Here is a 57,083-nt window from a genome sequence, read left to right on the forward strand (position 1 = left end):
TTCTTCGTCTAACAACAAAAAGGCTGAACTGCTCATGTTTTTTTACTCTTTTATAAAGCTGGCTAATTAATCTTACCACGATCCCTGCACACCTTTTGTATTAGGGAATAACAATTTCACTGGAGAAAAGGTGCGATTTCCAATTATTTAAACATAAAATGTTGCAAATAAGTAATTGTTTTTTTGGTATATAAGAAAAACGCCGTATTTTTAATGTATTTTTTAAGATACAGGATTTAATGGGTGACTAAAGGGCAACTTTTTTAGTGTTTTGATACGGAGGCCAGCCCATTTCTTTTCCCGCCAGCATATGCAAATGAATATGGTAAACGGTTTGTCCACCGTGTTCATTGCAGTTCATCACCACGCGGTAGCCGTCATCGCTAAAATTAAGTTGTTTGGCAAGCTTAGCCGCTACCACATATAGATGACCAACAAGATGTGAGTTTTCCTCAGTGACATCATTAATCGTGGCAATGGCTTGTTTAGGAATAATCAACGCATGAAAGGGTGCTTGAGGGTTAATATCTTTAAATGCAAGTGCTAGGTCGTCTTCGTAAATAATGTCAGCAGGAATTTCACGATTAATAATTTTAGTAAAAATAGTCTCTTGACTCATAATGATGACTCTAATTTGTTCGATTAATATGTATGTCACTAATGACAAATTTTGCCAGCAGTGTCAAACTGAAATCAACTAAAGGAGTAATTATGCGTAAATCAATATTATTAGGCAGTGTAGCGGCGCTCTTGGTGAGTGCATCTAGTTTGGCAGAAAACATTTACTTTCCAGAGGAGTTTGTTCCTTTACAAGTGGGTGAACGAGTCATTGAAAGTTCGATTTTTAGTCGTGTTGATGATGTTGAATTAGCACCGGGTACTTATCAGTTAAAGCTTAAATACACAGATTTATATGATTTAGGTTATGACGATCACGAAGTGATTGAGTCAGAGCCTTTTTGGGTCAATGTAACTGTTGAAGCAGGTAAAGATTACACCTTAGTATTTAATCGTGCTGAAAATGCGGTGGCAGCGAAAGTATTTGCTGAGGCACCGCAAGTAAGCTTAAAAGCAAAAGGCAGTACCTTAGCTGAGCCATTAAATGTGATAGCTGAACGACAACTACAAAGTTCACAGTTTAATCAGCAGGCCTCAGAAACCCCTGCCGGCCCACAAAAACCAAGCCGCCCAATTAAACCGATTGCGCCAATTAATGGTAAGGGCATGCCAAGCGCTGCCAATATGCTCGACTTTTGGTGGCAACAAGCAACGCTCGCTGAAAGGCAGGCTTTTTTAGATAAAGTAACAAAATAATTAAGCATTAAAAAAGGGCCAAGTTGGCCCTTTTTAATTTATTGATAACGCTATTTAAATAATGCGTCAATGGTACCTTGCGCCAGTGGGTGATAACCCGGACGTGCTTTTAAGTATACGCTTTGTGCCCAATCTTTTTTACCATTGGTAATAAGCGCTTTATAAAGCGGCACGATAAGCTTACGACGACCAATACCCGATAAATGCTTATCAAGCGCAGGGTAAATCGGTTGGTAACCATTACCTACTGCTAGCATGTACCATGCAAACGCACGTTCTGCGTTGGTTGATTGGGTTAAGTTAAACTCGCTGTCTAATTCAGTCATTTTTTCAATGCTTAAATCGCGCGGTAAGTTGTTTAAAAAGTGTAGCCACTCATGCACAGTCCAATTTGCAGTGGGTAATTGTGCGGCAGTTGTATCCCCTTTTAACCAGCTCGCTGTTACAGTATCGACTTTATCGAACGCGTCAGAGGTTGGGTTAGGTGCATCACTTGGTAAACCGGGCTGAAAAATCCACTCGTTTACTTTATCCATGCTCACTACGCCTGGATACTTTTCAATTAAGTTAGCTTTGATGTAAGAAACAAATTGCGCAGTGGTTAGCGATTTAAATGCAAACTCATTAAAATAGGTCTTAACAAAGTCATCAAACTTATCACGGCCGTATTTTTCTTCTAGGTAAATTAAAAATAGCTGACCTTTTGTGTAAGGCACTGAGCTAAACGCATCATCCGGATCGCGGCCATTTAGTTTTAAATTAAGGCGTGTATCTGGGGCATCAATGGTTTTAAGTTGCGCACGCAGGCCAGCTGCATCAAGTGCTTGTTCCATAACAGCACGGTCACGCCCAAATACCTCTTCCATAATGCGGTTTTCAACGTAAGAGGTAAAACCTTCGTTTAACCATAAATCTTCCCATGTAGCGTTCGTCACTAAGTTGCCAGACCAAGAATGTGCAAGTTCATGCGCAATCAGATTAACTAAGCTTTTATCGCCGGCAACAACCGTAGGCGTAATAAATGATAAGCGTGGGTTTTCCATACCACCAAACGGAAAGCTAGGTGGTAGCATAAGTAAATCATAACGACCCCATGCATAGTCGCCGTACATGGCATTGGTTTTGTCGATCATCGCTTGGGTGTCATTAAATTCAGCAACCGAGGCGTCTAAAATAGTTGGCTCTGCAAAAATACCAGTTTGCTTAGACATGGCCTTAAATTCTAAGTTACCTGCACCAATTGCAATTAAGTAAGGTGAAATTGCTTGTGGCATAGTGAAGTGGTAATCACCATCTTTATAAAGAGCATCTTTATTATCAGCACTCATTACTGCACGAATATCCTCAGGGGTATGAATGCGCGCATTATAAGTTACACGCATTGCTGGGGTATCTTGCACTGGGATCCAACTACGTGCATGAATCGCTTGCGATTGGCTATACATAAACGGGTGAGTTTTACTGGCAGTTTGCTCTGGCGTTAACCACTGTAAGCCAGACGCTTCTGGGCGGCTGTTATAGTAGATACGAACTTTTTGTGCTTGATTTTTAAAGGTAATAGTTAGTTTTGAGCCTTTAACATCATCGCGGTTAGCAAGGTTAAAACTAGCTTTATGCCAATTGCCATTTGCCGTTTGATACATCACTTTATCAATATCAAGATCACGGGTATCAAGTACTAGCTTTTTACTGTTGGCATTTTGCCACTGTAGCGTATGCTCAACAAAACCTTCCAATTGCTTATCAGCAAAGTCGATGTCTAAATCAAGGTTTAAATGCGTGGTGATAACATCATCAAGGTTGGCGTAGGAATTTTGATCAATAGCGCTGGCCATTGCTTGCGAGCACATACCTGCCATAGCGAGGCTTAAAAAAAGAGGTTTGATTTTCATAATTACCTTGAGTACAAATAAAAAAAGTGCAGGTTTTATATCATGATTGCTGCAGTGGGTTGAACAATTTTTACAAGCTGATGCGCAATTTGCGACGATGAGTTAAACTAGAGCGATTAATTACTGCTACCTTTAGAGGGCTTTGTGCCGCACTCATTACAACCCCTACATACATTTGCATTAAGTAGCCAATGCCAAAATTTTGTCGAGATTACCGACTCAGCGCAGCTTAAAAGTCAGTGCTTTAAAGTCCCTTTTTGTTTGTTGGGTGAGGGCAGTAATACTATTTTTTTAAATGACTATGCAGGCACGGTCATTAAAATGGCAACCCAAGGCATTACTATAACTGAGCGCTCGCATAACTTTTTAGTTAGTGTAGCTGCCGGTGAAAATTGGCATCAATTAGTGACTTACTTGCTGGAGCAAGGTATCGCGGGGTTTGAAAACTTAGCTCTCATCCCTGGTACAGTCGGCGCTGCACCAGTACAAAATATTGGTGCCTATGGCGTAGAAATAGCTCAGTTTATTGAAGCTGTTGACTATTTTGATATTGATAGCGGTAGCTTTAAATCTTTAACTAATCAGCAATGTCACTTTGCTTATCGTGAATCGGTATTTAAACACGCGCTAAAAAATAAAGCAGTGATCACCCAAGTGCACTTTAAGTTGTCCAAAATATGGCAGCCAGTACTCAGTTATGGGCCGCTACAACAACTAAAAAACCCGACGCCACAGCAAGTGTGCGCACAAGTGATACAAACGCGTAACAGCAAACTCCCAAATCCCTATAAGCTGGCTAATGCAGGCAGTTTTTTTAAGAACCCTATTATCACCAATAGTGAATTAGCACAGTTAATTACGACATATCCTGAGGTACCTCATTACCCGCATGGTGCCGGTCACCATAAAGTAGCTGCAGGGTGGTTAATAGAGCAAGCGGGATTAAAGGGATATAAAATTGCAGGTATAGAAGTGCATCAACAACAAGCGCTGGTACTAGTTAATCATGGTAATAGTACAGGGGATGATTTAATTAATATGATTGCTCACATTCAGGATATTGTTTTAACACGTTACAACATAAGTTTAGAACACGAAGTGCGGTTAATTGATCAAGACAATGAATGCCATATCTCTTTGGAGCAATCAGTATGAAGGCACCAGATGGAAACAAGCTGGCTATTTTAAATGCACTGAATGAAGGTGGGTTTGTCTCTGGGCAAGCACTAGGTGATGAATTAGGAATAAGTCGCGCGGCGGTAAGTAAGCATATTCAAAGCTTACAGGCTATGGGCTTAGATGTATTTAAAGTTTCAGGTAAAGGCTATTGCTTAAATAACCAAGTAGGTTTACTTAATCAGCAAAGCATACAGCAGCACTATGCTGAGTTAGGCGCTAATACCGCGAATATTGAAGTGCAACCACTGATTGATTCAACCAACAGCGAGTTAATGCGCCGTATTCAAGCTAAAGCAGCGCTCGAATCGGGCACCGTGATTGTAGCCGAAATGCAGCAAGCAGGGCGGGGGCGTCGAGGCCGAGTATGGCAATCACCCTTTGGTGCAAACTTATACTACAGTTATTTTTGGCGCTTAGACGATGGCTTACAAGCCGCGATGGGCGTATCAATTGCTGTTGGTTTAGCGGTGTATGATGCGATAAAAGCACTTTATGGTATTGAAGTAGAGCTTAAATGGCCAAACGACATTTATATAAACAAACAAAAACTCGCAGGTGTCTTGGTAGAATTAGATGGGCAGCCACAAGGGCCATGTAAGTTGGTAATAGGGATTGGTATTAATTTAAATATGCCACAAAGTGCCAGTCAGTACATTGACCAAGCGTGGACCGATTTAAGTCAGCACACCCAGCAGCTAGATAAAAATCAACTAGTAGCTTCATTAACTTATTGTTTAGAGCAACGCTTAGCGCAATATCGTGAGAATGGCTTACAAACTATGTATCAACAATGGAATGCATTAAATGCATTTGCTGGTCAGCAGGTAGAGCTTAATACCGGGCATCGTAGCTGGTGTGGCATTTGTGAAGGTATAGATGCGCACGGTGGTGTACGTATTCGCCAAGACGGTGAAGTGAAAAGTTATTATGGCGGTGAGATTTCATTAAGAAAGGCGCAAGCATGAGATTACTCATTGATGTAGGTAATACCTCGCTCAAAGCTGTATTGTGGCAAGATGGGCAAATACAGCCATGCGATACTAATAATATTCCATGGCTGCAAATTACGGTTGTTGTTTACGCTTGTGTGGGTCGTAGTGAATTACTCAAGCAGCTATTAGAAAAAGCCCAAGCACAAAATATCGATTGCTTTGAGGCTACGGTTAGTCATGAGCTCGGTACGTTGCATTGCGCGTATCAACAAGTGGGTAATTTGGGTATAGATAGATGGTTGGCGCTCATTAGTGGTTATACGCTTTACCCTAATACGGCCGCAATTGTTGTTGATGCTGGCACGGCAACGACTATAGACGTCCTTAATAATGATGGACAGCACTTAGGTGGTTGGATATTACCAGGGCTTGATTTAATGACTGCCTCACTCACTCAAAATACTCAGCGCGTATTTGATGATGAAAACACGCCATTTGCTAATGAGCTTGGCAAAAACACTCCTAACGGATTAAAAAATGGTGCTTTAGTGGCAACTATTGGCGCAATTGAACAAGCAAAGCTGCATTTAAATACAAAAAATAGCCTTTTAATTTTTGCTGGTGGTTATGGTCAGCTATTACAAGGGTATTTTTCAGACAGTATTTTCGACCCAATGCTAGTGATGAAAGGCTTAAATTACTGGTATGAGTTAGCTAAAAAGAGTTAAAAACAACAAAAAAACCGCTTTTTGCGCGAATAGTGAGCGTTTGAAGCATAAAATCACATTTTTTTTAATTTTTTGGTTGCATCCCAATAAACCTTACTCTAGAATCTCGCCCCGTACTAAAGCAGTGCCGACTTAGCTCAGCTGGTAGAGCAACTGACTTGTAATCAGTAGGTCAACCGTTCGACTCGGTTAGTCGGCACCACTTTCCTTTTACCGGAAGTGCTTAGTATAAAGAATTATCGTGGAGGGGTTCCCGAGCGGCCAAAGGGATCAGACTGTAAATCTGACGGCTCAGCCTTCGCTGGTTCGAATCCAGCTCCCTCCACCACTTTATTCTAGACGGTTAGAGGTAGTTTAAGAACAGGTTCCTTAAAGCGGGCATCGTATAATGGCTATTACCTCAGCCTTCCAAGCTGATGATGCGGGTTCGATTCCCGCTGCCCGCTCCAATTTGATGATGCTGATATAGCTCAGTTGGTAGAGCGCACCCTTGGTAAGGGTGAGGTCGGCAGTTCAAATCTGCCTATCAGCACCAGTCAATCGAATCTCCTTAAACACTTCCTTTATCTGTCAGAAAAAACTATTTGAAATTTGAAAAAATTAACTTAATCTACCTATGGTGGATTATTTTCATATGTAATCTAGATACACAAAACTGATAGGTTCCGTCATGGCAAAAGAAAAGTTTGAACGCGTAAAACCGCACGTAAACGTTGGTACAATCGGCCACGTTGACCACGGTAAAACTACACTAACTGCAGCAATCACTAACGTACTTGCAAAAGTATACGGCGGTGTTGCTAAAGATTTCGCATCAATCGATAACGCTCCAGAAGAGCGCGAGCGTGGTATCACAATCTCAACTTCACACGTTGAGTACGATACGCCTACTCGTCACTACGCACACGTAGATTGTCCTGGACACGCCGATTATGTTAAAAACATGATCACAGGTGCTGCTCAAATGGACGGCGCTATCTTAGTAGTTGCTGCGACTGACGGTCCTATGCCACAAACTCGTGAGCACATCCTACTTTCTCGCCAAGTTGGCGTTCCTTACATCGTTGTGTTCATGAACAAATGTGACATGGTTGATGATGAAGAGCTACTTGAGCTAGTAGAAATGGAAGTTCGTGAACTTCTTTCTGAATACGACTTCCCAGGTGATGACTTACCACTAATTCAAGGTTCTGCACTTAAAGCACTTGAAGGCGAAGAGCAATGGGAAGCTAAAATCGTAGAGCTTGCAGAAGCACTAGATTCTTACATTCCAGAGCCAGAGCGTGACATCGATAAGCCATTCATCATGCCTATCGAAGACGTTTTCTCAATCCAAGGTCGTGGTACTGTTGTAACTGGCCGTGTTGAAGCTGGTATCATCAACGTGAATGACGAAGTTGAAATCGTTGGTATCAAAGAGACTACTAAGTCTACTTGTACTGGTGTTGAGATGTTCCGTAAGCTTCTTGACGAAGGTCGTGCTGGTGAGAACATTGGTGCACTTCTACGTGGTACTAAGCGTGAAGACGTTGAACGTGGTCAAGTACTAGCTAAGCCTGGTTCAATCAACCCACACACAACATTCACTTCAGAAGTATACGTACTTTCTAAAGATGAAGGTGGTCGTCATACTCCATTCTTCAAAGGTTACCGTCCACAGTTCTACTTCCGTACAACTGACGTAACAGGTGACGTACAGTTACCAGAAGGCGTAGAAATGGTAATGCCTGGTGATAACGTTAAGATGACAGTAACTCTAATCGCGCCAATCGCGATGGACGAAGGTCTTCGTTTCGCTATCCGTGAAGGTGGCCGTACTGTTGGTGCTGGTGTTGTTGCAACTATCGTTGAGTAATCAACTGTTGTAATGCATTAAGCATTAAAAAAAACCCGAGCTTAGCCTCGGGTTTTTTAATGTCTGAAGTAAAATTTAAGTATTAATGTTATCGCTGTAACAGAGTGGGAGCATGAACTTAATCAGTTAGTAACCAGCATTCTTACGTAATTCATCAAGCATATCTTGGTTACCCATCATTTCGTCAAGCGTTGCCCTGACTGCATTGCCAGAGCTGTTGTTATAAACTGATAGTAGATGCTGCGCCATTTGCTTCGTATAACCATCTTGTTTATTTTGAGCTTGGTAGTATTGCGCCATCAACCCTTGTGCAGCTAAGCGACGGATATAATCATTCGAGTCTTGCTCTAACAAGTTTGTAAATTGCTCTGCAAGGCGGTAATCAAGTACCGGTGTTTGAGTTGATAACTCAATAGCTTGAATTTTAAATTTTTCATCACTACTGTTGTTCGCTAAATTTAAAATGTTACCTACTACTTCATAGTCATACTCAGGCATAGTAGATTTATTTAGAATATACATATTCATTTGCAGTTGGCTAAGTGCAGCTAACCTATTTAAATCAGAGATGCTTGGATCTAAGGTTTGCTCTCTTAATTGAGAGTTTATTTGTTTTGCATAATCAGGTTCTGATTTGATCCTTAAATCATAGTCTTCTGGTAAGTCTGCATAAAAGCTATAAAGAGGATTTTGTTCACGTCGTTTTTCATCTTCTTGCTGCTGTTTTTCCTCTAGTACGTCAAGAACAAGTTCCTTAAATTCGTCGGTATCTTGTTCTTGATAAGAGCCATTAGCGTGCAGTGTTAAGTTTGCTACTTTGCGTTGTAGCGAACTTACTTTCTTGCTTAGTTCGTCAATTAAGGCTTCATTTAATTGCTGATATTCTGCATGTGTACTAATAGAAACTGTGGGACTTAGCTGTTGCTGCTTGGGCTTATTAAGCGAACTGGGCTGATCTTTAAAAAATGTTCCGTAGCATGAAATTACCAAGGCAAGTGTTGCTATAGTAATCGCAATAGTTCCTTTGTTTATAGTCATAAAATAATCTGCCTCTAAAATGGGTAATTTATCTGTTTTCGAAATATAAGTCTGTTAAAAAATGTGGTAAATGAGGATGAAATATACAAGTTAATTAAGAAGGCGGGGCGTGAGTGGTGAAATACGGTGTTTAAATTGGCTATAAGCGCTAGACCTAAGCCTAGCGCGTAAAGCTTAATGCGATTTTGCGTATTGCTCAGCTTGCTTCCACACTCTTAGTGTATTGCCGCTTAAAATCTTTTTAATATCGGTATCACTGTAACCTCTGTCCATCAAACCTTGAACTAGGTTAGGGTAGCTAGATACATCCTTTAAGCCGATAGGCAGTGAGTCACCTACACCGTCATAATCAGAGCCAATACCAACATGATCGATACCAATTAGCTTCACAACGTGATCAATATGATCAAGAACTTGCTCAAGGCTAGCAAATGGAAATGGATTTTTAGCGCGGTACATCGCATCAAAATCTTTAGCTACTTTTTTGCCTTCTTCAGTAATTGTTTGTTTTTTACTTTTGAATTGATCGTACCAACTTCCGGCTTTTGAAGTAACAAAACTTGAACCAAAGTTAATTTGAATCACACCACCGTTCTTTTTAAGGGCTAACAGCATGTCGTCATTCATATTACGCTCAAAACCCGGCGTGTATTTACGTAGTGAAGAGTGTGACGCAATAACGGGTGTGTTAGACAATTCCATTACTTGATAAAATGCATCGTCCGAAATATGCGATACATCAATCAGCATGCCGATGTTATTCATCTCTTTTACTAGCTCTTTACCGAATGGGCTTAAGCCTTTCCACTTGCGACGAATATCGTATGATGAGTCAGAAATATGATTGCTTTGCGAGTGAGCTAGGGTGATATAACGCACGCCACGATCAAAAAAGTGTTGTAGGTTTTTCATTTCGCCCTCGATAGGCGATCCGTTTTCCATACCCATGGCAATCGACATTTTACCTTGCGCAAATTGTGCTTCTATATCGCTTGTTGAGCTGGCAATGGCAAACTTATCTGGAGCACGAAACGCAATCGCTTCCATACCATCAATCAATTGATTCGCTAATTGAAAGCTTTTTCCTTTGCCTTCAAACTCTAAATGAGCAGGAATATAAATCGACATAAATGGCGCGTTTAAACCGCCTTTTACTGCACGAGGGTAGTCAAAATCGCCGCCCTCAGTGGCTTTAGTTACATCCGCCCATTTATCATGAATGCGGTAAGGTACATCAATGTGAGTGTCGATTAAAATGGTATCGTGAGCAAGCTTAATTGCTTTATCTGAAGGGGTTATTTCAGCGCTGACTGCGCCGGTTAATGCAATCGACATTGCAGCAACTAGTGAGCTTAGTTTTATCATTTATAATGGCTCTTTGAGTTAAAAAAACCATTGTCTATTTTTACGCCGTGTCTGACAAGTTTACTCGTCGAATTGCGCTTCACTTTGCAGTGCTTTGAATTCACTTTTAGAGATTATGGTGACCGATTCGTGCAGTTCAGAGAAAAACACCATAGCTTCGCCGCTTTTTAATTGCTGATTCACTTGCGCCACTTTACTTTCAATACTGAATTCTTGTTCGCCATAATCTGTGCCTTCACGCAGTACATAGCTTTCAATTAGGTTGTACAGTGTGTCTTTATCAAGTTGTTCAAAAGGAATAATCATAGTCACTCTTTATCGGTGTTATTAAATACACATTGCTTAAAATAGTCAGGCACTACTTGCTCTAACCAATACACGGGCTTAAGTGGATTGTTACCGCTAATAAAGCCAACGTGGCCGCCTTTTTCAGATATACGCAGCGTAACATGCTCACTTACATCCTGACTACTTGGAACCGCTTTAATCGACAGCATAGGGTCGTCTTTGGAATGAATAATTAGTGTAGGTGTCGCAATATCTTTTAAATATGGCATCGCACTGGCTTTTTTGTAGTAATCGTGTGCATTCTCAAAGCCATGCAACGGTGCTGTAAGCTGGTTATCGAACTCTAATAAATCGTCAATTTCCATTAATTGATCAGTGGTGATCGGTATCTGCTGTTTAATTTGCGGTAATTTACGTTGCATCGACTTTTTCATTCGATCGAGCAAATATTTTTGATAAATTTTACCTAAGCTTTTACGAATAACATCACTAGATGATGATAAATCATAGGGCGCAGATATCACGGCAGCTGCGTTAAGCGGGCTATGAATGTTTTCTTCGCCTAAATACTTAGCCAGTACATTACCACCCAATGAAAAACCCACCGCTACAATAGGGCGATTTGGAAACTGTTGTTTTAAATGATTTATAAAAAAAGCTAAATCGGCGGTGTCGCCACTATGGTAGGCTCTTGGTAAGCGGTTTACTTCGGTTGAGCAGTTTCTAAAGTGCATCAATACGACAGCAAAGCCTTGCTTTTTTAATGCCTTCATCATGCCTTTGGCATAAAAACTGTTGATATTGCCTTCAAGTCCATGAAGTACCACTGCGAGTGGTGCTTTTTCGTTATGCGGGAGTGACCAAGCAAGCTCAATAAAATCACCGTCGGGCGTATCAAGTTGCGCAAGTTCGTAGCGAGTATGATGAAAAGGGCGGAAAAAACGCGGTATTATGGTTTGAACGTGTCGGTTGGTCATCCACCATGCGGGTTTGAACTTAGGGATCATGTCTGTACTACGCACTTTGCAATTAACGAAGCGCTAGTGTAGCAAATTTTTTATATTTAAAAATAAAAAGCGCCTAATCAGTAAACTAATAAGGCGCTTTGTGCGTCGTGCTTAATGCTGTTCTTTAATATCTGCATCGTGTACTTTTTTCATGAAAAAATACACAAAGAAGAGGCATAAACTAATAACGACGCCTAAAAATCCAAATGATAAAAATAGTACTGGGTCGCTAAAAAAATCTCTAAAGAATACGTCCATAATTGCCTCCTGATGTCTATGGGGTAATCATAGGCTGGCTCAGTGGTACTTGATATGATCCAGATCAAGCTATTTTACAGATTATAAAATGGGCAATGCAGATGTTGATTTTGATCAATAAAGTTAAGTCGATTTTGCACTTTTTAGTAAATTATCTGCGATTTTTTAATCACTTTTATAATAAAGATGGTCAGCAAAGTTCAGCTTTGAATAACCGTTGCTTTGTTTTAGGTTAAATAAAACAAACCTTATGTTAAATATATTTGACATGGCTAAAAAGTGAACTTATAGTTTAAAAGTCAAAAATATTTTACTTGGAGTTAGCTTTATATGACTCGTTCAGAGCACTTTAAAGAACTTTTACAAAGCATAAGTTTTAGAGAACTGACGCTGAGTATCGATTTACTAGTAAGCGTGTACATATCTTACTTTTATGTAAACAGCCTAATGAATGCGAGTACGCAGCAGCTTAGTTCTGTTTCTTGGTTATCTGGCTTATTGCTACAGGTGTTAATTTATTCTGTGATACTTATAGTATTGAGCTATTTATTACTTACATTTATCAGTGATAATGAATTAAATCAGCCACCTGATGTGAGAGAAAAGCAAATAAATTTAGTGGGTTATAAATACAAGGCCATAATCTTACAGGCGGGAATTTGTGTTGCTATTTTTCAATATCAAATTGAAGCTAATAACTGGGGCCCAGCTATCGAATATAATATTCCATATTTACCAATGCATATCATGGTAGGCGCTTTTTTGGTTGCCGAAATAGTCAATTACATAGCGCAGCTTTATAAAGGCAGAACGGGTAATATCTATGAGTGAGTATGCAATAACTAACTCTATTCGAACATTACGCTTTTTACGCGATGAAATGACGCAAAAGCAGTTAGCAGATGCTATTGGCGTAACGCGGCAAACGGTAATGGCAATTGAGGCAAATAAATATTCACCCACTTTAGAGGTGGCTTTTAAAATTTCTTTAGTTTTTAACTTACCTTTAGAAGAGGTATTTCAATACAAAACTAAAGATATATAGCTTGGTGTATAAAAGTAAACCAAAGTAACCATGTATATAAGAGCTAATATTCATAATATAAATGGCTTTATGATCTGATGAAATTAATAGTGAAAAATTATGACAAATATTTATCGCTGTTATTGGGCGTTGCACAAGGTGTTAAATTCATACTATTAACTTCATCAATCAATATTATTTGTTGCTGCTTCTCTAATTTTAGCTCGGCACCGAGAAGTGCTTTTCGAATTGCGGCGTAATCTGTAATCTCGGCTTGATTGGCTTTTAAGTAGGCACGTGTGGCTCGTAGAGGCTTCAATGCCAGCTTATCAAACTCACTAATTGATTGTTCAAGCTTGTTTAGCTGTGTTTGGTTAATAGCTAGATTGAGAGAATCTAAGTAATACAGCAACAAGCATAGGTTGACGTTTTTACCTAGCTGGTTTTGATAATCCAACAGGCGCGTTTGCATGTCACCTTTGCTATAAAGGTTACATGCAAACTGCCAAAAATCGTTGCTTTTAAGCAAGTTCATCGGCGAATGCCTGCTCTTTTTGTTCCATTTCTTCAAGGGCCATAAGTAGCTCTTCTTCAACATCGTTAAGCTTAGGCGTAAGTGTGGCTTGTTTAGTAATTAACTCTTTAAGCTTGCCTTTATTTTCGTCGTTATAGAGAGTGTTATCGCCTAGCGCCTCTTCAACGTCAGCTAGTTCTGCAGCAAATTTATCTAATTGCTTTTCAAGTTTTTCAATTTGCTTTTTCAGCGGCTGAATCGCTTTTCTAAACTCTGCCTCTAAGCGCTTTTGCTCTTTACGGTTAACTTGTGAATGGGCTTTTGGCTCTTCGTCGGTGTCGTTTTTAGCGGCTTCTTTATTAGCATTAAGCAGCCACTGATAATATGCATCTAGGTCGTAGCCAAATTGGGTGACCTCGCCATTATCAACTAAATAAAATTCATCGGCGGTATTTTTAAGCATATGACGGTCATGCGATACCGTGACCATAGCGCCTTCAAAGCCTTGTAATGCCATAACTAAAGCGTGGCGCATTTCTAAATCAAGGTGGTTGGTTGGCTCATCGAGTAGTAGTAAATTTGGTTTTTGATAAACCAACATAGCCAGTACTAAACGAGCTTTTTCACCGCCAGAAAAGGGAGCTACAGGGTCGAGTGCTTTATCGCCTACAAAGGCAAAACCGCCTAAAAAGTCACGCAATGATTGTTCGCTGGCTTTAGGGTTTAAGCGTTGCAGGTGAGTGACGGCACTGGCTTTTAAATCTAGAGACTCCAGTTGATGCTGCGCAAAGTAGCCAATGTTTAAGCCTTGATGCTGAAACACTTCACCTGCTTGAGGCTGTAAGTCACCTGACAGTAACTTAATCAGTGTTGATTTACCTGCGCCATTTCTACCCAGTAGTGCAATACGGCTGCCTGGTACTAAGTTCAGCTTAATACTGTTTAAAATGGTGACATCGCCATAACCGGCTTTGGCTTTGTCGAGTGTCATTAGCGGATTGGGCAGGGCGGTTGGCTCAGCAAATTCAAAATCAAATGGCGAGTCAGCATGTGCTGGGGCAAGTTTTTCCATGCGCTCTAGCGCTTTAACACGGCTTTGTGCCTGTTTGGCTTTACTGGCTTTGGCTTTAAAGCGGGTAATGAACTGCTCAAGATGCGCTATTTGTTCTTGTTGTTTTTCAAACATGGCTTGCTGCTGCAATAGGCGCTCAGCTTTTTGGCGTTCAAACTGCGAGTAGTTACCTTTGTACACATTAATAAGTTGTTTATCTATATGCCAAATTTGATCGACCACAGCGTCTAAAAACTCACGGTCATGAGAAATAAGTACTAGCGTGCCGGTGTAGGCACGTAAAAAACGCTCGAGCCAATACACGGCATCTAAATCAAGGTGGTTTGTTGGCTCATCCAGTAACAGTAAGTCGGCATCGCGAATAAGCGCTTGGGCTAAGTTTAAGCGCATGCGCCAACCACCCGAAAATGCACTTACCGGGTTTTCTATTTGATTATTAGCAAAGCCTAAACCATGTAACAGCTCACCTGCCTTGGCTTCTATGCTATAGCCTTTAATGTTTTCAAGCTGAATATGCACTTTAGCTTGAGTGTCGCCATCGTGATTTTGCTCGGCTTCACGCAACGCAATTCTTAGTGCGTAGTATTCAGGGTGGCCTTGCAGTACGTAATCTATGGCGCTTATTTCAAGGGCGGGGGTTTCTTGCTTTACTGAGGCAAGTGACCAATCTTTAGGAATACTGCAATTACCGCCATCTAACGAAAGCTCAGATTTTAATAAACTAAATAGCGTTGACTTACCACAGCCATTGGCACCAACAAGGCCTACTTTGTGCTCTGGAAATAATGTAGCCGATGCATTTTTTAATAAAGCTTTGCCACCGCGAAGCAGTTCTATTTCTGAGATTTGGATCATAAATACGTTACTTTACTGTGCCTTGATTGAATTGCCGCCATTATAACACGGATCTTATTAGCCATATCAATCGTATCAAGTAGGCAAATATTGCGATAAAATAACGTCAGTCAAAATGGTAGGAAAAGCGAAGTGAAACATAAAAAACGATTTATTGCTGGAGCAACGTGTCCTGAGTGTAAAACTATGGATATGTTAATGCTTTACAAAGAGCACGACGTAGAAAAAGTTGAATGTATGCAATGTGGTCATAAAATGGCTCAACCAGAGCAAGCAGTACAGGCATCAACACGCCAATTTGAACAGATCATTGGCGTGTTTAATCCAGGCGACTAGTGCCTTGTTAGTGCTGCTTAATAATGCGGCGGCGGTGGCTCTGGCATATTCGACATCATAGGCTGTGATGACTGCGACTCTTTAAGTTTTTCAGCCAGCAACTCGGTTTGGCGCTTTATTTTTGCCATCTGTTGCTGGTGAACTTTTATTTCATCATTTAAAATTTCAATCGTTTCGTCTTGAAAAGCCACTTTAGCCTCAAGCTCCATTAACCGATGTTCAATTGTGTTCATTTGGTTCTCGTATAATAAAGCGCTCAGCGATTCCGCTTGAGCTTTCAGTTAACAATGATTTACCGTTATCTGTAAATGTCACATCAAGTACCACTGCCGATTTTGGCTTACTGCCTTCTCTTGGGGTCACTTGCCATGTTTGAATTTTTTCACCACTGTTTAGCTGCCATAAATCCACTCGTTTGTTGGGTGAACCGGTTGCTAATAAAGTGCCTTGGTCGTTAAAGCGCACCGCAGTAAAAATTTTCTGACGCGCAATATACTTTAGTTTACTAACAAGGTCACCTGTAGTCAGCTTCCATACATTTGCTTGTGCCATACTGTCGGCGGTAAAAGCATAACGTCCTTGAGGATCTAAAGCGACTTGGGTTACTCGGGTTGGGTGATTAAAGCGATGGATAACTTGTCCACTTTGGGTATCCCATAAGTAGGCCACATAATCGTTTGAGCCGCTCAATGCATAGCGCCCATTAGGTGATAGGTCTACGGTGTTTACTTTATCTTGGTGGCCTAAAAATTCAATGCGTCTGCCAGTGTTAAGGTTTATAAATACCACAACGCCATCGCTGCGCCCGTAAATAACACTGTTGCCTTGGTTACTAATGGCAATATCGCGGATGCTGGCTTTTTGTATTTTGTAAAAGCCTTTATTTTTGCCTGAGGCTATATCCCAAACGGCAAAGGTGGTTTTTTCGGCGGTAACAGCCACGCTATTATCAAAAGCAATGGCTACGGCATAAACTAAGCTATCTTCAGCCTGTTGTTGAAACCATTGGTATTTAAGCGCTTGCTGTTGATTATCCCAAAGGGCGACCCCATGATTGATAGAAGACACTAAGCTGTATTGACCATCATGCGATAGTGCGGATGAGAAAGCACCTTGTGCTGTGTGCTCAAAACTAGCCACTGCTTTTTGTTTTTCATCACTACATGCAATTGTTAATAAACAGCAGGTAGCAACTAAAAAAGTACGAAATAACGACATATTACAGGTATTTCCTCTTAACTCTTCGTGACTGAGAGGTTAGACTAGGTTGCGAAAAACGCCTAGGTTGTTTGTCTAATCACTGGATATGTTTTTAGTTTAGCTATTAAACAAGCAGCCTACCATGTAGGCCGTTAATCTTTAACTAGTAATATTACAATAAATGACAACTGCAAAGTGTGTCGGAGATTTAAAATGAGAAAGACGATTAAATTGTCATTGATTGCAGCGTCAGTTTTAGCGCTTACAGCTTGTAATCAAGAAGCAAAAAAAGAGCAAGCAGACGTTAAGCTAGATACTGTAGCGCAACAACAAGCATACGGTATTGGTGCATCTGTAGGTAACTTTTTAAATAAAGACCTAGCAGATAAAAAAGAGATTGGTATCGAATTAGATCAAGCATTATTAATGCGTGGATTTGAAGATGCACTTGCTGGTAATGCTAAAATTGACGAAGAGAAAATTCGTGAAGTATTAACAGCATTAGATGAGTCAGTGCGTACTAAACAAGAAGAAAAAGCAAAAGTAGAGTCTGAAAAAAGCAAAGTTGAGGGTGAAAAATACCTAACTGAGAATGCTAAAAAAGAAGGCGTAATGGTTACTGAGTCTGGTTTACAGTACGAAGTAATGAGCGAAGGCGAAGGCGCTAAGCCAGTAGCGACTGACGTAGTTAAAGTGCATTATAAAGGTACTCTTTTAGACGGTACTGAATTTGATAGCTCTTACTCACGCAACGAGCCAACAACTTTCCCACTAAACCGTGTTATTCCTGGTTGGACTGAAGGTTTACAACTTATGACTGTTGGTTCTAAGTACAAATTTACCATTCCTTCAGATCTTGCTTACGGTGATCGTGATTTAGGTAAAATTCCTGCTAATTCAACACTTATTTTTGAAGTTGAATTATTAGAAATTCAAAATGATGCAGAAGCTGCCGCTGCAGAATAAGTATTTATATAAAACAAAAAAGGGACCTTAGGTCCCTTTTTTATTGCACTGAATAATTAATTAGTCAGTGTGGTTAGAATATAAGTTATCAATTAACTCATCTTCAAGTGCAAAGCGCGCTTCGAGTGCTTCACCAATAACCGATAGGTCATTATCAAATCCTACTAACAAATCTTCTGCGTCTACTTCAGCGTATTTGTCATTGAAATCTAGAGCAATGTCAGTGGTATCTGAAATACGTGGGTATATAGTATTTGCCAGTTGTTGGCTTTCTAAGCCTTTCTTTTCGCAAGCTTTAGCAATATCGTCGTACACTTCAAAGTGGCCGGCCGATAGGTAATCCATTAAGATTTGGCAAAATGCTTGAATTTGTGATGGTTCAGGCAAAGATTGATCTTTTTTCTCGTAAGGTGAAAAGCCTGCAATTTTACAATAAAGTACAATCAGCTCTTGGCGTTCGTTTAACCAATTGTCGATGACCGTATGGCTACCCCCCCACTTTTGTTGAGCTTTTTCTACACGCTTCAGCATAATTCTTCTCCTAAGCTGGGTTGGATTTTTAATTGGTAATAAAGTTTCTATCATCCAAGATATATTTAATTGGCGTGTATATCAACAAGTAAAATAGATGTAGTACCACAGAGGGTTTTGTTTAAGGTATAAGTTGTAAGTAATTTATTTCAGGCAAGAAAAAACCACCTGTTACGGTGGTTTAATTTCTTTATTAGACTTGTTTAAACAAGCATTCTTATTTTTATTAGAGATTTTTATTATTTTTGTATTAACGATTTTTGTTATTGTTTTGTTAACGCGGGAGTAACAATACCAAGCTTTTTTAAATGTTGCAAATAGTTTAATGAAAAGTTTTTATTGTTAACGTTTGTTAGGTTGTTTTATATACAAAACGAAATGAAAACTAAAAATTACTTGATCTAGCGCTACTCTAAGGCGATTTAATCGCTTAGCGATAGAGGGGGCGCAAATATGGTGGTACAATCTTGCACAATTTCTAAAAGCCCTAGGACTCTATACGCTATGAGCGAATTAAAAAACGACCGTTATTTACGTGCCCTTGCCAAGCAACCTGTTGATGTCACGCCAGTATGGATGATGCGTCAAGCTGGACGTTATTTACCTGAATACCGTGCTACACGTGCACAAGCGGGCGATTTTATGAGCCTGTGTAGAAATGCTGAGTTAGCCTGTGAAGTAACTTTACAACCTCTGCGCCGTTACCCGTTAGATGCCGCTATTTTATTTAGTGATATTTTAACTATTCCCGATGCAATGGGATTAGGTTTGTACTTTGAAACAGGTGAAGGCCCTAAGTTTGAACGCCCAATTTCATCATTAGCCGATGTTAAAAAAATTCCAAAACTCGATCCTACCGATGAGCTTGGCTACGTAATGAATGCTGTAAGCACTATTCGTCGTGAGCTTAAAGGTGAAGTGCCATTAATTGGTTTCTCGGGTTCACCTTGGACACTTGCAACTTATATGGTTGAAGGCGGAAGCAGTAAGGTTTTTGGTAAAATCAAAAAAATGGCATTTGCTGAGCCACAAACACTGCATTTATTGCTTGATAAGCTAGCTGATTCAGTGATTGATTACTTAAACGCGCAAGTTAAAGCGGGTGCACAATCGCTGATGATATTTGATTCGTGGGGCGGTGTATTGAGCCCGCGTGACTACAATGAGTTTTCACTGCAGTATATGCATAAAATCGTTGATGGTTTAATTCGCGAAAATGATGGCCGTAAAGTACCCGTTACTTTATTCACTAAAAATGGTGGCCAATGGATTGAGGCAATTGCAGCAACTGGTTGTGATGCAGTAGGCCTAGATTGGACTATTAATATTGGTGATGCCAAACGTCGTGTTGGCGATAAAGTGGCACTACAAGGCAATATGGATCCTTCAATGCTTCACGGCACGCCAGATCGTATTCGCCAAGAAGTCGGCACTATTTTAGAAGACTTTGGCACTGGCAATGGTCATGTATTTAACTTAGGTCATGGTATTACACCTGATGTTGATCCAGAAAATGCGGGTGTATTTATTAACGCTGTGCATGAGCTAAGTGCGCAATATCATAAGTAAGTTATGAACTCACAATAAAAAGCCCGCTAATTAGCGGGCTTTTTTGTGCAAACTGTTTTACTTAAGTTTTTACTTAAACAAGCGGTTTAAGCCATTTAATGCCGCAACTCGATAAGCTTCTGCCATTGTTGGGTAGTTAAACGTAGTATTTACAAAGTAGTCGATGGTATTGCCACCATTTTTTTGTTCCATTATAGCTTGGCCAATGTGAACAATCTCAGAAGCACGCTCACCAAAGCAATGCACGCCAAGTACTTCTTTGGTTTCTGTATGGAACAATATTTTTAAACTACCCACATCGGTACCTGCAATTTGCGCACGGGCTAAGTGTTTAAATTGCGCACGCCCCACTTCATACGGTACTTTTGCGGCAGTTAATTGCTGCTCTGTTTTACCAACAGAACTCATTTCAGGAATAGTATAAATACCGGCTGGAATATCAATAATCAGCTTTTCATCGCAGTTACCAGAAGCAATGGCATCTGCGGCAATTCGACCTTGGTCAAATGCAGCACTAGCAAGGCTTGGGTAGCCAATAACATCGCCTACTGCGTATACATTGTCTATTTCTGTTTGGTAGGTTTCGTTTACTTTTACTTGTCCGCGGCTATCTGCTTTTAAGCCAATCGCTTCTAAATTCAGTGTATCGGTATTACCAGTACGGCCATTGGCAAATAAAATACAGTCAGCCTTTACACGTTTACCTGATTTTAAATGCATAACAACACAGTCATCGCGGGTTTCAATGCGATCAAATTCTTCGTTATGGCGAATAACAATGCCACTATTCCAAAAGTGATAGCTAAGTGCATCAGATATTTCAGCATCCATAAACGCAAGTAGGCGATCGCGAGTATTTACTAAATCAACCTTTGCACCTAGCCCTTTAAAGATAGATGCGTATTCACAGCCAATTACACCCGCGCCGTATATAAGTACGCGATGAGGATCGTGTTCAAGGCCTAAAATTGTGTCACTTTCATAAATACGCGAATGGGTGAAATCAACACCTGGTGGGCGATAAGGGCGTGAGCCGGTAGCAATAACAATAGTTTGTGCAGTTAGGCGTTCAGTTGAACCGTCATTACGTCTAATTTCAATAGTGTGCTTATCAACAAAGCTAGCATCGCCTTGAAACATATGAATGCGGTTACGATCGTAAAAGCTGCTGCGTAAGTTTGATTGCTTTGAAATTACCGAGCTGGCATGGCGTAAAATATCTGGAAAAGTAAGTCTTACTGGGCGCTCACCTACGTTAAACAAAGGGTTTGCTTTGTATTCGATATAGCGACTAACCGAATGGCGAAGTGCCTTTGAAGGAATGGTTCCCCAGTGAACACAACCACCACCAACAGCAGTTTGGCGTTCAATAACCGCTACTTTTTTGTTACTTTTAGAGAGGTTCATAGCGGTCCCTTCACCGCCAGGACCCGTGCCAATAATGATTGCATCATATTGGTAGCTCACGGGTACTTTTTTCTTTTCTGGTTGTTTGGCCACAGCCACTCCTATTTTAACTAAAAGAGGCTTTTAATAACCTCGCATTAAGTGCTAGCCATGCCTGTTTTTGTGTTTCCCAGGCGGCTTCAAGCTCGTGATATTGTGCCATTAATGCCGACTTTTCACACTGCTTTGCCATATTATTTTTTTTAGCTTCCAACACTTGTTTTTGTAATGAGCAATAATTTTGCAGCTTTTTAAGCAACAAATCGTACTCTTGTTGTAATAATGTAAGCTTATCTTGCGCTAAAGGCAATTTTGCAAGGCGACCTTGTGTTTTGCTCATTAAGGTTTCTGCTTTAGCTTTTTCAATGCGCTCAACCGGTGTACGCTTTAATTTACTTGCTAAACCAATGGCTGCGAGTGAGCGGATCATCCATTTTGTTGGGTCGTAATGAAACCATTTAATGCCATTGCGGTAATCGCTAGCAAAAATATGATGGAAGTTATGATAACCCTCACCGTAGGTAAATAGTGCTAAAAAGCCATTGTCTCTCGCGGTGTTTTTTTCAGTGTAAGGGCGTGAACCCCAAATGTGTGCTACTGAGTTAATAAAAAAGGTAAAGTGCTGACTTAGCACTAAACGCAATAAGCCTGCTAACAGTAACATGCCCCATACATCACCAAGCATTAAGCCGAGTACTAGCGGTAAACCAACATTCATGGCAATTACCAATTTTAAGTAATGCTTGTGCTGCCACATAACAATTTTATTTCGCTGTAAATCACGACAGTTGCTGTAATCATCGTAGCTGTCGCCTTGGTAGTCACGTAGCATCCAACCAATGTGGCTATACCAAAAGCCATTTGTGGCGGCATAAGGGTCTTTAACTGGGTCATCAACTTGACCATGGTGAATTCGATGATCGCTACTCCAATGCAATGCACTGTTTTGTAGCGCAAAGGCACCACCAAGGGCAAAAATAAATTCAACCACAGGGTGAGCGTTGTAAGTTTTGTGCGCCCATAAACGATGGTAGCCCGCGGTGATCGATAATCCCGCAAAAAACATGCAAGCTACAAAAGCAACCCACTGCGTGCCTGTAAAGCCATAGTTAAACCCATACCAAGGTACAAGTGTAATAGCAGCCAAAAACGTCAGGCTAAAGAAAAGGACGTTGGTCCATATAATCGGTGGTTTTTTCATGTTTCTCATTTCTCAGCGTACAACTGTACGCTAAAATAATATTTCAATCTGCTGCCGTCAAGTATTAGACTGTACTATTAGCTATTTTTTTAATTAAAAATTTATTACAAATTCACTCAGGGAGCTGTTGATGTCGGGTGTTAGAGCACAACAGAAACAAAAAACACGACAAGCATTAATTGAAGCTGCATTTAATCAACTTAGTGCTGATCATAGCTTTTCTAATTTAAGCTTGCGTGAAGTAGCACGCGAAGCTGGTATTGCGCCTACCTCTTTTTATCGTCACTTTAAAGATATGAACGAGTTGGGCTTAACCATGGTTGATGAAGCGGGTTTAACCCTGCGCCAGCTGATGCGCCAAGCACGCAGACGAATAGCCAGTGGTGGCAGTGTCATCAACACCTCTGTGGTTACTTTTATGGAGTTTATTGATAACTCAAGCAATCAGTTTAGACTTTTGCTGCGTGAACGCTCAGGTACCTCAAAAGCATTTAGAGCAGCAGTGGCACGTGAAGTGAAACACTTTATTTTAGAACTCGCACATTATTTAGAAAGTGAAACCCCCTGCGATGCTATTCATGCGTATATTCAGGCAGAAGCCATGGTTACTTTGGTATTTAATGCAGGCGCTGAAGCGCTCGATATTGAAGGTCAGCAACGCGATGAACTGATTGAGCGAGTTATATGGCAGTTACGTTATATTACGCGCGGCGCGTCAAATTACGTACGTGCTGAAAATAAAGAATAAATATTAAAAAAGTTAAAATAAGCGCTGTATTTTACAGCGCTTATTAATTTAAACCTGCTCTAGGTTTAAGTTGGATATTTTATTCTTCTATCCAATTTTGTTTGAATTTTAAATCCCCAGAAAGTCCCCTTTAATTATTTGTTTGGTATTTTTATGCTTGCGCCAACTGCGTTGCAATGATAAAAATAAGCCTCATTGGACACACACACAAGAAAACAGATGCAAACTATTCGCTTAATTACACTAAACCTAAACCTCTTACTGCTGTGGCAAGTGAGCGGGGATTAGTGTGTTTGCATTGAGCTAAACATTAAAAACCCCGCAACCGCGGGGTTTTTTTTATCTCGCTGCAGGGATAAATCGAAATTTGGGTAATACAGGAATTGAGGGGCAGTTATGCAACAGCAAGATAAAGTATGGATTTTTGATACCACCTTACGTGATGGTGAGCAGGCACTAAAAGCAAGCCTAACAGAAGACGATAAAGTTCAACTGGCGCATACCATTAGCCGCTTAAATGTGGATGTAATGGAAGTGGGGTTTCCGGTGTCGAGCCCAGCTGACTTTCGCTCAGTGCAACGTATTGCCACCGAGGTGAAAGGCCCTATTATTTGTGGCTTAGCTCGCTCGGTTGCCAAAGATATCGAGGCCTGTGGCGATGCGCTGCGCGCTGCACAGCAAAGCCGTATTCATACTTTTATTGCCACCAGCCCGCTTCATCTTGAACACAAGTTGCGTATGAGCCTTGATGATGCCACTGCAATGGCTGTTAAATCTATTAAATTAGCGCGTAACTATACCGATGATGTTGAGTTTTCGTGTGAAGATGCTGGGCGTACACCGCATTGGGATTTATGCAAAATTGTTGAGCAAGCAATTAACGCCGGTGCATCAACAATTAATTTGCCAGATACAGTCGGTTTTGTAACGCCAGATGAATACGCAGCAATGATCCGTCATTTAATGAATAACGTGCCAAATATAGATAAAGCGCGTTTAAGTGTGCATTGCCACAACGATTTAGGTTTAGCCGTTGCCAACTCCGTGGCCGCAGTGCAAGCCGGTGCACGCCAAATTGAATGCACCATTAATGGTATAGGTGAGCGTGCGGGGAACTGTTCACTTGAAGAAGTGGCAATGATCATGAAAATGCGTAAAGACCACTTAAACGTATATACCGACATAAAAAGCGAAGAAATTTATCGCGCCTCTCGCCAGGTAGCCAAAATTTGTAATATGCCGGTACAGCCAAATAAAGCGATTGTTGGCGAAAATGCGTTTGCTCACAGCTCAGGTATTCATCAAGACGGTGTATTAAAAGCGCAAAACACGTATGAAATTATGTCACCAGAAAGTGTTGGCGTACCAAGTAACCAATTAAATATGACCTCACGTTCAGGTCGTCATGTTATAGAACACCGCTTAGAAGAATTAGGCTATCAAAAATCAGATTACGACATGGATAGCTTATACCAAAGTTTCGTTGCGCTGGCTGACCAAAAAGGCACAGTATACGACTACGACCTAGAGGCCATGATTTACTTTAATCAAATTAACGACAAAGACGAAAAGTACCAGTTAGAGTTTGTTAACTCTGCGTCTAATTCACAATCGGTGGCCAGCTCAACCATAGGCTTGCTGATTGATGGCGAAGCAAAACAAGAAGCCGCAACAGGTAATGGTCCAGTTGAAGCTTCGTTTGCTGCTATTGAGCGCTTAACAGGTATGAGTGTTGAAATGATTGAATACAATTTAGAGGCCACCGGCCAAGGCGCCAGCTCATTAGGGCAAGTGAATATTATTGCTAAATATGATGGTCGTCCCTATCACGGTGCTGGTATTGCGGCCGATGTGGTCGAAGCCTCAGTACGGGCTATGGTTCGGGTTTATAACTTAATTTATCGAGCACAAAAAGTGTCTGATTTAAAACAACAAAGGAAAGCAGGATGAGTAAAACACATTACAGCGTTGCCGTATTAGCAGGCGACGGTATTGGCCCAGAAGTTATGGCAGCTGCAGAGCAAGTACTTGACGCTGTCAGTGATAAATTTGGTTTTACTCTGAACCGTGAGCACCACGCGATTGGCGGCGCAGCGATTGATGAATTTGGCAAAGCACTTCCTGATACAACTTTAAAAGCCTGTGAAAACGCCGATGCTATTTTATTTGGCTCCGTGGGTGGCCCTAAGTGGGAGCATTTACCACCAAATGATCAACCAGAGCGCGCGTCATTGTTACCACTACGAAAGCACTTTGGTTTGTTTTGTAACTTACGCCCAGCTCAATTGTTACCCGCATTAAGCGCTGCATCACCACTTCGTGCTGATATTAGCGAAAAAGGCTTTGATATTTTGTGTGTGCGTGAGCTAACTGGCGGTATTTATTTTGGTGAAAAAGGTCGCAGTGGCGAAGGTGCTGAAGAAGCGGCATTTGACACCCAAACATACTCGCGTAAAGAAATTGAGCGTATTGCACGTTTTGCTTTTGAGGCCGCTAAATTGCGCAGCAATCATGTAACCTCGGTTGATAAAGCCAATGTTTTAGCATCAAGTGTACTTTGGCGTGAAGTAGTCACTGAAGTGAGTAAAGAGTTTCCTGAGGTGAGCTTAGATTATATTTATGTAGATAATGCAGCGATGCAGCTAGTTAAACAGCCTAGCCAGTTTGATGTATTACTGTGCGATAACTTATTTGGCGACATTTTATCGGACGAATGCGCGATGATCACCGGCTCAATGGGGCTATTACCTTCGGCTAGCTTAAATCAATCAGGCTTTGGCTTGTATGAACCCGCGGGTGGCTCAGCGCCCGATATCGCCGGAAAAGGGGTCGCTAACCCTATTGCACAAATTTTAAGTGCCGCATTAATGTTACGTTATTCATTAGGACAAGATGAAGCGGCTCGCACCATTGAAAAAGCAGTTGCAGAGGCGGTTGAAGCGGGTGTGGGGACGCCTGATATTTATCCGCAGGGCGGCTACACCACCACCGATGTTGCAGCGGCTATTGTTTCACGCATTTAACTATTAAAGCCACAGCACCGTTAGGCTGTGGCTCAATCAGATCAGGGAGTTAGCAAGTGGCTCAAACTTTATACAATAAAATTTGGCAAGCACACACGGTTGCCAGCATCAACGAGCAAACCGATTTACTTTATATTGACCGTCATTTAGTACACGAAGTGACGTCGCCACAAGCATTTGCAGGTTTACGTGAAAAAAATCGTAAAGTGCGCTGTCCAGAAAAAACCATTGCGACCATGGATCATAATGTTTCAACTAAAAGCCGTTCATTAGATGCAGCCAGCGAAGTCTCTAAAAATCAACTAATGGCACTGGATGCAAACTGTAAAGAATTTGGTATTTTGCTGTACGACCTAAATTCAGTAAATCAAGGTATAGTACATGTGATTGGCCCAGAGCAAGGGATCACTTTGCCAGGCACCACCATAGTATGCGGCGATAGTCATACCTCAACCCACGGCGCGTTTGGAGCGCTTGCCCATGGTATTGGAACCTCAGAAGTTGAGCACGTATTAGCTACGCAAACGCTACAGCAAAAAAAGGCTAAGTCGTTAAAAATTCAAATTAACGGTGTGTTACGCCCAACAGTAACTGCTAAAGATTTAATTATGGCGGTTATAGGTAAACTAGGCACTGCTGGTGGTACGGGTTATGTGGCTGAATTTTGTGGCGAAGGCATAGAGGCGCTTTCGATGGAAGCGCGCATGACGTTGTGTAACATGAGTATTGAAATGGGTGCCAAGGCAGGTTTAATTGCCCCAGATAAAATCACTTACGAGTACTTAAAAGGGCGTCCATTTGCACCAAAAGGCGCTGATTTTGACGCCGCTGTTGCCTACTGGGAAACCTTAAAAACTGATGATGGCGCAACCTTTGACTTAGAGGTAGAGCTAGATGCTGCTAATATTCAACCACAAATCACCTGGGGGACTAACCCAGAGCAAGTGATTGGCGTTGACGAATGTATTCCAGATCCAGACAAAGAAACTGATTTAATTAAAGCTGATGCCATTCGTAGTGCACTTAAATACATGGGTTTAAAAGCGGGCGATAAGTTATCAACTGCCAAAGTAGACACAGTATTTATTGGCTCATGCACCAACAGCCGCATTGAAGATTTACGCGCCGCTGCAAAAATTGTTGAAGGCAAGCAAGTGGTTGCAGGTATTGAAGCATTAATTGTTCCTGGCTCAGGTTTGGTTAAACAACAAGCAGAAGATGAAGGCCTTGCCGACATATTTAAAGCTGCAGGATTTGAATGGCGTGAGCCGGGTTGTTCTATGTGTTTAGCAATGAATGACGATCGCTTAGGTGCAGGTAAGCGCTGTGCATCTACATCTAACCGTAACTTTGAAGGACGCCAAGGTCGAGGTGGGCGTACACACTTAGTGAGCCCAGCAATGGCGGCAGCGGCAGCAATACATGGCCACTTTGTTGATATTAGAGGAGAAGCCTAATGAGCATTTATTTTAGTGGCTTAATGGCCCCACTTGATAAAAACAATGTCGATACCGACCAAATTATTCCAAAGCAGTTTTTAACTTCAACCAGCCGTGATGGTTTTGATGCTGCGCTATTTTACGATTGGCGTTATTTAGATAATGGCGAGGCAAACCCTGATTTTATTTTGAACCGTCCTTGCTATCAAGGCGCGCAAATACTACTAACCCGCGATAATTTTGGTTGTGGTTCATCACGTGAGCACGCACCATGGGCGCTTAAACAATATGGTTTTGAAGTGATTTTGGCTGAAAGCTTTGCTGATATTTTCTTTAATAACTGTGGTAATAACCAAATGCTTGCTATTGCATTGCCAGCGCAAATATTAGAAGACTTATTTGTGTTAAGTGAGCAGCATGACGATATTCACATTGATGTGGATTTAGAAAACCAGCAATTGCGCAGCAATAAATTTGCGCCAATCAGCTTTGATATTCGCAAAGACGTGAAAGAGCGTTTATTAAGTGGCTTAGACTTTATCGGTGTAACCGAGACCCTGAACCCACAAATTGATGCATTTGAAGCAAAACTTGCTGCTGAGCGTCCTTGGCAGTGAATAGTTTAAAAGATACTAGATAGTAAAACGCGGCATAAGCCGCGTTTTTTATTGCTGTCAGATGCTGTTCATCGTGATTATTGTCTTTGTGTTTGTTTAAACGCTAAGCTAATTTTTTACATGTTTAGGGATACATTATGAAATTATTAACAGCTGCAGCACTAATGCTTGCATCAACCGCTGCAATAGCACGCCCTGCGCCTTTAGTATCAATTCCAAGCCATGATGGCTTTTTTGATAATATTGTTGCCCATTGTGGTAAAGCTTTTGAAGGTAAAGTAACGGTTGATAATGCCACAGGGCCGAGTTCATTTGCCGATAAAAAATTAGTTATGCATGTGCGTAAGTGTAATGAACGTGAGCTACAAGTGCCGTTTCATGTGGGTGATGACGCCTCACGTACGTGGATCATCACAAAAACAGGCAGTGGGTTGAGCCTAAAACACGATCACCGCCATAAAGATGGTACTGATGATGTATCAACTATGTATGGTGGCCATACGCTTGATGCGGGTTTTACTAACATGCAGTCATTCCCTGCTGATCAGTATTCAAAAGAGTTATTTGTTAGCCAAGGCATACCACAATCGGTTGGCAATACATGGCAAATGTATATTTACCCTGAAAAGTTCACTTACCGACTCATTCGCCAAGGTCGCGAATTCCGCGTTGACTTTGATTTAACTAAGCCTATCACACCACCGGCTGCACCATGGGGGTATGGTGTTAACTAATCTTTTTATATTAAAACCACTGGCTGTTTTAACGCTCAGTGGTTTTATGGAAGCATAACGAGGTGTTATTTCTTTGAGGTTTTTTCTGCAGGCATTTCACACTGCACAAATACACTCAGTGGTGGCTGATAAGCGCGTGGTTTAGTTGGAAAGCGCTCATACTCTTGCACGCCTTCAGTTACTTTTAACATGAAAGGGTTATCGCGACATAAACGGTTTGCGTGGCGCAATAAAAACACACTTTGGTTTCTAAAATGTGGATAGTCATCAGACTGTATTTCTAAGTGGTAATTGTTAGTGTCTATTTGAGTTTGCTTGTAATGCACCTTTTCATCAAAGTCATAGAGTCGCTGCATTTCAGTTTGTTCTGCCGACACATTCGAACACGCTGTTAAAAATACCCAGCTAATACTTCCATATATATAATGATTTGCTTTTCTGCTCATAAACCTTTAACTCCATCTTGATTTTGGGTAGTGTGATCAGCATATCTATTACACCCGTTATGATATAAGTCTAACACCCAAAAAGGGGAAATGTGATGTTCAAGCAAATTAAACAGCTTTTTTCGAGTATTGATCAGCAAGATTATGATATTGAACAACATGATTTAAAAACAGCGGTTGCCGCGTTATTAATTGAGGTAATGCGAGCGGATAACGATTTACAGGCAGATGAGCAGCATACGCTAAGTCTGACATTAAAAAAGTATTTTGATTTAACTGATGAAGCAGTCGATGAGCTAACTGAGCAGGCAAGTTCGAGCTTAGATGACGCCATTGATTATTTTCAATTTTCAAAGCAAATTAATAATCAATGCAGTGCAAAGCAGCGCATTGAAATAGTTGAACTACTCTGGCGATTAGCATACTCAGATGGTGAACTTGATCCACAAGAAGAATACGTTATTCGTCGTGTTGCAAACCTATTGTACGTTACCCATGAAGACTTTATTGCTGCAAAGCTTGCAGCAACAAAGTTGTAGCGAATGTTTATTTTAGTTTACTTGCTACGCTAACCAACTGCTGCGCAAGGCCGGCTACTTTTTCAGCGGTAGCAGGGTCGTTAATACGGCCGTTTTCGTCTAACAAAGTATGAATAGCCGGTACAGCTAATTGATTGGCTAATACTAAACTGCCAATGCCAGATAAAATATCACGCACGTGATTTAAGCCACGTAAGCCGCCAAGTCCACCTGGTGATGCTGCATATAATGCGGTTACTTTATTTGCAAATGCAGGCTCTGCGCCTTGTTCGGTGCGCGATGCCCAATCAATGGCATTTTTTAACACCGCGGTAATAGAACCATTATATTCTGGGCTGGCCAGTAAAATACCATCGGCTGTGCGCAGTTTGTCCTTTAATTGTTGTACGCCGGCTGGTGTGCCTTGTGCTTCTAAATCTTCATCAAACATTGGTATGGCTAAGTCTGCAAGTTTAATCACTTCCACTTCAGCGCCACTTTCTAGTGCAAAACGTGCAGCTTCATTAATAAGTTTTTGATGGAAGCTGTCTTTACGTAAGCTACCTGCTAGGGCAATAATTTTTGGTGTAGTCATGAGTTGATCCTGATGCTGATTATCTATAGGTATGACTTTAACAAATAATTACTTGCAGAAAAGCCAAATAAACGCAAAACTTGTGTGCATATATGCACAGCTTGAAGAGTGGTTACCATGGCAATTCAATTTGATGATTGGCAAGATCTTAAGGTTGCTTTTGAGGTGGCGCGGTTAGGTACTTTAACTGCAGCAGCCGAAGCGCTAGATGTTCATCACAGTACGGTGCTCAGACGAATTAATAACTTAGAAAAAAGCTTAAATGCGCGATTATTCCACCGCCATGCTCGTGGCTACAAAGTAACAGAGATTGGCGCTAAGTTATTTACCACAGCACAAGCAATTAACGGTGAGCTAGAGCGTTTACACAGTGACATAATTGCAGCAGATAGTACCTTACAAGGTAGTTTGTTACTCACCACTGTGAGTGGTTTTATAGATGTATTAAGTGAGGTATGCGAGCAGTTTCAAACCTTGCATCCGCAAGTGCAATTACAAGTGATTATGGATCAAAAGCGTTTGCGTTTAGACCATGGCCAAGCACATATCGCTGTAAGAGCAGGCCCTAGACCGGATGAAGGTGATTATATTGCGCAGCACTTGGCGGCACTCTCGTCAGGATTTTATGCCTCAAAACATTACATTAGTCGTTATGGCTTGCCACAAACGTTAGCACAACTCTCGGTGCATAATTTTGTATCGGGTGTGGCTGGGTATAATGGCAAAGTGCCATATTTTTCGTGGGTTGATGAAAATATTCCCTCGTCGCAAGTTAAACTTAGAGTATCAGAAACCTCAGAGGCTACTCGCGCCATCGTTAAGGGGCTAGGGATTGGCGGATTACAACATGATGTTGCAGCGCAATACTCTGATTTAGTGCCTGTATTACCTAACGAACTTAGTTGGCCTACTGACTTATGGTTAGTGACGCATCATTTAGTGCATCGTACTGCGAAAGTGCAAGCGTTTAGTCAGTTATTAAAAACCTATTTTAAGCAGCGTAAATTAAGTTAAAAAAGCTACAACGATTTTTTTATAGAAATACCCAAGCGCTTGGCTAGCCGTGTTAAGTTAGCGCGGTCGACCTGTAAACTACGCGCTGTGCTTGCCCAGTTATAATTATGTTGTTTAAGTTGCTGTATAATAAGCTGCTGAGTGTAAGTATCGGTGGCTTGTTTTAACGAAATGTTGTTTGTTAAAGGTGTGGTTGCAAGCTGGTTTGAGTGTTCAAGAGCTAAGGTGTTAACAGCGCTTAAATTTAGCTCGCAATGCTCTGGCTCAATAGTAATAATTGGTTGCTGCCACTGATGCTGTTTAGCTTTTAATGCGGCGCGATTAATAACATGTTCCAGCTCTCTTACATTGCCAGGCCAGTCATATTTTTTTAGCAGTAATTGCGTTTCAATGCTGAGTTTTAGCTGTTTAATCGCAAGCTTACGAGCTGTTTTTTCCAAAAAATAACCGGCTAATAAAATAACATCTTCATCACGGGCTTTTAACGGCGCCACGCTTAACGGGTACACACTTAGGCGATGATATAAGTCGGCGCGAAATCGCCCCTGTTCTACTTCGTGTTTCAAATCACGGTTAGTGGCTGCAATCACTCTAACATCAACATATTTAAGTTCATCTTCACCAACGGTTTGTACTTCGCCACTTTGCAGTACCCGTAATAATTTACTTTGCATTGCCAGTGGTAGCTCGCCTATTTCATCCAAAAATAAGGTACCGCCATCGGCTAATTGAAACTTACCTTGGCGAGCATTTTGTGCCCCCGTAAAGGCGCCTTTTGCATGGCCAAAAAATTCACTTTCGGCGAGGTTTTCAGGCAGTGATGCACAATTTAAATGGATCAATGGCTGATCTTTGCGTGCTGAATGCAAGTGAATATTACGCGCCACCAACTCTTTGCCGACCCCAGTATCACCTAAAATTAATACACTAAAATTAGAGGCTGCAACCAGCTTTATTTCGTTTTTAAGGGTTTGTATTACTGGGCTTTGGCCAATAATTTCACCACCATCACGCTTGAGCGCCTCACGGTTTAACTCTTGTACTAATTCACTTGAGTGCTGGGCATGTTGTTTGTAATGAGCAAGCTCTAGGGCTGTTTTAAAGTGCGCACTGCACAAGGTTTGTAAGGTATTAAGCGTATCAGCGGTAATGCCGTCAAACGCATCAGCGTTTAGGCTATCAAAGGTCAAAATACCAAGCAGCGAATCTTTATCATAAAGCGGTAACCCTAAGCAGGCATGCACTGGAATATCACCCGTTTTAGCTAGTAGTAAGCCGTCATATGGGTCTGGGAGCGGGCAGTCATGTGCAAATTGCAGTGCCAAGCGGTGATTACAAATAGCATCAAGGCGAGGATGCTCTGCAATGTTAAAGCGCCTACCTAAGCTATCAGGCATTAAACCTTTAATCGCTAAAGGCTTTAATTGCTCGCCTTGGCGAATTAACAAGGCGCTAGCATCACTTGGAATAACACGTTCAACTGTGGCTAAGAGCTGCTCAAAACTGTGGGCATGTAAGGTGCTTTGTGCAAGCTCCAAGGCAACTTGAGTCAGATTGAGTTGTTGGTTCATGTCAAAATGACCTGTTAGTGTATTTAATTGGTTTTTATAGTAGGTCATAAAGACTCTTTTTGTAAAGTGAAATTAAATAACTCGTTGAATTTAAGGGTTTTATTTAATTGGCATGGTCTGTGTAATAACAAAATAACGAAAGCAGTTATTGGAGTTGTTATGAGCAGTATTTTTTTAGAGCAGGTTAATTATTCAGTGAAGTCTAATTCTCTGTATTACCGTGTGCTATCTCATGCAAATAAGATGCTATGTATTAGCGTATTGGGGGTGTTGATTACGCTGCTAATAAGTTATCCCTATGCAGGCTACTTTTCTATACCGGTACAAATTTTTGCACACATTAGCACGATTGTTCTCGCGGCTATTATCAAAGTGAGTTACGTACTGCGCTGTGTGGCACAGCATGGGCTGGGACAGGAGGTGCGCTAATGAAGCCCATAAACTTAGCCGAACCTATGCCAGCGCAGGTCGCATTTCATCAAGTATCACAATGGTCATTATGGATGTTGGCATTTAGACCCTTTTTTTTAGCTGGTGGATCACTAGCGTGTTTATCTGTGGGTTATTGGTTACTTATTTTAAGTGGCGATGCACAGTGGTATTTAGTTATGCCTGCTAATTTGTGGCATGCACATGAAATGTTATTTGGTTTTGCGGGCGTGGTTGTGGCTGGCTTTTTACTTACTGCAGCACAAACATGGACCGGTGTTGCAAGTATTAACGGTAAACCATTGATGTGGCTTAGCCTAATATGGCTTAGTGCACGGCTTAGTTTTTTTGTAGTTGTGCCTAGCATTGCTCAGTTTAATGTTTATGCGGTACTGATTTTACAAGTTGTTTGGTGGCTCTCGGTAATCATAGTGTTAGCCAGCATGTTGATAAAAGCGAGCAGTAAACGCAACTACTTGTTTTTATTTATTCTTTCATTTTTATGTACGCTCAATATGTTGTATTTAATACTAGTGCTAAAAAACCAAACGCAGTTAGCGCTTGCAATGGTTGATACCGCAGTACTGGTTATAAGCTTGTTGGTGGGGGTTGTAGCTGGGCGTGTATTACCCTTTTTTACTGTCAAAGGGCTGGGCTTATCTAAGCAGGTACGCACACCAAACATAGATAAAGCTATTTTATACTTATCGGTATTGGCGATAGCATTATTTTTTATTAGTAAATTATTTTTCACTGTAATTAACCCTGCACTAGTTGTGATGAGTGCAGCGTTTTTGCATTTAGTTCGCGGTGTTTGCTGGTGGAACAAGCAAGTCCTAAAAGTCCCATTATTATGGTCGTTACACTTTGCGTATTTAGCTTTAGGTATAGGTTTAATGTTAGTGGCAATCAGTTTTTATAGCAGTGCAATACTGTTTAAAGACGCTCTGCATTTTATCACTATTGGTGGTATCGGCATGATGATTTTAGCCATGATGACACGGGTATCACTAGGACATACCGGTCGCTCACTTAGTATTCCTGGTTTTATGAATCTTGCATTTGCATTGGTGTTTAGTGCCGCAATTATTCGTGCTTTTCTCCCGTCTTTTATTGGGCCACACCTAGCTTGGCAGATCAGTGCTGTGCTTTGGTTACTGGCCTTTTTATTATTTTTAATTCACTGCACTCCTATATTAACGCGGCGTCGTGTTGATGGGCGTCGTGGTTAGTTCACCCATAGGAAACCAAAATGTTATCTGAAAAAACTATTGAGATTGTAAAAAGTACAGCTCCATTACTTGCAGAAGCGGGCACAGCCGTCACCGATCATTTTTATAAGCGCATGTTTAGCCATAACCCGGAACTTAAACATATTTTTAATATGACTAACCAAGAAACGGGTCGTCAGCAATTTGCATTATTTAATGCCTTGGCTGCGTATGCGCAAAATATTGATAATTTAGCCGTGTTAAAAGAGGCATTAGCAAGAATTAACCATAAGCATACCAGCTTGAATATTTTACCCGAGCACTACCCTATTGTAGGGGCGCATTTGATCGGCACACTTAAAGAGCTTATTCCTGAACAGTTTACAGCTGATGTTGAATACGCATGGCGAGAAGCTTATAACCTACTGGCTGATATTTGTATTACCGAAGAAGCAGCGTTGTATGCACACAGTAAAAATAACCACGGTGGCTGGGTAGGCACACGGAAGTTTGAAATTACTCATAAACATGTTGAGTCTGAATTTGTAACCAGCTTTATCCTCACGCCTGTAGACGGCAAAGCTGTTATTTCCCATAAGCCAGGACAATATCTTGGCATTAAAGTTAAGCCTGAGGGGGCAGAATATGAAGAGATCCGCCAGTATTCTATTTCGCAAAAGAGCAATGCTAAAAACTATCGTATTAGCGTTAAAAAAGAGTGCCAACCACAGCCTGGCGTGGTGTCTAACTATTTACACTCACTAGAGCAGGGCGCACTAGTAGAGCTATACCCACCAGCAGGTGACTTCTTTTTGAAAGACGCAACAAGCCCCGTTGTGCTTATTTCTGCAGGTGTTGGCCAAACCCCAATGATGGCTATGCTGCAAACGCTATTGAGCGACAATACTAATCAAGCGATTAGTTACTTACACGCGTGTGAAAATAGCTTGGAGTATTCATTTAAAGACTACCTAGCTCAGCAAACGGCTATGCATCCACAACTAAAAACCTTAACCTGGTTTAATCAAGGTGGTGGGGGATGTGATTACACAGGTCTTATGGATTTATCTGTGCTTGAGGCATCACTGCCTATTAGCGAAGGGGCATTTTATTTGTGTGGACCAGCTTCATTTATGGCTTATGTAAAAGACCAACTACTTGACTTAGGTGTACAGAGCTCGAATATTCATTACGAAATATTTGGACCACACCAAGCATTATAAACATAAGTTTACAGCTTTTTACTGTCGGTGTTTGCGGCATAAGCTTGTTGTTGCCACGCATTAAACAGCTTTTGTTGTTTATTTGATATTTTTAAACCATAAGTTTTTTGCATGTAAGCGTATGCATCGGCAATACGTTTACGTGCATAAACCGGAGGCTCTATAACGCGTTGTTTAAAATTAACCTTAACCTCACAGCGACCATATTGATTAGCATTTTGGGCTAACATGCCAAAGCGATAGTTTGAACGATCAGCGTTAATTTCACCGATTGCGGGAGCTAAATTGTTAATATCAGCTTCCATCATGCGAAACTTTGCACTTACTTTACGGCAATTTTTACGTCCACCATCTTGCCAGCATTGTAACTGATGACCGAACTCCCAAGCGGGTACGATATGTTCCCACTCTATTCGCAGAGCGCGTTGGTTCACGTTACCTGAGCGGGTAAATGTGTTGCGTGGCACATAACCACAATGGGTTGCATCGGGTACTAACTTTTTGCCTTTACGTTTTATGTCGCAACCACAATAGATACTTTTTGCATCCGTTGGTAAGGTTTTAATTAAGTGTTTTTTAGCACTGGAAAAACGAGTAAATTGCTCAGCATTAAGATTAAAGCTGACAACGCAAAGCAATAACGCAAAAATAAAATGCGGCATATCCTATCACTTTAGTGAACTACAGGAGCCGCGATTTTAAAGAGAATAACCTAAATGGTAAATCAGTTTTCTGTACAACCTGCTTAAAAACTCAGGATAGCTTACGTTTTCTTGTTCTTAATCGGATGTTTTGCAGTAATAAAATAAAACCAGTAAAACTAAAAAACACACTGCTGGCAGCAAAGCTAATGAGTAACGGGTTGTTAAAATCCTCGCGCTCATCGTAATCCATAATGTGTAACATCCAAAAGAAGTCAAACACTCGCCAAATATTACTGCGAACTGTAATGAACTTGCCGTTATCAGCATTAAAATATAAGCTGGTGCTAAGCATATCGTTAAAATTAACTTGCCAAATATTTTCTTTAAACCCGGCTTCTCTAAAACTGGTTGCCAGCTTTTTTGTGCTTATAACGTTTGCATTAATTAAAAGGTGAGCGTGGGCATTAGTGATTATTTGTGCCTTGCTTGGTGCTGAAAGTGGGTCGCCAGTTGTACCATTAAAACTATAGGTTTTACTCGCTGTAGTTACTGTAATTACTGGGGTATTTAAAAAGTGACTATAATTAATTTGCTGGGGTTGTGGTGTATTCGCAATAATTTTATCAAGTGAGGCTGTGTAATCGGCTTGGCTGAAAGGGTTTTCTAGTTGGCGGTTTGCAAGGTGTTTACCGTGTACTTTTTCAAGTGGCATGGCGCTCATAAATAAACCGCCAAGCAGCCATGCAAAAATTTGTATTACCAAAAAGTAGCCTAGCCATTTATGCAGCTTACGGGCTGTTTTAAAAATGCGTTTGTTCATTCGCTTTCTCATTATTATTATTTTTTGCAAGGCACCTAATGGAGCTAGCTACCATTAGGTTAATAGCTGTATTAACCGTTACTTTAATACTTGCAGCTTAATAAAGGAATTAAATAAATTATAAGCTGTTGATTTGGTATAAATGCAAAATTAGGTTAAAGTTTGCGGTGAAATTTAAGTGGGGTAACACAACTGTATGTCGGAAATTCAATTTTTAAATGTAGATCTAGAGCTCGAGTCAAAGCAAGATATTAGCGTATTAGTTGCTGATTTAAAAAAGGTCGCAATCATTTTACATTATGATAAAGACGAATACCGCCAACTGGCACGCATCGAAGTAGCTGGTGAAATAACCACACCTGATAAAGCAATTAATCACTTATGTGAACTAATTGAGTCGTGTTCACGCAATGCATTAAAGCAATGGTTAAGTTGTTCTCGTAGAACCTTTGATATGGGGTTTGAGTCGGGTACGTCGCCAAAATGTTTTAATCAGGCCTTGCATGCAGATACCTTGTTACGCATATCTGCAATTGGCGCAGGCATAGAAGTTACTATTTACCCTCTGGAAAAGTAATTTAACCTTTTCGTTCGACTACGGCTGCGGTCATTCTTGATACGCAGCAAAGCTCATTGCGACTATTGGTTATTTTAATATCCCAAACTGAGCTGCGTTTACCAATATGATAAGCCCTTGCGGTAGCCGTTAATGTGCCGTTGCGTGACGCTTTTAAGTGGCTTGCGCTGATCTCTTGCCCAACACAATAAAATCGACTGAAATCAACTACAAAGTTAGCGGCATAACTTGCTACGGTTTCAGCAAGGACTACATTGGCACCACCATGCACTATACCCATAGGGTTATGATGCTCTGGAATTGCCGGCATAGTGGCGACTAAGTAGTCATCTCCAATTTCACTGATTTCAATTCCCATGGTCTTCATGAGCGTGCCTTGGCCAGTGATCCCTTGATCTAATTGCTTACAAAACTCTAATGTAATTGGTTGGTGCCAAATGCTCATACTCGCTCCTAAAAGAATGTTTAAAAATATAAAATTGAGCTCATATTAAGGTGAAATTTAAATCTTGTCGTGAGTGATAGCAAATAAAATTTTTTTAGCTTAATTTAAGCAGGTAGCCATACTACGACGCCTGCTTATGTAGCTTGCTTATTATTGGTAACTAGCGACCAGTTCTACATTATTATAAGCATCAAAGCCTTTGAGCATGACAGAGTAATTTCCACTGCGAGTATCACTGCAGCTCTCATTATTGCCATTTCTATATGGGCGACAATCAAAATTATTTGTGGATGCCGTTTCGTTAAATTTTACATATATATCAGCATCACCACTACCACCTGATGTTCTAAAAGTAACTTGTGTTGCTTCACTTGGTACTGCAAATGTAAATAATTTTTCGCTATTCTTTGCGCCATTAACCATAATTGCTTGGTTATTTTGGAGTACATTGTCACCAGGAATTGGGGGGGTTGAAGATCTAAAGTTTGCAATAATAGGGTTAGTTAAGTTTAACACTCTGGCATTGTCATGTTCTGCCGAAGTCCCCATTACATCTCCATTGTATGATTTATTAGGGTTCGACCAGTAATTAATACGTGTACAATTACCTGGACAATTATATGCCATCACTGAACGCCATTGTGATTGAGGCTGTTGGTAACCATGTCCAAATGAATAAGGAGTTGTTGAAGGATCGTTTTCTGGATTATGGCGAGCGCCTTGTAAGTGCCCAATCTCATGACCAAAGGAATAGTAGCCCGTTGCACAATTATAATCGACCATAGCAAAAGCGCTTTGAGCATTAGCGCCAATAGCTTTGGCCTGGCCACAGTAACCATTGACATCATTTACTAATATAACTACATCTGCACCGAATTGATCGCGTAATGTATGTGCTTCATCCATATAACCATCGTTCTTAGCTGCTAAACGATTTAAATCAGTACTTGAGTTTGCAGCTTCAGTATAATTAATTTGGCTCATGTGGGCTATGCTAACAACTGCGTTGACGCCTGAGTTTTGATAACCTTGGTTGGTTTCAACAACCGCAAGATCAATTAAGCTATTTATATCCCCTGATTTTTGAGCTGCTGCTGGGGTATATAAAACTAATAAACTAATATTACTTTGCGTTTCGTTAGCCATTACCGATTGAGTGTTTTGAGCTGTTAAAATTTGTTCACTCATAAACTCCAGGTGATTAGACTGTTTATAGTCGGGAGCATGTTCAGCTGGCTGCTTTTGGGGATCTAATTCAATGAAATTATGACCAGAGTGCTTATTTGGTTGTAATTTATATATCTGTTCACCTACTTTTACAGTACCCGAAATGCCTTTTGCAGATTTAATAAGTGTTATTTCGTCATCTTCTAAACTTTTACCAATCCAAATTAAGCTTCCCGTTGCTGACAAACTTGTTGAACTTTTTATAAATTCAATGTCGTTACCTTTAACAGGTAAAAGAAAGGTATTTGTGCTATTTGTGAGCTCAAAAAGAGGCTGGCCAAACTGTAATTGATTACTTGTTTGTGTGGCCACGCTTTGTGACTCATTAATATATTGCACTTCAAAAAGCGGAACTTGAGCTTGTGTATAGCCGCTGAATAGGAGCCCGATAAATAAGGGTGAGTATTTTTTCATTTCATAGTCCTTTTTGGTTTGTTTTGTCCACATAAAGTGTACACGCTAATATTTTTATTTCAATTAATTAACATTGCCAGCTATTAAAATTAACTATTGTTGTAAATTTTAAGATACATTTTTTATTTTTACTGTTGATTGGTTGCTTTAATCAGTGCAAAAATAATTTTTAGTAGTTATGAGCGGGTTATATCCTTAATGCGATAAGCTAATTGTTATCAGTGGAACTAACTTAATTTATATTTGCGATCTTAAAATAACTGTATATACTCACAGTTAATTGTACTGTATGGAAAACCAGTTGTATGCGACCATTAACGAAACGCCAAGCGCAAATACTCGAACTTATCAAAGTGTTTATTAAAGACACTGGTATGCCTCCTACACGTGCCGAGATTGCACAAACACTGGGTTTTAAAAGTGCAAATGCTGCAGAAGAACATTTAAAAGCACTGGCTAAAAAAGGTGTGATTAAAATGAAGCCGGGCGCGAGTCGGGGTATTCAGCTTGTTGAAGAAGAAGAGCCAGAGCAACTGGGCTTACCTTTAATTGGTCGAGTTGCTGCGGGTGAGCCAATATTGGCGCAACAGCATGTAGAAAGCCACTGTAAAATTGACCCTTTAATGTTTAAACCTGCGGCCGATTTTTTACTGCGTGTTAACGGCATGAGTATGAAAGATATTGGCATTATGGATGGCGACTTACTCGCTGTACATAAAACTCAAGTAGCTGAAAATGGTCAGGTTGTTGTTGCTCGAGTGGATGATGATGTTACGGTTAAACGTCTAGAAAAAGCCGGCAGAAAAGTATTACTGCATGCTGAAAATGACGAGTTTTCAGCTATTGAAGTAGACTTGGAGAATGAATCTTTCAATATTGAAGGTTTAGCGGTGGGTGTTATTCGTAACGCTGATTGGATGTGATAGTTAAACATAACTTAGCGCTTAATATTGATTAGGCGCTGTTTTTACATGAATTATTTTTGTACGATATTGCTTGTGAATCGCTTTTTGTTATTTCAAAAAATCGCTAAATACTTTATAAATAAACAAATTTATTCTAATTGTTTTAAATCATAAAACTTTATTTTTTTTCCGCTGTTATTCAAGCTACCCCTTACCAACTCTGACTCTTAGATTAATTACCTCATTAGTTAATATTTTTTTGCTGCACTTTTTTAAGTAACCCCCTTGTTTATTTTTCATACTCACCTTGCTTATTGTTTATTTTTTAACTAGTTATTAAAGAGCTGGAATAAAAATAACTCACAGCCTTGTCGTTTTGAGCACACACATTTAGTAACTCCAGCACCCTTATAAAAAATAAAAATAACGAATGGGCGTTTAAGCCGTATGCCTCTTCGCTTTGCGTCAGCAATAGCATCAAAGGAGCCGTCACATGGGTAAGCTGAGTTCTTCCTTGTGGCTTATATTGTTAGTTTTTTCGCAAAATGTGCTTGCTAATAGCCAATATAATATGCGTAAAGGCGTAACTGATATAAGTAATAATGTATACCAACTGCACATGACCATATTTTTAATATGTTGTGTGATTGGGGTGATCGTGTTTGCCATTATGTTTTGGGCACTCATCCATCATCGCAAGTCTAAAGGGGCTGTCCCTGCCCAGTTTCATGAAAGTACCAAAGTAGAAATACTCTGGACTGCCATTCCTTTTGTCATCTTAATTGTTATGGCCATTCCTGCGACTAAAACGTTAATTGCCATGGAGGATGCCAGCAAAGCTGATATCACCATAAAAATTACTGGATCACAGTGGAAGTGGCATTACGAGTATATGGGGGAGGACGTTGAGTTTTATTCAATGTTAGCGACTCCTCAAAATGAAATAACGAATCTTGCCGATAAAAACCCGAATTATTTACTCGAAGTAGATAAGCCACTAGTGCTACCGATTAACCAAAAAGTTCGTTTTTTAATGACTTCAGATGATGTAATTCACTCATGGTGGGTACCTGATTTTGCAGTTAAAAAAGATGCAAACCCTGGGTTTATTAACGAAACATGGACCAATATTAATGAAGTAGGTACTTACCGCGGGCAGTGTGCAGAGCTGTGTGGTAAAGATCATGGCTTCATGCCTGTTGTGGTAGAAGCAAAAACAGAAGAAGACTTCAAAACGTGGTTGGCAGAAGCTAAACAAGCTAAACAAAAAGCGGCTGAAGCAGACGCTGCGTTATTAGATCAAGTGGTACCAAAAGAGGAGCTGATGGCTCTTGGTGAGCAAGTTTATATGGCGAGCTGTGCAGCGTGTCATCAACCTACAGGTTTAGGTTTGCCGGGTGTCTTTCCAGCACTTAAAGGCAGCCCAATAGTTATAGGTGATATCAAAGGTCATATCGATATCTTACTTCATGGTAAACCAGGTACAGCGATGCAGTCTTTCGCAAAGCAATTATCTATTAAGCAGATAGCAGCCGTTATTACTTATAAGCGTAACGCATGGGGTAATGACACCGGAGAGGTAATTCAACCAAGCGAAATACAAGCGGCACTGGATGCTGATGGGGAGGCTAAATAATGAGTAGCATTGCAGAACAACCTAATTCCAATGAGGCTCATCATGGCCATCAACCTGCAACAGGCTTTAAGCGCTGGTTATTTACAACCAACCATAAAGATATCGGAAGCTTATATTTAATTTTTTCTCTCACCATGTTTTTGATTGGTGGAGCAATGGCCATGGTTATTCGGGCTGAGTTATTTCAGCCGGGTTTACAATTGGTTGATCCTCACTTTTTTAATCAAATGACCACAGTGCACGGTTTAATCATGGTGTTTGGTGCAGTAATGCCTGCATTTACTGGATTGGCAAACTGGATGATTCCGTTAATGATTGGTGCGCCAGATATGGCATTACCGAGAATGAACAACTGGAGCTTCTGGATTTTACCATTTGCGTTTTTGATTTTGTTAGCGTCATTGTTTATGCCTGGTGGCGGTCCTGCATTTGGGTGGACCTTTTACGCTCCGCTTTCCACCACTTATAGTAACGACAACACAGCAATGTTTGTATTTGCGGTACATATAATGGGTATCAGTTCGATTATGGGTGCCATTAATGTGGTGGTCACCATAGTGAATATGCGTGCTCCGGGGATGACATGGATGAAACTGCCGTTATTTGTGTGGACATGGCTGATCACGGCTTTTTTACTTATTGCAGTAATGCCGGTACTTGCTGGTGCAGTTACTATGGTACTCACCGATAAATACTTTGCGACCAGCTTCTTTGACGCCGCTGGTGGTGGCGATCCGGTAATGTTCCAGCATATATTTTGGTTTTTTGGTCATCCTGAAGTTTATATTATGATTTTGCCTGCCTTTGGCATTATCTCTACGATTGTTCCTACTTTTTCACGTAAAAAACTATTTGGTTATGCCTCTATGGTGTACGCCACTTCCTCGATTGCCTTGTTGAGCTTTATTGTGTGGGCGCATCATATGTTTACCACAGGTATGCCCGTGGCGGGTGAGTTGTTTTTTATGTACGCGACTATGTTGATATCGGTACCTACCGGTGTAAAAGTATTTAACTGGGTAGCAACTATGTGGCGTGGCTCTATTAGCTTTGAAGTGCCCATGCTGTTTAGTATCGCATTTATTGTGCTGTTTACTTTAGGTGGCTTTTCGGGATTGATGTTGGCGATCACACCTGCTGATTTTCAATACCACGACACCTACTTTGTAGTTGCACACTTCCATTATGTGCTGGTGACGGGCGCGGTATTTTCTATTATGGCGGGGGCTTATTATTGGTTGCCAAAATGGACCGGAAATATGTTCAATATTACTTTGGCAAAATGGCATTTTTGGTTGTCCTTGGTAAGTGTAAATGTGCTGTTTTTCCCAATGCATTTTGTGGGGTTAGCTGGTATGCCACGTCGAATTCCAGATTATGCACTGCAGTTTGCTGACTTTAACGCCATTATTAGTATAGGTGGGTTTGCCTTTGGTTTATCGCAATTACTGTTCGTTGTTGTTGTGTATAAATGTGCAAAAGGGGGAGATAAAGTGCCTGCAAAAGTTTGGGATGGGGCAGAAGGGCTTGAATGGGAAGTTGATTCACCAGCGCCATATCATACGTTCTCAACGCCGCCGGACATTAAATAATGACTCACTTGCCGTTATTAAAAAAGCTGGTGGTTATTTGCATTGCAATGTTTGCTTTTGCATTTGCCATGGTACCTATATATGACGTGTTTTGCGATATAACCGGGCTTAATGGTAAGCCCTCGTTAGAGCAAGCACAGCAAAGTACCTTGGTTACTGAAAATAGAGAAGTTAGCGTTAGTTTTACCACCCATGCCCAAAGTGGTGCGCCTTTTGAGGTTAAATCTAAAGAATACAGTGTAGATGTAAAACCAGGGGCCATGCGTGAGGTTATGTTTAGCGCTAAAAACAATAGTAATGAAGACAAAGTGATGCAAGCGATACCTTCGGTAGCGCCGGGTAAAGCGGCTAAGTATTTACACAAAATAGCGTGTTTTTGCTTTGACCAGCAACCTTTGAAGGCTGGCGAGGAGCTAGAGTTTAAATTACTTTTTTATGTTGATACTGAGTTACCCAGTGATGTGGAGGAGTTAACTCTGTCTTATACCGTATTTGATATTAGCGAGAAGTTAGTAGCCAGTAATAACTAGCTTATAAAACTAGTGAAAAACTAGGAGCAAATGAAATGAATCAAAAATATGAACATTATTATGTACCTGATCAAAGCCCATGGCCAATAGTTGGCGCGGTGGCGCTATTTTTTATTGCGGTAGGGGCAGCCTTAACAGTTATGGATATGGGTAAAGAGGGAGGCAGTGGTGTTTACTTACTGTATGTGGGTATTGCCGTATTGCTTTATATGCTGTTTAGCTGGTTTAAAAATGTGATTGAAGAGTCGCATCAAGGTTTATATTCTGCACAAATGGTTCGCTCATTTAGACAAGGTATGAGCTGGTTTATTTTTTCAGAAGTCATGTTTTTTATGGCCTTTTTTGGGGCCCTTTTTTATGCCCGCATGTTTTCTGTGCCTTGGCTTGGAGGCGCCGATAACAACGCCATGACTAACGAAGTGTTATGGCCTACTTTTGAGGCTGTGTGGCCATTGTTAAATACCCCTGGGGGCACCTCTACTCAAGCAATGGGTTGGCAAGGGTTACCACTGATAAATACCCTTATTTTATTGGCTTCGTCGGTAACTCTGCATTTTGCCCATGTAGCGATGGAAAATAACAAACGTACTCCACTTAAGGTGTTTTTAGGCGTAACTATTTTGCTGGGAGTATGCTTTTTAGGGCTCCAAGTAGAAGAATATATTTATGCTTATAATGACCTTAATTTAACCCTTGATGCGGGAATTTACGGTAATACCTTCTTTCTGCTAACCGGTTTTCACGGTATGCATGTCACCTTAGGTACCATTATTTTATTAATCGTTTTCCTACGGATTTTAAAAGGCCACTTTACAAAAAATAAGCACTTCGCGTTTCAAGCTGCGGCGTGGTACTGGCATTTTGTTGATGTTGTTTGGCTATGTTTGTTTGTTTTTGTATATGTACTGTAGTGGGCAAAGGTGATTGATTTGCCGTAATTAAACCGAGCTTTAGTGCGGCAATTACCATCACTAATACCACAACAGAAAATAACACTCGACGCCCTAAAAAGTGAGACATGGGGCGTCCATTGGTTTTTCCCGACACCATAATAAATAAAGCACGAAATAAATTAAACAATATAAATAATAACAGTAGAACAATAATAATTTTAATAATCACTGGATTTACCCTTATGCAGTTAGTTGTATTTAACAAACAAAAGCTTAGCTCAATAATCACAGTTTGCCTGGTTGTTATTGTGGTATTAGTTTGTGTGCGTTTAGGGTTTTGGCAATTACAGCGCGCAGATCAAAAGCAACAGCAGCTTAATGCCATTGAAAATATTCAGCAGCAAGGGATTATGAGCTGGTCACAGTTGCAACAACTGCCAAAAGAGTGGAATAAAACCGGGGTATTAGTTTCGTTGAGTGGTTATTTTGATACCAATAATTATTGGCTGCTCGATAACCAAATTTATAATGGTCAGGTTGGTTACGACTTACTGGCATTATTAAAGTTACCTGATGATTCGCGCTTTTTATTAGTTAATTTAGGCTGGGTAAAAGCTGGCAGTTCAAGAGAAGTCCTACCAAACGTGACAATACCTAGTGGTAAATTTACGTTAACGGCACAAATTAAAGAAGATAACTTAAGTGGCTTTACCTTAGCTAATAGCAATACTCAGTCAGATTTAGCTAAACGAATTCAAATCATTGATCTGCAATCACTCAGTAGCCAATCCCAGCGACCTTTAGTGGATTTTATGGCCTATCGCCAAGGCGACGAAGATGAGATTGCGGCCCCCCATTATGAAGCTGTTGTGATGAGTCCAGAAAAACATTATGCCTACTCAGTACAGTGGTTTTTAATTGCGATTGCCTGTGTGGTAGTTGCTATTTTTGCAAGCAAGAAGAGGATAGATAATGAAAAATAAACCCCTGTTGCTCTTTGTTGTATGCTGCGCTATCCCTTTAGTGCTGGCTTACAGCGCGTTAAAACTTGATTGGCTACCTACAGCAATTACTAATCATGGTGAGTTTTTAGAACGTGAAATTAAGCTAGACAATTGGCAGCAGCATAATCCAAAACAATGGACTATTGCTTTAAATTATTCAGCACAATGCGAAGAGCCTTGCTCGGAGCAGCTCGCTGCTTTAGATAATTTATATGTTGCCCTTGGCAAAAATCAACACAAAGTAGATATGGCGATAATGGGGAAACCCAAAGCTGCGAAGCCGCATTGGCATATGATTGCTGAACAACAGCAATTAAAACCCGCGAGTTTATATTTAATCGACCATATGGGACTGATTGTGCTGGAATATCCATTTAATCCTCAACCACAAGAAAACCGTTTGATACAAAAGGGATTATTGAAAGATCTAAAAAAATTACTTAATTACTCTCGTTCAAGCTAAGTAGAGGCTGCTATGTATAAAAACTATAAAAATTTGGTATTAGCAACGAGTTTATTCGCATTAGTTGTGGTAGCTCTAGGCGCATATACGCGGTTAAGTGACGCAGGACTTGGTTGCCCCGATTGGCCTGGTTGTTATGGCTTTTTAACCGTACCAAAACATGAAGCTGAGATTGCGCATGCGATTCAAAGCTACCCCGATATGATATTTGAAACAGCAAAGGCATGGAAAGAAATGATTCATCGCTATTTTGCTGGCACGCTCGGAGTATTAATTTTAGTGTTGTTTATTTTGGCTTTTGTAAAACGCCAGTATCCAACTACGCCTGTAAAATTACCGATGCTACTGCTTTTGCTTGTTATTTTTCAGGCCGCGCTAGGTATGTGGACGGTGACTATGAACCTGCAGCCGCTAATTGTGATGGGGCATTTACTCGGAGGGTTTAGCATTTTGGCGTTATTAACGTTGTTGTACTTAAGGCTGACCAGTCAGCCTATTACGGGTGGGGACGCAGGTGCAAAACCTCACTTTAAACTAAGCTTGGTGGCGCTCACGGTACTTATTTTACAAATCGCTCTAGGTGGCTGGTTAGCGGCTAATTATGCCGCGCCACATTGTAATGGTTTGCCGCTATGTAGCTATGCTCAGCCGTTTTCGCTCAGTAGTGTTTTTCAGTTACCGTTAGAGCACAGTAATTATGAGTTTGGCGTGTTATCACAACAAGCGCGTATGTCTATTCATTTACTGCATCGTATGTGGGCATTGGTCACTTGTATTGTGTTGGCACTCGTTATGTGGCGAATATACAGCCATGCCTATTCACAAAAAATCAAAAGCTGCACAGTGAGTGTGTTGGTAGCGTTATTTTGCCAGATAGCGTTGGGGTTAGCTGTAGTATATTTTCACTTTCCGATCAGTGTTGCGCTGGCGCATAACTTAATGGCTGCCATACTGTTATTAACTATGGTTAGGTTATGTTATTACCTAAAAGTCCGTACCTAAAGGGGAATCGTTATGGCACTTACAATTAACAAAAAAGCAATGCAGCCCGTTTATAGCCCATCGTTATTGACTAAAAGTTATCATTTAATCCAAGATTATTTAGCAATCAGTAAATTTAAAGTGGTGGCTATGTTGGTGTTAACGGCATGGGTGGGCTTGGCTCTCGCCCCTGACGTTGGTAGAGGCATTGGGGTTCAGTTCATAAGTTTATTAGGGATTGGTTTACTCTCTGCGGCAGCTGCCGTTATCAATCATGTGGTTGATAGTGAAATTGATAGTAAAATGGCACGTACACGCCACCGCCCAGTCGCCAAAGGACGCTTAAGTAAATTACACGCATTGAGTTTTGCTGCTGTTATTGGCGTGGCAGGGTTTATTATGTTGATGTTGTGGGCAAATACACTCACTGCCATACTTACCTTATTTGCACTTGTTGGTTACGCATTTATTTATACGTCGTTTTTAAAACGCGCCACGCCACAAAATATAGTGATTGGTGGTTTGGCTGGCGCCATGCCACCTTTACTTGGTTGGGTGTCTGAAACCAATCAAATGGCAGCCGCTCCTTGGTTGTTGGTTATGATTATATTCACATGGACTCCTCCGCACTTTTGGGCGTTAGCAATCGCGCGTAAAAGTGATTACGAACGCGCTAAAATCCCTATGTTACCTGTCACCCATGGTATTGATTTTTGTAAAACCTGTGTGCTCGCGTACTCAGTGCTATTAGCCATTGTGTGCGTATTACCCTATTTGATAGGTATGTCGGGACTTATTTATTTAAGTGGGGCCTGTATCCTTAATATACTCTTTATATACAAAGCAATTAACTTAAAATTTGCCGCCAAAGAAGACACCGCAATGGATTTATTTCGTTTTTCGATTGTTCATTTAATGATACTCTTTGTTATCTTATTTATAGATAAATGGCTAGTTATATGAAGCAGTTATGGTGTGGGTTAATTGTTTTTTCGGTGCTTTTTTTATCGGCATGTGATGATAAAAAAAGTTTACAAGATCTTGATGCATTAGTGTACGAAACTGCAAAACCGTTATCTGATTTCTCGCTAAATGATCAACAGGGGGAGTTAGTAACCAAAAAGCAGTTTTTAGAACAATGGAACTTAGTGTTTTTAGGCTACACAAGCTGCCCTGACATTTGTCCAATGACGCTTGCTAAGCTCAACAATGTCTATAAAAACTTACAAGCTGACTATCCACTGCAGGTGTGGTTTATATCTGTTGACCCTAAACGAGATATTGCTCAAAAGCGTAAAGAGTACATAGATTATTTTAACCCTAAATTTTTAGCTGTATCTGGGGAGCATAAAGACTTATTTCCATTTGTACGAGAGCTGGGATTAATTTATGCAATTAGTGATAGTGATGAATCTGACTATGCGGTGGATCATAGTGCATCGGTTGCACTTGTTGATGGTAGTGGCGCCCTGAGAGCTATTTTTAAGCCCGAATTTAAACAAGGAGATGTGCCGTTGGTGAATACTACAAAATTAACAGCGGAATTTATTGAAATAGCAGATTACTACAAAAACTAGTTTTTAATGGTTTAACAATTTTTAAGGGGCTTTGTGCCCCTTTTTACGTTTTTTAACAGCTGTTTTTAATTAATTAGTTATTTTTTAGTCGTTTTTATGGCGTTTTCTTTATCTCGGTCTAAGCTTTTGTTATGGATTGAGTTGATAAGGAAAAGCTTAAAAATGCTTAAACTACCAAATGAGCTTTCAATTGTTCAGGTTGACGTTTTACATCAAGATTTATTAAGCGAGCTTAATAATAGCCGAGATATTTGTCTGGATATTAGCGATGTCATGTCTGCTGATACCGCCTCGGTTCAACTCCTTTGTGCCCTACAAAAACACCTTCTTACTATCAATCAAAAAATTGCCTGGGTTGGCAGCAGTGACGCATTAAAAAATGCCATTGAACAACTCGGTTTAAGTGAATATTTAGCTTCAGAAAGTACTAACTAGAGGTTTATATGAAAAGAATTTTAGCTGTCGATGATTCTGCATCAATGCGCCAAATGGTGAGCTTTACGTTAAAAACAGCAGGGTTTGATGTTACCGAAGCCAAAGATGGCAGCGAGGCATTAGCCATTGCCAAGCAACAAGGTTTTGATGCAGTTATTTCTGATGTAAACATGCCAATTATGGATGGGATCACACTTATTAGAGAGCTAAGAGGGCTACCAGATTACAAGTTTACACCGCTGCTTATGCTTACTACGGAGTCGGGGATGGATAAAAAAGTAGAAGGTAAAGCTGCTGGGGCAACAGGATGGATTGTAAAACCTTTTAATCCAGATCAGCTATTAGCCGTGCTAAAAAAAGTAATCCGTTAACTTAGGAGTGCACTGTGAGTATTGATTTAAGCCAGTTTTTTGAAGTGTTCTTTGAAGAGAGTTTTGAAGGCCTCGATATCATGGAGACTGAATTACTCAACTTAGTGCCAGGCGAAGAAGACTTAGAAACCATTAATACTATATTTAGAGCTGCTCATTCAATAAAAGGGGGCAGTGCTACTTTTGGATTTAACTCAATTGCAAATTTTACCCATGTATTAGAAACATTATTGGATCAAATTCGTGAAGGTGAGCGCAATATAACTAGCGAGCATATTAATTTATTACTTAAATCAGTGGATTGCTTAAGGGCTTTGTTAAGTTCGCTAAAAGTACAGGAAGAACCAGATTTAGCCCAAGCAGATACTTTACGTGAGCAGTTCGAAAAATTACTAGGTATGCCAGCTGGTGAGGAGCAAGGGGAAGAAACACATCATGAGCAGGTTATAGTTAATACTTATCAGATTGATTTTAAGCCGCATTTTCATCTTTTTAAAACCGGTAATGAACCTTTGTTTATGATCAGCGAGTTAGCTGAGCTTGGTGAGCTAGAAGTACAGGCATTCACCGATGCCATACCTGACATTAAAGAATTAACCAGCGATGAGTGCTTTTTATATTGGCGGTTTTTCTTAAACACTGAGCGCGATGAGCAAGCCATTAAAGAGATTTTTGAATGGGTTGAAGATGATGCAGATATTAAAGTCGAGCTATGCGGTGGCTTATTTAATGATGCTAAAGCTGGATCAGAGGAAGTAATTAACGAACCGGCTGTTGTGGAGGAAGCTCCCAAAACTGCTGAGCAACCCAAAGCAAATAAAGCAAAGGCAGCTGCCAATGCGCCCAGCGCGAAAGCCGCGCCAGAATCTACCTCTATTCGGGTTGGTATAGATAAGGTTGATTCATTGATTAATATGGTGGGTGAGTTGGTTATTACCCAAGCAATGTTAAATCAGCTTAGCGAACAGGAAATGACAGCCACTGCGGTAACCTCGCTTCAAGAGGGATTGGCGCAACTAGCGCATAATACCCGAGACTTACAAGAAAACGTGATGCGTATTCGTATGCTGCCAATTAATTTTGTATTTAGTCGTTTTCCACGTCTGGTGCGTGATATTGCTCAAAAGCTTAATAAAGAGGTGGAGTTAAAGCTGATCGGAGAGCAAACCGAGTTAGATAAAACTGTGATGGAAAAAATATCTGATCCTATGGTGCATTTAGTAAGAAACTCACTGGATCATGGTATTGAAACTGTAGAAAAGCGTATTGCGGCAGGTAAAGATCCTGTGGGCAAAGTTACATTAAATGCTTTTCATCAGGGAGGAAATATCGTCATTGAAATCATGGACGATGGTCAAGGCCTTAACACTCAAAAGATTAAAGAAAAAGCGATTACTAACGAGCTAATTGCTGGCGATAGCGAGTTAACAGATGATGAAATTAACGAACTTATATTCATGCCAGGGTTTTCTACTGCTGATGAAGTAAGTGACTTATCTGGCCGGGGTGTGGGTATGGACGTGGTTAAACGCAATATCCAATCATTAAATGGCTCGGTAGAGGTGACATCTGCTGCCGGAATTGGTTCTACCTTTACTATTCGGCTACCGCTCACCTTAGCTATTTTAGATGGGCAATTGGTAAAAGTGGCCAAGCATACTTACATTATTCCACTGATCTCAATTGTAGAGTCATTACAAATTGATATTGCAAAAGTAAGCCGTGTTGGTAAAGACCTAGATGTACTCAGGTTACGTGATGAATACATTCCTATTCTGCGCCTATACGAGATTTTTAACCATCAAGGTGCGATTGAATCATTAGATAAGACCTTATTGGTTGTGGTGGAGAACGATAACCAAAAAGTCGGGGTGCTCGTTGACGATTTACTTTCACAGCAACAGGTGGTTATAAAAAGCTTGGAGGCTAATTACCACAAAGTGGACGGAGTCTCTGGGGCAACTATTTTAGGTGATGGTCGTGTCTCGTTAATTTTAGATATTAGCGGTTTGATTAAGCTTTCAGGATTAAAAAAACCTGGCAGCCAAGCATTGAGTATTGAGCCATCAGCGACTCTGGAGGATTCATGTTCTCTGAATCAATAGCATTAAATAGCAATATTGAGCTACAGCGCAAAGAGGGCATTAAGCAGTTTCTTACCTTTATTATGGCTGAAGAAGAATACGGAGTAGATATATTAACGGTGCAAGAAATCCGTAGCTGGGAAGACATAACCGCACTGCCAAATGCCCCTGAGTACGTAAAAGGCGTTATTAATCTACGCGGCACGATAGTACCCATTATTGATTTGAGGTTACGTTTTGGTTTACCCACAATTGCCTATGGGCCGTTAACAGTAGTGATTATTGTAAAAATAGAGTTTGAACAAGAAAGTAAAGTAATGGGTATTACGGTAGATGCAGTGGCAGATGTTTATAGTATTGCAGAGCAAGATGCTAAAGCTGTGCCGAGTTTAACCCAGACCAATGAAAGTGAATATGTAGCAGGGTTAGTCAATGTAGGCGAAAAAATGGTCGCCTTAATTGATTTGCCTGCAACCATGGATATTTAGCGGTAACAGTAACTAAATAAAGTAAATAACTTAAAGGTGGTGATAAGCATGGGATGGTTTAGTAATTCAAAACAGTCTGAATCAAGCAATGATTTGATAATGAATGCATTGCATAAATCATTAGCAATAATTGAATTTGAGCCGAATGGAAGAATCATTACTGCCAATGTTAATTTCCTGCGTGTAATGGACTACTCTCTGGCTGAAATACAAGGTCAGCACCACTCTTTATTTATTAGCTCTAGCGAAGCGAAAAGTGATGAATATCGTCAGTTTTGGCAGCGATTGAACGCGGGTGAGTTTATTTCAGATGAATTTAAGCGGTTTGGAAAAAATGGTAAAGAAGTGTGGATACAAGCCACCTACAATCCTGTTTTAGACTCTCAGGGGCAAGTGATTAAAGTGGTTAAATTTGCCACAGAGATCACAATGCAAAAATTAAAGGCAGCCGAAGCAGCTGGACAAGTTGCGGCTATAAATAAATCGCAAGCAGTAATCGAGTTTGACTTAGATGGCACAGTGATTAATGCCAACGATAACTTTTTAGCCACGTTTGGCTACCAACTTAATGAAATACAAGGTAAGCACCATCGCTTATTTGTTGCACCTGAATATGCAAATAGTACAGATTATCAAACTTTCTGGGCCAAACTTGGGCGGGGTGAATACGACCGAGGAGAGTATTTACGTTTTGATAAACAAGGCAGAGAAATTTGGATTAGTGCTTCTTATAACCCTATTTATGATATGGATGGCCGAATATTAAAAATTGTTAAATATGCCACAGATATAACTGAGCAGAAAGAGCTAGAACGAACTTCTAAAAAAACTGCCGACTTAGCCAACGCCTTAAAGGTATGCCAAGCCAATGTGATGATGGCTGATAATGACTTAAACATTATTTTTGCCAACGAACAAGTTAAGCAAATGCTAAAAGCACGCGAAAGAGATTTGCAATCGGTATTACCTAACTTTGCTGTAAGTGATTTAATCGGCACATGTGTTGATGATTTTCATCAACATCCGGCGCATCAGCGCGAGCTATTAAAAAAATTAGATGCGCCCCATAAAGCGACACTCAAATTAGCTGGTCTTATTTTTGATTTAATTGCTTCGCCATGGTTTAACGAAGAAGGAGAACGCTTGGGAACAATTGTTGAGTGGCAAGATATTACTGATGAAGTATTTAAGGCCGATGCAGAGCGTGCCAGAGCACAGGAGAACTTACGTGTTCGCCGAGCGTTAGACACTGTAGCAACAAACACTATGATTGCAGATGCATCGAATGTGATTGTTTATATGAATGACGCGGTGAAAAATATGATGAGCAATGCTCAAAATGATATACGCATTGATTTACCTAACTTTGATAGCAAAAATCTACTGAATCAAAATATTGATATATTTCATAAAAATCCAGCCCATCAGCAAAATATGTTGGCTAAGTTAACGGATACCTACAGCACTGAAATTAAAGTGGGTGGCAGAACCTTTGGCTTAGTTGCTAACCCAATTATTACGCCAGACGATGAGCGAATTGGAACTGTAGTTGAATGGGAAGACAGAACAGCAGAAGTAGCTATAGAAAAAGAGGTTGCTCAGCTGGTCAGTGCCGCAAGTAAAGGGGAGCTAAATAGCCGTTTGGTTGAGCAAGGAAAAGATGGCTTTTTCCTACGTTTAGCTCAGGGTCTTAATAGTTTAGTTAAAGTGGTTGACGATGCGGTAACTGATACTGGCAATATGCTCGATGCCATGGCTACTGGTGATTTATCTAAACGGATTGAAAAGGAATACCAAGGCTCGTTTGAAAAACTGAAAACAGATGCAAATGCAACAGCAGATAAACTAACCGAGGTTATTAATCGAATTAACTCATCAGCCACATTGGTGGCTAGTGGAGCTGAAGAAATTTCACAAGGTAATGCTGATTTAAGCCAGCGTACAGAAGAGCAGGCATCATCATTAGAAGAAACAGCTTCTAGTATGGAAGAGATGACCAGTACGGTACGTCAAAATGCTGATAATGCCAAGGTAGCTAATGACTTAGCTGAAGAAACCTGTGATAAAGCAATTCAAGGTGGTGAGGTTGTTAATAAGGCCGTAACCAGTATGTCGGCTATTAACGAATCGAGTAAAAAAATTGCTGACATTATTGGTGTTATAGACGAAATAGCATTCCAAACAAACCTATTAGCGCTCAATGCTGCTGTAGAAGCTGCAAGAGCAGGTGAGCAAGGTCGAGGTTTTGCGGTTGTTGCAGGTGAAGTGCGTAACTTAGCTCAGCGCTCAGCTGGTGCAGCTAAAGAAATTAAAGAGTTAATTAGAGATAGTGTTGGTAAAGTTGCTGATGGTAGCGCTCTTGTAAATGAATCAGGTGTGACGTTACAAGAGATTGTGGTATCGGTGAAACGTGTGACACAAATGATAGCTGATATAACTCAGGCCTCTGAAGAGCAAAGCGCAGGAATTGAGCAAGTAAATAAAGCTGTATCGCAAATGGATGAAATGACCCAGCAAAATGCGGCATTAGTTGAAGAGGCATCGGCTGCAGGTGAGTCTATGGCAGAGCAGGCTAATGAAATGCGCCGTTTACTGCACTTCTTTTCTCTAGGGCAGCAAGATATGGCGGTGGTATCGCCCACTATTCGCACCCCTGAAATAACGCATAAGCAACAAAATAGCTTCGTTAATAATAAGAGCAAAGGTGAAAACTTTGTAGACTCAGCTGAAGAGTGGGAGGAGTTTTAACCCTGTTTTAGATGGTTCACACACAGAAGTAGTGTGAATCTATCTTTATATTTATTTGAGAGTACATAATGAAAGAGTTTTTATTAACGGATAGCGATTTTAAGGAAGTGGCTCATTTAGTGTATAACGCCTGTGGTATTGTGCTTGGGGAGCATAAGCGCGAAATGGTTTACTCACGATTAGCAAGGCGAATTCGTGAGCGTAAATTAACAAACTTCTCTAGTTACCTTGATTACTTAAAAAATCATAAGGAGCAGGAGTTTGATGCATTTATTAACGCCATTACTACCAATTTAACCTCTTTTTTTCGTGAAATTCATCACTTTGAGTTTATAAAAGAGCAGTTTATTCCTGCGATGCTAAAAGCAAATAAGCATAATAAACGCGTTCGTATTTGGTCTGCAGGTTGCTCTACCGGCGAAGAGCCCTACAGTTTAGCTATGACCTTACAAGGGGCTTTTCCAAGTGATTGGGATGTGAAAATTTTAGCAACTGATCTTGATTCTAATGTACTAGCTAAAGCCCAGAGCGGTATTTATACTGCGGCAAATGTGAATGGACTGGATGATGCATTGCTCAAGCGCTGGTTTTTAACCAGCAAAGACGGGCAAAGTTATAAGGTGAAACCTAAGCTACAGCAATGTATTTCATTTAAGCGTTTAAACTTACTCCAAGATTGGCCGATGAAAGGCCCATTTGATTTGATCTTGTGTAGAAATGTAGTGATTTACTTTGATAAAGAGACAAAGGATCAGCTTTTTAACCGTTATGCCGATATTTTAAATAACCAAGGTTATTTATTTTTAGGGCATTCAGAAACCATGGGAAAAGAGCATGTCTTATTTAAAAACTTAGGGAAAACCATGTATCAGAAAGTAGCTCATGCAAACACAATTTAAGCCGGTATTAGCGGGGTTTGAGCATATTAAACGCTATTGGGATGCCACGCGAGAGCGTGTGGTCGCTAAGGTATTGCCAGGTGAATTTTATGTTTCTAAAAACGATGAGCTGATCACCACAGTGCTCGGGTCGTGCATTGCTGCTTGTGTTTACGACGATAAGCTAGGTATTGGCGGGATTAATCACTTTATGCTACCCATTCAAAAAGGTG

At 40.5% G+C, this 57,083-nt stretch carries 60 protein-coding genes and 4 tRNA genes (2 of these 64 cut by a window edge); 42 read left to right on the forward strand and 22 right to left on the reverse strand.

Annotation, left to right across the window (positions count from 1 at the left end; genetic code table 11):
- Both MTF66_RS25380 and MTF66_RS25385 read right to left on the reverse strand, forming a co-directional pair.
- Positions 1-36 carry the beginning of a response regulator transcription factor gene (locus MTF66_RS25380; RefSeq protein ID WP_008108518.1) on the reverse strand. 621 nt of this gene lie to the left of the window's left edge, so 36 of the gene's 657 nt are visible here — the first part of the coding sequence; its start codon is at positions 34-36; its stop codon lies beyond the left edge, outside the window.
- A 211-nt stretch (positions 37-247) separates the two neighbouring features.
- Positions 248-619 (reverse strand): histidine triad nucleotide-binding protein, encoded by a 372-nt coding sequence (locus MTF66_RS25385; RefSeq protein ID WP_010392287.1) that lies wholly within the window; start codon positions 617-619, stop codon positions 248-250.
- Positions 620-711: 92 nt separating this feature from the next.
- On the opposite strand from MTF66_RS25385, the gene MTF66_RS25390 reads away from it, so the two are divergent.
- Positions 712-1,314: a DUF2057 domain-containing protein gene (locus MTF66_RS25390; protein WP_138623634.1), complete on the forward strand. Its 603-nt coding sequence runs from the start codon at positions 712-714 to the stop codon at positions 1,312-1,314.
- Positions 1,315-1,364: 50 nt separating this feature from the next.
- Here the strand turns inward: MTF66_RS25390 and MTF66_RS25395 are convergent, their stop codons facing one another.
- On the reverse strand, positions 1,365-3,206 hold the full coding sequence (locus MTF66_RS25395) for a M1 family metallopeptidase (protein ID WP_138623636.1): 1,842 nt from the start codon (positions 3,204-3,206) through the stop codon (positions 1,365-1,367).
- A 144-nt stretch (positions 3,207-3,350) separates the two neighbouring features.
- Here MTF66_RS25395 and murB point away from each other — a divergent pair, with 144 nt between their 5' ends.
- The 8 genes from murB to tuf all read left to right on the forward strand — a co-directional run bounded on the left by murB (position 3,351) and on the right by tuf (position 7,900).
- On the forward strand, positions 3,351-4,361 hold the full coding sequence (murB, locus tag MTF66_RS25400; protein WP_138623638.1) for a UDP-N-acetylmuramate dehydrogenase: 1,011 nt from the start codon (positions 3,351-3,353) through the stop codon (positions 4,359-4,361).
- Positions 4,358-5,350 (forward strand): bifunctional biotin--[acetyl-CoA-carboxylase] ligase/biotin operon repressor BirA, encoded by a 993-nt coding sequence (gene birA / locus MTF66_RS25405; protein ID WP_138623640.1) that lies wholly within the window; start codon positions 4,358-4,360, stop codon positions 5,348-5,350. Before murB ends, birA begins: the two co-directional genes overlap by 4 nt.
- Positions 5,347-6,045 (forward strand): type III pantothenate kinase, encoded by a 699-nt coding sequence (locus tag MTF66_RS25410; RefSeq protein WP_010392297.1) that lies wholly within the window; start codon positions 5,347-5,349, stop codon positions 6,043-6,045. The genes birA and MTF66_RS25410 overlap by 4 nt, the downstream gene beginning before the upstream one ends.
- A gap of 126 nt (positions 6,046-6,171) precedes the next feature.
- A tRNA-Thr gene (locus MTF66_RS25415) sits at positions 6,172-6,247 on the forward strand.
- A gap of 41 nt (positions 6,248-6,288) precedes the next feature.
- Positions 6,289-6,373: transfer RNA gene (locus tag MTF66_RS25420), tRNA-Tyr, on the forward strand.
- Between the two features lie 46 nt (positions 6,374-6,419).
- Positions 6,420-6,494: transfer RNA gene (locus tag MTF66_RS25425), tRNA-Gly, on the forward strand.
- A 10-nt stretch (positions 6,495-6,504) separates the two neighbouring features.
- Positions 6,505-6,580 (forward strand) — tRNA-Thr (locus MTF66_RS25430).
- Between the two features lie 135 nt (positions 6,581-6,715).
- Positions 6,716-7,900 carry an elongation factor Tu gene (gene tuf, locus MTF66_RS25435; protein WP_109875886.1) on the forward strand — a complete coding sequence of 395 codons (1,185 nt, stop codon included), beginning with the start codon at positions 6,716-6,718 and terminating at the stop codon, positions 7,898-7,900.
- A 126-nt stretch (positions 7,901-8,026) separates the two neighbouring features.
- Here tuf and MTF66_RS25440 read toward each other — a convergent pair whose 3' ends face one another.
- The 4 genes from MTF66_RS25440 to MTF66_RS25455 all read right to left on the reverse strand — a co-directional run bounded on the left by MTF66_RS25440 (position 8,027) and on the right by MTF66_RS25455 (position 11,598).
- Positions 8,027-8,938 (reverse strand): hypothetical protein, encoded by a 912-nt coding sequence (locus MTF66_RS25440; RefSeq protein ID WP_138621512.1) that lies wholly within the window; start codon positions 8,936-8,938, stop codon positions 8,027-8,029.
- A 174-nt stretch (positions 8,939-9,112) separates the two neighbouring features.
- Positions 9,113-10,303: a dipeptidase gene (locus MTF66_RS25445; protein ID WP_138621514.1), complete on the reverse strand. Its 1,191-nt coding sequence runs from the start codon at positions 10,301-10,303 to the stop codon at positions 9,113-9,115.
- A 60-nt stretch (positions 10,304-10,363) separates the two neighbouring features.
- Complete coding sequence (locus tag MTF66_RS25450; protein WP_008114225.1) at positions 10,364-10,609, reverse strand: YheU family protein; 246 nt, start codon at positions 10,607-10,609, stop codon at positions 10,364-10,366.
- Positions 10,610-10,611: 2 nt separating this feature from the next.
- Positions 10,612-11,598, reverse strand: coding sequence for a hydrolase (locus MTF66_RS25455; protein ID WP_138621516.1), 987 nt, complete (start codon positions 11,596-11,598; stop codon positions 10,612-10,614).
- 588 nt (positions 11,599-12,186) lie between these two features.
- Here MTF66_RS25455 and MTF66_RS25460 point away from each other — a divergent pair.
- Positions 12,187-12,687 carry a hypothetical protein gene (locus tag MTF66_RS25460; RefSeq protein ID WP_138621518.1) on the forward strand — a complete coding sequence of 167 codons (501 nt, stop codon included), beginning with the start codon at positions 12,187-12,189 and terminating at the stop codon, positions 12,685-12,687.
- Positions 12,680-12,901: a helix-turn-helix transcriptional regulator gene (locus MTF66_RS25465; RefSeq protein ID WP_010392331.1), complete on the forward strand. Its 222-nt coding sequence runs from the start codon at positions 12,680-12,682 to the stop codon at positions 12,899-12,901. The genes MTF66_RS25460 and MTF66_RS25465 overlap by 8 nt, the downstream gene beginning before the upstream one ends.
- A 97-nt stretch (positions 12,902-12,998) precedes the next feature.
- Here the strand turns inward: MTF66_RS25465 and MTF66_RS25470 are convergent, their stop codons facing one another.
- Positions 12,999-13,415, reverse strand: coding sequence for a TIGR02444 family protein (locus MTF66_RS25470; RefSeq protein WP_010392333.1), 417 nt, complete (start codon positions 13,413-13,415; stop codon positions 12,999-13,001).
- On the reverse strand, positions 13,402-15,321 hold the full coding sequence (locus MTF66_RS25475; protein ID WP_010392334.1) for an ATP-binding cassette domain-containing protein: 1,920 nt from the start codon (positions 15,319-15,321) through the stop codon (positions 13,402-13,404). The genes MTF66_RS25470 and MTF66_RS25475 overlap by 14 nt, the downstream gene beginning before the upstream one ends.
- A gap of 132 nt (positions 15,322-15,453) precedes the next feature.
- On the opposite strand from MTF66_RS25475, the gene MTF66_RS25480 reads away from it, so the two are divergent.
- Positions 15,454-15,657, forward strand: coding sequence for a YheV family putative zinc ribbon protein (locus MTF66_RS25480; protein WP_008114218.1), 204 nt, complete (start codon positions 15,454-15,456; stop codon positions 15,655-15,657).
- A 17-nt stretch (positions 15,658-15,674) separates the two neighbouring features.
- On the opposite strand, the gene MTF66_RS25485 is transcribed toward MTF66_RS25480, so the two are convergent.
- On the reverse strand, positions 15,675-15,890 hold the full coding sequence (locus MTF66_RS25485) for a SlyX family protein (protein ID WP_010392339.1): 216 nt from the start codon (positions 15,888-15,890) through the stop codon (positions 15,675-15,677).
- Positions 15,877-16,875: a WD40 repeat domain-containing protein gene (locus MTF66_RS25490; RefSeq protein ID WP_138621520.1), complete on the reverse strand. Its 999-nt coding sequence runs from the start codon at positions 16,873-16,875 to the stop codon at positions 15,877-15,879. Before MTF66_RS25490 ends, MTF66_RS25485 begins: the two co-directional genes overlap by 14 nt.
- Positions 16,876-17,070: 195 nt before the next feature.
- Here MTF66_RS25490 and fkpA point away from each other — a divergent pair, with 195 nt between their 5' ends.
- On the forward strand, positions 17,071-17,823 hold the full coding sequence (gene fkpA, locus MTF66_RS25495; protein WP_021033142.1) for an FKBP-type peptidyl-prolyl cis-trans isomerase: 753 nt from the start codon (positions 17,071-17,073) through the stop codon (positions 17,821-17,823).
- Between the two features lie 60 nt (positions 17,824-17,883).
- On the opposite strand, the gene MTF66_RS25500 is transcribed toward fkpA, so the two are convergent.
- Positions 17,884-18,354, reverse strand: a complete 471-nt coding sequence (locus MTF66_RS25500; RefSeq protein ID WP_010392345.1) for an Rsd/AlgQ family anti-sigma factor — start codon at positions 18,352-18,354, stop codon at positions 17,884-17,886.
- Between the two features lie 504 nt (positions 18,355-18,858).
- On the opposite strand from MTF66_RS25500, the gene hemE reads away from it, so the two are divergent.
- On the forward strand, positions 18,859-19,923 hold the full coding sequence (hemE, locus tag MTF66_RS25505; RefSeq protein ID WP_008114207.1) for a uroporphyrinogen decarboxylase: 1,065 nt from the start codon (positions 18,859-18,861) through the stop codon (positions 19,921-19,923).
- Positions 19,924-19,992: 69 nt separating this feature from the next.
- On the opposite strand, the gene sthA is transcribed toward hemE, so the two are convergent.
- Together sthA and MTF66_RS25515 are read right to left on the reverse strand one after the other, a co-directional pair.
- A complete protein-coding gene (sthA, locus tag MTF66_RS25510) occupies positions 19,993-21,423 on the reverse strand; it encodes a Si-specific NAD(P)(+) transhydrogenase (RefSeq protein WP_041709585.1) in 1,431 nt (476 codons plus the stop codon).
- A 13-nt stretch (positions 21,424-21,436) separates the two neighbouring features.
- A complete protein-coding gene (locus MTF66_RS25515; RefSeq protein ID WP_054202812.1) occupies positions 21,437-22,570 on the reverse strand; it encodes a fatty acid desaturase in 1,134 nt (377 codons plus the stop codon).
- Positions 22,571-22,700: 130 nt separating this feature from the next.
- On the opposite strand from MTF66_RS25515, the gene fabR reads away from it, so the two are divergent.
- The 6 genes from fabR to MTF66_RS25545 all read left to right on the forward strand — a co-directional run bounded on the left by fabR (position 22,701) and on the right by MTF66_RS25545 (position 29,131).
- Entirely contained in the window at positions 22,701-23,318 is a 618-nt protein-coding gene (gene fabR, locus MTF66_RS25520) for an HTH-type transcriptional repressor FabR (RefSeq protein WP_008114202.1), read from the forward strand.
- 396 nt (positions 23,319-23,714) lie between these two features.
- The gene (gene leuA, locus MTF66_RS25525; protein WP_010392352.1) at positions 23,715-25,268 is read left to right on the forward strand and encodes a 2-isopropylmalate synthase; all 1,554 of its coding nucleotides are present in this window, start codon (positions 23,715-23,717) and stop codon (positions 25,266-25,268) included.
- The gene (gene leuB, locus MTF66_RS25530; RefSeq protein WP_054202813.1) at positions 25,265-26,341 is read left to right on the forward strand and encodes a 3-isopropylmalate dehydrogenase; all 1,077 of its coding nucleotides are present in this window, start codon (positions 25,265-25,267) and stop codon (positions 26,339-26,341) included. The genes leuA and leuB overlap by 4 nt, the downstream gene beginning before the upstream one ends.
- Positions 26,342-26,397: 56 nt before the next feature.
- On the forward strand, positions 26,398-27,798 hold the full coding sequence (gene leuC, locus MTF66_RS25535; RefSeq protein ID WP_138621521.1) for a 3-isopropylmalate dehydratase large subunit: 1,401 nt from the start codon (positions 26,398-26,400) through the stop codon (positions 27,796-27,798).
- Positions 27,798-28,397 (forward strand): 3-isopropylmalate dehydratase small subunit, encoded by a 600-nt coding sequence (gene leuD, locus MTF66_RS25540; RefSeq protein WP_055012750.1) that lies wholly within the window; start codon positions 27,798-27,800, stop codon positions 28,395-28,397. Before leuC ends, leuD begins: the two co-directional genes overlap by 1 nt.
- 137 nt (positions 28,398-28,534) lie before the next feature.
- Entirely contained in the window at positions 28,535-29,131 is a 597-nt protein-coding gene (locus MTF66_RS25545) for a hypothetical protein (RefSeq protein ID WP_138594016.1), read from the forward strand.
- A 65-nt stretch (positions 29,132-29,196) separates the two neighbouring features.
- Here the strand turns inward: MTF66_RS25545 and MTF66_RS25550 are convergent, their stop codons facing one another.
- Positions 29,197-29,577, reverse strand: a complete 381-nt coding sequence (locus MTF66_RS25550; protein ID WP_010392359.1) for a hypothetical protein — start codon at positions 29,575-29,577, stop codon at positions 29,197-29,199.
- Between the two features lie 95 nt (positions 29,578-29,672).
- Between MTF66_RS25550 and MTF66_RS25555 the strand changes: the two genes are divergently transcribed.
- Positions 29,673-30,116 (forward strand): TerB family tellurite resistance protein, encoded by a 444-nt coding sequence (locus tag MTF66_RS25555; protein ID WP_036980539.1) that lies wholly within the window; start codon positions 29,673-29,675, stop codon positions 30,114-30,116.
- 7 nt (positions 30,117-30,123) lie between these two features.
- On the opposite strand, the gene MTF66_RS25560 is transcribed toward MTF66_RS25555, so the two are convergent.
- Positions 30,124-30,690 (reverse strand): NADPH-dependent FMN reductase, encoded by a 567-nt coding sequence (locus tag MTF66_RS25560; protein WP_054202817.1) that lies wholly within the window; start codon positions 30,688-30,690, stop codon positions 30,124-30,126.
- A 117-nt stretch (positions 30,691-30,807) separates the two neighbouring features.
- On the opposite strand from MTF66_RS25560, the gene MTF66_RS25565 reads away from it, so the two are divergent.
- Positions 30,808-31,704, forward strand: coding sequence for a LysR family transcriptional regulator (locus tag MTF66_RS25565; protein WP_010392364.1), 897 nt, complete (start codon positions 30,808-30,810; stop codon positions 31,702-31,704).
- Positions 31,705-31,709: 5 nt separating this feature from the next.
- Here MTF66_RS25565 and norR read toward each other — a convergent pair whose 3' ends face one another.
- On the reverse strand, positions 31,710-33,275 hold the full coding sequence (norR, locus tag MTF66_RS25570; RefSeq protein ID WP_171043251.1) for a nitric oxide reductase transcriptional regulator NorR: 1,566 nt from the start codon (positions 33,273-33,275) through the stop codon (positions 31,710-31,712).
- 428 nt (positions 33,276-33,703) lie between these two features.
- On the opposite strand from norR, the gene MTF66_RS25575 reads away from it, so the two are divergent.
- Both MTF66_RS25575 and hmpA read left to right on the forward strand, forming a co-directional pair.
- The gene (locus tag MTF66_RS25575) at positions 33,704-34,936 is read left to right on the forward strand and encodes an NnrS family protein (protein ID WP_138621527.1); all 1,233 of its coding nucleotides are present in this window, start codon (positions 33,704-33,706) and stop codon (positions 34,934-34,936) included.
- A gap of 20 nt (positions 34,937-34,956) precedes the next feature.
- Positions 34,957-36,138, forward strand: coding sequence for an NO-inducible flavohemoprotein (gene hmpA, locus MTF66_RS25580; RefSeq protein ID WP_138621529.1), 1,182 nt, complete (start codon positions 34,957-34,959; stop codon positions 36,136-36,138).
- An 8-nt stretch (positions 36,139-36,146) separates the two neighbouring features.
- Here hmpA and MTF66_RS25585 read toward each other — a convergent pair whose 3' ends face one another.
- Both MTF66_RS25585 and MTF66_RS25590 read right to left on the reverse strand, forming a co-directional pair.
- Positions 36,147-36,800, reverse strand: coding sequence for an endonuclease (locus MTF66_RS25585; RefSeq protein WP_138621531.1), 654 nt, complete (start codon positions 36,798-36,800; stop codon positions 36,147-36,149).
- 91 nt (positions 36,801-36,891) lie between these two features.
- On the reverse strand, positions 36,892-37,602 hold the full coding sequence (locus MTF66_RS25590; RefSeq protein ID WP_138621533.1) for a hypothetical protein: 711 nt from the start codon (positions 37,600-37,602) through the stop codon (positions 36,892-36,894).
- Between the two features lie 196 nt (positions 37,603-37,798).
- Here MTF66_RS25590 and MTF66_RS25595 point away from each other — a divergent pair, with 196 nt between their 5' ends.
- Positions 37,799-38,179, forward strand: coding sequence for a hypothetical protein (locus tag MTF66_RS25595; RefSeq protein ID WP_248529024.1), 381 nt, complete (start codon positions 37,799-37,801; stop codon positions 38,177-38,179).
- Between the two features lies 1 nt (position 38,180).
- On the opposite strand, the gene MTF66_RS25600 is transcribed toward MTF66_RS25595, so the two are convergent.
- Positions 38,181-38,624 carry a PaaI family thioesterase gene (locus MTF66_RS25600; RefSeq protein ID WP_008114168.1) on the reverse strand — a complete coding sequence of 148 codons (444 nt, stop codon included), beginning with the start codon at positions 38,622-38,624 and terminating at the stop codon, positions 38,181-38,183.
- Positions 38,625-38,774: 150 nt separating this feature from the next.
- Positions 38,775-40,298 (reverse strand): M12 family metallo-peptidase, encoded by a 1,524-nt coding sequence (locus MTF66_RS25605; RefSeq protein WP_248529026.1) that lies wholly within the window; start codon positions 40,296-40,298, stop codon positions 38,775-38,777.
- Positions 40,299-40,570: 272 nt separating this feature from the next.
- On the opposite strand from MTF66_RS25605, the gene lexA reads away from it, so the two are divergent.
- The 5 genes from lexA (at position 40,571) to MTF66_RS25630 (ending at position 45,839) form a co-directional block, all read left to right on the forward strand.
- Complete coding sequence (lexA, locus tag MTF66_RS25610; protein ID WP_010392379.1) at positions 40,571-41,188, forward strand: transcriptional repressor LexA; 618 nt, start codon at positions 40,571-40,573, stop codon at positions 41,186-41,188.
- 475 nt (positions 41,189-41,663) lie between these two features.
- Positions 41,664-42,806, forward strand: coding sequence for a cytochrome c oxidase subunit II (gene coxB / locus MTF66_RS25615; RefSeq protein WP_054202822.1), 1,143 nt, complete (start codon positions 41,664-41,666; stop codon positions 42,804-42,806).
- Positions 42,806-44,398, forward strand: coding sequence for a cytochrome c oxidase subunit I (ctaD, locus tag MTF66_RS25620; protein WP_010392382.1), 1,593 nt, complete (start codon positions 42,806-42,808; stop codon positions 44,396-44,398). The genes coxB and ctaD overlap by 1 nt, the downstream gene beginning before the upstream one ends.
- The gene (locus MTF66_RS25625; protein ID WP_010392384.1) at positions 44,398-44,928 is read left to right on the forward strand and encodes a cytochrome c oxidase assembly protein; all 531 of its coding nucleotides are present in this window, start codon (positions 44,398-44,400) and stop codon (positions 44,926-44,928) included. The genes ctaD and MTF66_RS25625 overlap by 1 nt, the downstream gene beginning before the upstream one ends.
- A 35-nt stretch (positions 44,929-44,963) precedes the next feature.
- A complete protein-coding gene (locus tag MTF66_RS25630) occupies positions 44,964-45,839 on the forward strand; it encodes a cytochrome c oxidase subunit 3 (RefSeq protein ID WP_248529028.1) in 876 nt (291 codons plus the stop codon).
- On the opposite strand, the gene MTF66_RS38620 is transcribed toward MTF66_RS25630, so the two are convergent.
- Complete coding sequence (locus MTF66_RS38620; protein ID WP_308200203.1) at positions 45,739-46,110, reverse strand: DUF2909 domain-containing protein; 372 nt, start codon at positions 46,108-46,110, stop codon at positions 45,739-45,741. The genes MTF66_RS25630 and MTF66_RS38620 overlap by 101 nt on opposite strands.
- Here MTF66_RS38620 and MTF66_RS25640 point away from each other — a divergent pair.
- The 12 genes from MTF66_RS25640 to cheD form a co-directional block, all read left to right on the forward strand.
- A complete protein-coding gene (locus MTF66_RS25640; protein ID WP_138621537.1) occupies positions 46,064-46,804 on the forward strand; it encodes an SURF1 family protein in 741 nt (246 codons plus the stop codon). The two genes, MTF66_RS38620 and MTF66_RS25640, sit on opposite strands and share 47 nt — an antisense overlap.
- Entirely contained in the window at positions 46,794-47,288 is a 495-nt protein-coding gene (locus MTF66_RS25645) for a hypothetical protein (protein ID WP_054202823.1), read from the forward strand. Before MTF66_RS25640 ends, MTF66_RS25645 begins: the two co-directional genes overlap by 11 nt.
- 12 nt (positions 47,289-47,300) lie before the next feature.
- Complete coding sequence (locus MTF66_RS25650) at positions 47,301-48,290, forward strand: heme A synthase (protein ID WP_054202824.1); 990 nt, start codon at positions 47,301-47,303, stop codon at positions 48,288-48,290.
- Between the two features lie 12 nt (positions 48,291-48,302).
- A complete protein-coding gene (gene cyoE, locus MTF66_RS25655; RefSeq protein ID WP_010392393.1) occupies positions 48,303-49,232 on the forward strand; it encodes a heme o synthase in 930 nt (309 codons plus the stop codon).
- The gene (locus MTF66_RS25660) at positions 49,229-49,846 is read left to right on the forward strand and encodes an SCO family protein (protein ID WP_055012740.1); all 618 of its coding nucleotides are present in this window, start codon (positions 49,229-49,231) and stop codon (positions 49,844-49,846) included. The genes cyoE and MTF66_RS25660 overlap by 4 nt, the downstream gene beginning before the upstream one ends.
- Positions 49,847-50,008: 162 nt before the next feature.
- Complete coding sequence (locus tag MTF66_RS25665) at positions 50,009-50,281, forward strand: lipid asymmetry maintenance protein MlaB (RefSeq protein ID WP_008465590.1); 273 nt, start codon at positions 50,009-50,011, stop codon at positions 50,279-50,281.
- Positions 50,282-50,289: 8 nt separating this feature from the next.
- Complete coding sequence (locus MTF66_RS25670; RefSeq protein WP_008115349.1) at positions 50,290-50,652, forward strand: response regulator; 363 nt, start codon at positions 50,290-50,292, stop codon at positions 50,650-50,652.
- Between the two features lie 14 nt (positions 50,653-50,666).
- Complete coding sequence (locus MTF66_RS25675; RefSeq protein ID WP_010392398.1) at positions 50,667-52,757, forward strand: chemotaxis protein CheA; 2,091 nt, start codon at positions 50,667-50,669, stop codon at positions 52,755-52,757.
- Positions 52,739-53,224: a chemotaxis protein CheW gene (locus MTF66_RS25680; protein WP_008465584.1), complete on the forward strand. Its 486-nt coding sequence runs from the start codon at positions 52,739-52,741 to the stop codon at positions 53,222-53,224. Before MTF66_RS25675 ends, MTF66_RS25680 begins: the two co-directional genes overlap by 19 nt.
- Before the next feature lie 48 nt (positions 53,225-53,272).
- Positions 53,273-55,972: a methyl-accepting chemotaxis protein gene (locus MTF66_RS25685; protein WP_138621539.1), complete on the forward strand. Its 2,700-nt coding sequence runs from the start codon at positions 53,273-53,275 to the stop codon at positions 55,970-55,972.
- 68 nt (positions 55,973-56,040) lie between these two features.
- Entirely contained in the window at positions 56,041-56,871 is an 831-nt protein-coding gene (locus MTF66_RS25690; protein WP_109875772.1) for a protein-glutamate O-methyltransferase CheR, read from the forward strand.
- Positions 56,855-57,083: the beginning of a chemoreceptor glutamine deamidase CheD gene (cheD, locus tag MTF66_RS25695; RefSeq protein WP_008112899.1), read on the forward strand. It continues 389 nt past the right edge of the window; the window shows 229 of its 618 coding nt (coding positions 1-229); the start codon lies at positions 56,855-56,857; its stop codon lies beyond the right edge, outside the window. Before MTF66_RS25690 ends, cheD begins: the two co-directional genes overlap by 17 nt.

The sequence above is a fragment of the Pseudoalteromonas sp. 2CM39R genome (genome assembly GCF_023161845.1).

Bases quoted from the DNA above. Each gene is read 5' to 3' on its own strand.
- MTF66_RS25475 (WP_010392334.1), bottom strand. From the start codon at position 15,321: ATGATCCAAATCTCAGAAATAGAACTGCTTCGCGGTGGCAAAGCTTTA.
- MTF66_RS25640 (WP_138621537.1), top strand. From the start codon at position 46,064: ATGCAGTTAGTTGTATTTAACAAACAAAAGCTTAGCTCAATAATCACA.
- MTF66_RS25565 (WP_010392364.1), top strand. From the start codon at position 30,808: ATGGCAATTCAATTTGATGATTGGCAAGATCTTAAGGTTGCTTTTGAG.
- cyoE (WP_010392393.1), top strand. From the start codon at position 48,303: ATGGCACTTACAATTAACAAAAAAGCAATGCAGCCCGTTTATAGCCCA.
- MTF66_RS25445 (WP_138621514.1), bottom strand. From the start codon at position 10,303: ATGATAAAACTAAGCTCACTAGTTGCTGCAATGTCGATTGCATTAACC.
- fkpA (WP_021033142.1), top strand. From the start codon at position 17,071: ATGAGAAAGACGATTAAATTGTCATTGATTGCAGCGTCAGTTTTAGCG.
- hemE (WP_008114207.1), top strand. From the start codon at position 18,859: ATGAGCGAATTAAAAAACGACCGTTATTTACGTGCCCTTGCCAAGCAA.
- MTF66_RS25500 (WP_010392345.1), bottom strand. From the start codon at position 18,354: ATGCTGAAGCGTGTAGAAAAAGCTCAACAAAAGTGGGGGGGTAGCCAT.
- leuB (WP_054202813.1), top strand. From the start codon at position 25,265: ATGAGTAAAACACATTACAGCGTTGCCGTATTAGCAGGCGACGGTATT.
- birA (WP_138623640.1), top strand. From the start codon at position 4,358: ATGAAGGCACCAGATGGAAACAAGCTGGCTATTTTAAATGCACTGAAT.
- MTF66_RS25560 (WP_054202817.1), bottom strand. From the start codon at position 30,690: ATGACTACACCAAAAATTATTGCCCTAGCAGGTAGCTTACGTAAAGAC.
- MTF66_RS25465 (WP_010392331.1), top strand. From the start codon at position 12,680: ATGAGTGAGTATGCAATAACTAACTCTATTCGAACATTACGCTTTTTA.
- MTF66_RS25555 (WP_036980539.1), top strand. From the start codon at position 29,673: ATGTTCAAGCAAATTAAACAGCTTTTTTCGAGTATTGATCAGCAAGAT.
- MTF66_RS25440 (WP_138621512.1), bottom strand. From the start codon at position 8,938: ATGACTATAAACAAAGGAACTATTGCGATTACTATAGCAACACTTGCC.
- MTF66_RS25625 (WP_010392384.1), top strand. From the start codon at position 44,398: ATGACTCACTTGCCGTTATTAAAAAAGCTGGTGGTTATTTGCATTGCA.
- MTF66_RS25645 (WP_054202823.1), top strand. From the start codon at position 46,794: ATGAAAAATAAACCCCTGTTGCTCTTTGTTGTATGCTGCGCTATCCCT.
- norR (WP_171043251.1), bottom strand. From the start codon at position 33,275: ATGAACCAACAACTCAATCTGACTCAAGTTGCCTTGGAGCTTGCACAA.
- MTF66_RS25685 (WP_138621539.1), top strand. From the start codon at position 53,273: ATGGGATGGTTTAGTAATTCAAAACAGTCTGAATCAAGCAATGATTTG.
- MTF66_RS25605 (WP_248529026.1), bottom strand. From the start codon at position 40,298: ATGTGGACAAAACAAACCAAAAAGGACTATGAAATGAAAAAATACTCA.
- MTF66_RS25630 (WP_248529028.1), top strand. From the start codon at position 44,964: ATGAATCAAAAATATGAACATTATTATGTACCTGATCAAAGCCCATGG.
- MTF66_RS25690 (WP_109875772.1), top strand. From the start codon at position 56,041: ATGAAAGAGTTTTTATTAACGGATAGCGATTTTAAGGAAGTGGCTCAT.
- MTF66_RS25590 (WP_138621533.1), bottom strand. From the start codon at position 37,602: ATGAACAAACGCATTTTTAAAACAGCCCGTAAGCTGCATAAATGGCTA.
- MTF66_RS25670 (WP_008115349.1), top strand. From the start codon at position 50,290: ATGAAAAGAATTTTAGCTGTCGATGATTCTGCATCAATGCGCCAAATG.
- MTF66_RS25490 (WP_138621520.1), bottom strand. From the start codon at position 16,875: ATGTCGTTATTTCGTACTTTTTTAGTTGCTACCTGCTGTTTATTAACA.
- MTF66_RS25680 (WP_008465584.1), top strand. From the start codon at position 52,739: ATGTTCTCTGAATCAATAGCATTAAATAGCAATATTGAGCTACAGCGC.
- MTF66_RS25455 (WP_138621516.1), bottom strand. From the start codon at position 11,598: ATGATCCCTAAGTTCAAACCCGCATGGTGGATGACCAACCGACACGTT.
- MTF66_RS25650 (WP_054202824.1), top strand. From the start codon at position 47,301: ATGTATAAAAACTATAAAAATTTGGTATTAGCAACGAGTTTATTCGCA.
- tuf (WP_109875886.1), top strand. From the start codon at position 6,716: ATGGCAAAAGAAAAGTTTGAACGCGTAAAACCGCACGTAAACGTTGGT.
- MTF66_RS25460 (WP_138621518.1), top strand. From the start codon at position 12,187: ATGACTCGTTCAGAGCACTTTAAAGAACTTTTACAAAGCATAAGTTTT.
- MTF66_RS25390 (WP_138623634.1), top strand. From the start codon at position 712: ATGCGTAAATCAATATTATTAGGCAGTGTAGCGGCGCTCTTGGTGAGT.
- MTF66_RS25385 (WP_010392287.1), bottom strand. From the start codon at position 619: ATGAGTCAAGAGACTATTTTTACTAAAATTATTAATCGTGAAATTCCT.
- MTF66_RS25485 (WP_010392339.1), bottom strand. From the start codon at position 15,890: ATGAACACAATTGAACATCGGTTAATGGAGCTTGAGGCTAAAGTGGCT.
- MTF66_RS25660 (WP_055012740.1), top strand. From the start codon at position 49,229: ATGAAGCAGTTATGGTGTGGGTTAATTGTTTTTTCGGTGCTTTTTTTA.
- ctaD (WP_010392382.1), top strand. From the start codon at position 42,806: ATGAGTAGCATTGCAGAACAACCTAATTCCAATGAGGCTCATCATGGC.
- MTF66_RS25450 (WP_008114225.1), bottom strand. From the start codon at position 10,609: ATGATTATTCCTTTTGAACAACTTGATAAAGACACACTGTACAACCTA.
- MTF66_RS25395 (WP_138623636.1), bottom strand. From the start codon at position 3,206: ATGAAAATCAAACCTCTTTTTTTAAGCCTCGCTATGGCAGGTATGTGC.
- lexA (WP_010392379.1), top strand. From the start codon at position 40,571: ATGCGACCATTAACGAAACGCCAAGCGCAAATACTCGAACTTATCAAA.
- MTF66_RS25665 (WP_008465590.1), top strand. From the start codon at position 50,009: ATGCTTAAACTACCAAATGAGCTTTCAATTGTTCAGGTTGACGTTTTA.
- MTF66_RS25550 (WP_010392359.1), bottom strand. From the start codon at position 29,577: ATGAGCAGAAAAGCAAATCATTATATATATGGAAGTATTAGCTGGGTA.
- MTF66_RS25585 (WP_138621531.1), bottom strand. From the start codon at position 36,800: ATGCCGCATTTTATTTTTGCGTTATTGCTTTGCGTTGTCAGCTTTAAT.
- MTF66_RS25545 (WP_138594016.1), top strand. From the start codon at position 28,535: ATGAAATTATTAACAGCTGCAGCACTAATGCTTGCATCAACCGCTGCA.
- MTF66_RS25575 (WP_138621527.1), top strand. From the start codon at position 33,704: ATGAAGCCCATAAACTTAGCCGAACCTATGCCAGCGCAGGTCGCATTT.
- leuD (WP_055012750.1), top strand. From the start codon at position 27,798: ATGAGCATTTATTTTAGTGGCTTAATGGCCCCACTTGATAAAAACAAT.
- coxB (WP_054202822.1), top strand. From the start codon at position 41,664: ATGGGTAAGCTGAGTTCTTCCTTGTGGCTTATATTGTTAGTTTTTTCG.
- fabR (WP_008114202.1), top strand. From the start codon at position 22,701: ATGTCGGGTGTTAGAGCACAACAGAAACAAAAAACACGACAAGCATTA.
- MTF66_RS25470 (WP_010392333.1), bottom strand. From the start codon at position 13,415: ATGAACTTGCTTAAAAGCAACGATTTTTGGCAGTTTGCATGTAACCTT.
- leuA (WP_010392352.1), top strand. From the start codon at position 23,715: ATGCAACAGCAAGATAAAGTATGGATTTTTGATACCACCTTACGTGAT.
- hmpA (WP_138621529.1), top strand. From the start codon at position 34,957: ATGTTATCTGAAAAAACTATTGAGATTGTAAAAAGTACAGCTCCATTA.
- MTF66_RS25515 (WP_054202812.1), bottom strand. From the start codon at position 22,570: ATGAAAAAACCACCGATTATATGGACCAACGTCCTTTTCTTTAGCCTG.
- MTF66_RS25595 (WP_248529024.1), top strand. From the start codon at position 37,799: ATGTCGGAAATTCAATTTTTAAATGTAGATCTAGAGCTCGAGTCAAAG.
- MTF66_RS25600 (WP_008114168.1), bottom strand. From the start codon at position 38,624: ATGAGCATTTGGCACCAACCAATTACATTAGAGTTTTGTAAGCAATTA.
- MTF66_RS25410 (WP_010392297.1), top strand. From the start codon at position 5,347: ATGAGATTACTCATTGATGTAGGTAATACCTCGCTCAAAGCTGTATTG.